Annotated in this window: 56 protein-coding genes and 1 pseudogene (1 of these 57 running past the window's edge); 23 read left to right on the top strand and 34 right to left on the bottom strand. The window is 58.6% G+C overall.

Translation table 11 applies throughout. The annotated features are described in order from the left end of the window. Positions 1-309, bottom strand: the 5' portion of a protein-coding gene (locus THS5294_RS02370) for a primosomal protein N' (RefSeq protein ID WP_058122488.1). 1887 nt of this gene lie to the left of the window's left edge; the window shows 309 of its 2196 coding nt (coding positions 1-309); the start codon lies at positions 307-309; the stop codon falls past the left edge of the window. 3 nt (positions 310-312) lie between these two features. Continuing rightward, a complete protein-coding gene (locus THS5294_RS02365; RefSeq protein ID WP_058122487.1) occupies positions 313-939 on the bottom strand; it encodes a LysE family translocator in 627 nt (208 codons plus the stop codon). A 98-nt stretch (positions 940-1037) separates the two neighbouring features. Between THS5294_RS02365 and fsa the strand changes: the two genes are divergently transcribed. The 5 genes from fsa to THS5294_RS02340 all read left to right on the top strand — a co-directional run bounded on the left by fsa (position 1038) and on the right by THS5294_RS02340 (position 4867). Further along, positions 1038-1691 (top strand): fructose-6-phosphate aldolase, encoded by a 654-nt coding sequence (fsa, locus tag THS5294_RS02360; RefSeq protein WP_038007841.1) that lies wholly within the window; start codon positions 1038-1040, stop codon positions 1689-1691. A gap of 46 nt (positions 1692-1737) precedes the next feature. Then, a complete protein-coding gene (locus THS5294_RS02355; RefSeq protein WP_058122486.1) occupies positions 1738-2451 on the top strand; it encodes a DUF484 family protein in 714 nt (237 codons plus the stop codon). Next, entirely contained in the window at positions 2448-3383 is a 936-nt protein-coding gene (locus THS5294_RS02350; protein ID WP_058122485.1) for a tyrosine recombinase XerC, read from the top strand. The genes THS5294_RS02355 and THS5294_RS02350 overlap by 4 nt, the downstream gene beginning before the upstream one ends. A gap of 118 nt (positions 3384-3501) precedes the next feature. Continuing rightward, the gene (locus tag THS5294_RS02345) at positions 3502-4083 is read left to right on the top strand and encodes a cytochrome P460 family protein (protein WP_058122484.1); all 582 of its coding nucleotides are present in this window, start codon (positions 3502-3504) and stop codon (positions 4081-4083) included. 46 nt (positions 4084-4129) lie between these two features. Next, positions 4130-4867 (top strand): CDP-alcohol phosphatidyltransferase family protein, encoded by a 738-nt coding sequence (locus THS5294_RS02340; protein ID WP_038007833.1) that lies wholly within the window; start codon positions 4130-4132, stop codon positions 4865-4867. 3 nt (positions 4868-4870) lie between these two features. Here the strand turns inward: THS5294_RS02340 and THS5294_RS02335 are convergent, their stop codons facing one another. Both THS5294_RS02335 and THS5294_RS02330 read right to left on the bottom strand, forming a co-directional pair. Then, positions 4871-5668: an inositol monophosphatase family protein gene (locus THS5294_RS02335; protein WP_038007832.1), complete on the bottom strand. Its 798-nt coding sequence runs from the start codon at positions 5666-5668 to the stop codon at positions 4871-4873. Between the two features lie 60 nt (positions 5669-5728). Then, on the bottom strand, positions 5729-6643 hold the full coding sequence (locus tag THS5294_RS02330; RefSeq protein WP_058122483.1) for a LysR family transcriptional regulator: 915 nt from the start codon (positions 6641-6643) through the stop codon (positions 5729-5731). Positions 6644-6736: 93 nt separating this feature from the next. On the opposite strand from THS5294_RS02330, the gene metF reads away from it, so the two are divergent. The 4 genes from metF (at position 6737) to THS5294_RS02310 (ending at position 10836) form a co-directional block, all read left to right on the top strand. Beyond that, positions 6737-7603 (top strand): methylenetetrahydrofolate reductase [NAD(P)H], encoded by an 867-nt coding sequence (gene metF / locus THS5294_RS02325; protein ID WP_038007830.1) that lies wholly within the window; start codon positions 6737-6739, stop codon positions 7601-7603. A gap of 148 nt (positions 7604-7751) precedes the next feature. Next, positions 7752-8930, top strand: a complete 1179-nt coding sequence (locus tag THS5294_RS02320; RefSeq protein ID WP_058122482.1) for an aspartate aminotransferase family protein — start codon at positions 7752-7754, stop codon at positions 8928-8930. Positions 8931-9005: 75 nt separating this feature from the next. Then, positions 9006-9932 carry an ornithine carbamoyltransferase gene (argF, locus tag THS5294_RS02315; protein ID WP_058122481.1) on the top strand — a complete coding sequence of 309 codons (927 nt, stop codon included), beginning with the start codon at positions 9006-9008 and terminating at the stop codon, positions 9930-9932. A 16-nt stretch (positions 9933-9948) separates the two neighbouring features. Continuing rightward, a complete protein-coding gene (locus THS5294_RS02310; protein ID WP_233486392.1) occupies positions 9949-10836 on the top strand; it encodes a DMT family transporter in 888 nt (295 codons plus the stop codon). Here THS5294_RS02310 and THS5294_RS02305 read toward each other — a convergent pair. Next, entirely contained in the window at positions 10784-11593 is an 810-nt protein-coding gene (locus tag THS5294_RS02305) for an ABC transporter permease (RefSeq protein ID WP_058122479.1), read from the bottom strand. The genes THS5294_RS02310 and THS5294_RS02305 overlap by 53 nt on opposite strands. A gap of 107 nt (positions 11594-11700) precedes the next feature. On the opposite strand from THS5294_RS02305, the gene THS5294_RS02300 reads away from it, so the two are divergent. Continuing rightward, the gene (locus tag THS5294_RS02300) at positions 11701-12294 is read left to right on the top strand and encodes a GcrA family cell cycle regulator (protein ID WP_058122478.1); all 594 of its coding nucleotides are present in this window, start codon (positions 11701-11703) and stop codon (positions 12292-12294) included. A gap of 73 nt (positions 12295-12367) precedes the next feature. Here THS5294_RS02300 and THS5294_RS02295 read toward each other — a convergent pair whose 3' ends face one another. The 12 genes from THS5294_RS02295 to folK all read right to left on the bottom strand — a co-directional run bounded on the left by THS5294_RS02295 (position 12368) and on the right by folK (position 23057). Continuing rightward, positions 12368-14353, bottom strand: coding sequence for an AsmA family protein (locus THS5294_RS02295; RefSeq protein WP_058122477.1), 1986 nt, complete (start codon positions 14351-14353; stop codon positions 12368-12370). A gap of 68 nt (positions 14354-14421) precedes the next feature. Beyond that, positions 14422-15141, bottom strand: coding sequence for a DNA repair protein RecO (recO, locus tag THS5294_RS02290; protein ID WP_058122476.1), 720 nt, complete (start codon positions 15139-15141; stop codon positions 14422-14424). 9 nt (positions 15142-15150) lie between these two features. Continuing rightward, positions 15151-15483 (bottom strand): DUF1491 family protein, encoded by a 333-nt coding sequence (locus tag THS5294_RS02285; protein ID WP_058122475.1) that lies wholly within the window; start codon positions 15481-15483, stop codon positions 15151-15153. Then, entirely contained in the window at positions 15480-16394 is a 915-nt protein-coding gene (gene era / locus THS5294_RS02280; protein ID WP_038007817.1) for a GTPase Era, read from the bottom strand. Before era ends, THS5294_RS02285 begins: the two co-directional genes overlap by 4 nt. Continuing rightward, positions 16387-17076, bottom strand: coding sequence for a ribonuclease III (gene rnc, locus THS5294_RS02275; protein WP_058122474.1), 690 nt, complete (start codon positions 17074-17076; stop codon positions 16387-16389). The genes era and rnc overlap by 8 nt, the downstream gene beginning before the upstream one ends. Next, the gene (gene lepB, locus THS5294_RS02270; RefSeq protein WP_058122473.1) at positions 17073-17855 is read right to left on the bottom strand and encodes a signal peptidase I; all 783 of its coding nucleotides are present in this window, start codon (positions 17853-17855) and stop codon (positions 17073-17075) included. Before lepB ends, rnc begins: the two co-directional genes overlap by 4 nt. 107 nt (positions 17856-17962) lie before the next feature. Then, the gene (gene acpS / locus THS5294_RS02265) at positions 17963-18364 is read right to left on the bottom strand and encodes a holo-ACP synthase (protein ID WP_058122472.1); all 402 of its coding nucleotides are present in this window, start codon (positions 18362-18364) and stop codon (positions 17963-17965) included. Positions 18365-18424: 60 nt separating this feature from the next. Then, the gene (locus tag THS5294_RS02260; RefSeq protein WP_058122471.1) at positions 18425-19177 is read right to left on the bottom strand and encodes a pyridoxine 5'-phosphate synthase; all 753 of its coding nucleotides are present in this window, start codon (positions 19175-19177) and stop codon (positions 18425-18427) included. A 42-nt stretch (positions 19178-19219) separates the two neighbouring features. Beyond that, entirely contained in the window at positions 19220-19864 is a 645-nt protein-coding gene (locus THS5294_RS02255; RefSeq protein WP_038007803.1) for a DUF2062 domain-containing protein, read from the bottom strand. A gap of 25 nt (positions 19865-19889) precedes the next feature. Continuing rightward, positions 19890-22016 carry a RelA/SpoT family protein gene (locus tag THS5294_RS02250; protein WP_058122470.1) on the bottom strand — a complete coding sequence of 709 codons (2127 nt, stop codon included), beginning with the start codon at positions 22014-22016 and terminating at the stop codon, positions 19890-19892. A gap of 22 nt (positions 22017-22038) precedes the next feature. After that, a complete protein-coding gene (gene rpoZ / locus THS5294_RS02245; protein WP_038007796.1) occupies positions 22039-22392 on the bottom strand; it encodes a DNA-directed RNA polymerase subunit omega in 354 nt (117 codons plus the stop codon). A gap of 98 nt (positions 22393-22490) precedes the next feature. Then, positions 22491-23057: a 2-amino-4-hydroxy-6-hydroxymethyldihydropteridine diphosphokinase gene (folK, locus tag THS5294_RS02240; protein WP_058122585.1), complete on the bottom strand. Its 567-nt coding sequence runs from the start codon at positions 23055-23057 to the stop codon at positions 22491-22493. Positions 23058-23203: 146 nt separating this feature from the next. On the opposite strand from folK, the gene THS5294_RS02235 reads away from it, so the two are divergent. Continuing rightward, the gene (locus THS5294_RS02235; protein WP_038007794.1) at positions 23204-23788 is read left to right on the top strand and encodes a LabA-like NYN domain-containing protein; all 585 of its coding nucleotides are present in this window, start codon (positions 23204-23206) and stop codon (positions 23786-23788) included. Between the two features lie 2 nt (positions 23789-23790). On the opposite strand, the gene THS5294_RS02230 is transcribed toward THS5294_RS02235, so the two are convergent. Beyond that, on the bottom strand, positions 23791-24417 hold the full coding sequence (locus THS5294_RS02230) for a trimeric intracellular cation channel family protein (protein ID WP_058122584.1): 627 nt from the start codon (positions 24415-24417) through the stop codon (positions 23791-23793). A gap of 69 nt (positions 24418-24486) precedes the next feature. Further along, complete coding sequence (gene typA / locus THS5294_RS02225) at positions 24487-26307, bottom strand: translational GTPase TypA (RefSeq protein WP_038007791.1); 1821 nt, start codon at positions 26305-26307, stop codon at positions 24487-24489. 121 nt (positions 26308-26428) lie between these two features. Here typA and yddG point away from each other — a divergent pair, with 121 nt between their 5' ends. Beyond that, positions 26429-27298: an aromatic amino acid exporter YddG gene (yddG, locus tag THS5294_RS02220; RefSeq protein ID WP_058122469.1), complete on the top strand. Its 870-nt coding sequence runs from the start codon at positions 26429-26431 to the stop codon at positions 27296-27298. A gap of 22 nt (positions 27299-27320) precedes the next feature. Here yddG and THS5294_RS02215 read toward each other — a convergent pair whose 3' ends face one another. Beyond that, on the bottom strand, positions 27321-28253 hold the full coding sequence (locus THS5294_RS02215) for an ABC transporter ATP-binding protein (protein ID WP_058122468.1): 933 nt from the start codon (positions 28251-28253) through the stop codon (positions 27321-27323). Between the two features lie 87 nt (positions 28254-28340). On the opposite strand from THS5294_RS02215, the gene THS5294_RS02210 reads away from it, so the two are divergent. From THS5294_RS02210 to THS5294_RS02195, 4 genes are all read left to right on the top strand, one after another. Beyond that, on the top strand, positions 28341-28529 hold the full coding sequence (locus THS5294_RS02210; protein WP_038007786.1) for a zinc-finger domain-containing protein: 189 nt from the start codon (positions 28341-28343) through the stop codon (positions 28527-28529). 6 nt (positions 28530-28535) lie between these two features. Beyond that, complete coding sequence (gene panB, locus THS5294_RS02205; protein ID WP_058122467.1) at positions 28536-29348, top strand: 3-methyl-2-oxobutanoate hydroxymethyltransferase; 813 nt, start codon at positions 28536-28538, stop codon at positions 29346-29348. Positions 29349-29468: 120 nt separating this feature from the next. Further along, positions 29469-32273, top strand: a complete 2805-nt coding sequence (polA, locus tag THS5294_RS02200) for a DNA polymerase I (RefSeq protein ID WP_058122466.1) — start codon at positions 29469-29471, stop codon at positions 32271-32273. A gap of 6 nt (positions 32274-32279) precedes the next feature. Continuing rightward, positions 32280-32807: a pseudouridine synthase gene (locus tag THS5294_RS02195; RefSeq protein ID WP_058122465.1), complete on the top strand. Its 528-nt coding sequence runs from the start codon at positions 32280-32282 to the stop codon at positions 32805-32807. Here THS5294_RS02195 and THS5294_RS02190 read toward each other — a convergent pair. After that, positions 32804-33034, bottom strand: coding sequence for a DUF2798 domain-containing protein (locus THS5294_RS02190; RefSeq protein WP_058122464.1), 231 nt, complete (start codon positions 33032-33034; stop codon positions 32804-32806). The two genes, THS5294_RS02195 and THS5294_RS02190, sit on opposite strands and share 4 nt — an antisense overlap. Positions 33035-33105: 71 nt before the next feature. Next, positions 33106-33672, bottom strand: a complete 567-nt coding sequence (locus tag THS5294_RS02185; RefSeq protein WP_058122463.1) for a DUF1285 domain-containing protein — start codon at positions 33670-33672, stop codon at positions 33106-33108. Between the two features lie 72 nt (positions 33673-33744). Between THS5294_RS02185 and THS5294_RS02180 the strand changes: the two genes are divergently transcribed. From THS5294_RS02180 to THS5294_RS02160, 5 genes are read left to right on the top strand one after another with little or no spacing between them, the layout of a single operon-like run. Then, complete coding sequence (locus THS5294_RS02180; RefSeq protein ID WP_058122462.1) at positions 33745-34749, top strand: AAA family ATPase; 1005 nt, start codon at positions 33745-33747, stop codon at positions 34747-34749. Continuing rightward, complete coding sequence (locus tag THS5294_RS02175; protein ID WP_058122461.1) at positions 34746-35636, top strand: DUF58 domain-containing protein; 891 nt, start codon at positions 34746-34748, stop codon at positions 35634-35636. Before THS5294_RS02180 ends, THS5294_RS02175 begins: the two co-directional genes overlap by 4 nt. Further along, on the top strand, positions 35633-38377 hold the full coding sequence (locus THS5294_RS02170) for a DUF4159 domain-containing protein (RefSeq protein ID WP_058122460.1): 2745 nt from the start codon (positions 35633-35635) through the stop codon (positions 38375-38377). Before THS5294_RS02175 ends, THS5294_RS02170 begins: the two co-directional genes overlap by 4 nt. Position 38378: 1 nt before the next feature. Next, entirely contained in the window at positions 38379-40457 is a 2079-nt protein-coding gene (locus THS5294_RS02165) for a hypothetical protein (RefSeq protein WP_058122459.1), read from the top strand. Next, a complete protein-coding gene (locus THS5294_RS02160; protein WP_058122458.1) occupies positions 40454-40852 on the top strand; it encodes an ACT domain-containing protein in 399 nt (132 codons plus the stop codon). The genes THS5294_RS02165 and THS5294_RS02160 overlap by 4 nt, the downstream gene beginning before the upstream one ends. On the opposite strand, the gene THS5294_RS02155 is transcribed toward THS5294_RS02160, so the two are convergent. The 10 genes and pseudogenes from THS5294_RS02155 to mutM form a co-directional block, all read right to left on the bottom strand. Further along, positions 40849-41268, bottom strand: coding sequence for a universal stress protein (locus tag THS5294_RS02155; protein ID WP_058122457.1), 420 nt, complete (start codon positions 41266-41268; stop codon positions 40849-40851). The two genes, THS5294_RS02160 and THS5294_RS02155, sit on opposite strands and share 4 nt — an antisense overlap. Before the next feature lie 131 nt (positions 41269-41399). Continuing rightward, a complete protein-coding gene (gyrB, locus tag THS5294_RS02150) occupies positions 41400-43814 on the bottom strand; it encodes a DNA topoisomerase (ATP-hydrolyzing) subunit B (RefSeq protein ID WP_058122456.1) in 2415 nt (804 codons plus the stop codon). A gap of 98 nt (positions 43815-43912) precedes the next feature. After that, positions 43913-44200 (bottom strand): annotated as a pseudogene (locus THS5294_RS18750) (VOC family protein); the annotation flags it as partial. Between the two features lie 125 nt (positions 44201-44325). After that, positions 44326-45447 (bottom strand): DNA replication/repair protein RecF, encoded by a 1122-nt coding sequence (gene recF, locus THS5294_RS02140; RefSeq protein WP_058122455.1) that lies wholly within the window; start codon positions 45445-45447, stop codon positions 44326-44328. 7 nt (positions 45448-45454) lie between these two features. Continuing rightward, positions 45455-46573 (bottom strand): DNA polymerase III subunit beta, encoded by a 1119-nt coding sequence (gene dnaN / locus THS5294_RS02135; protein WP_058122454.1) that lies wholly within the window; start codon positions 46571-46573, stop codon positions 45455-45457. A 72-nt stretch (positions 46574-46645) separates the two neighbouring features. Beyond that, complete coding sequence (dnaA, locus tag THS5294_RS02130; protein ID WP_038007757.1) at positions 46646-48010, bottom strand: chromosomal replication initiator protein DnaA; 1365 nt, start codon at positions 48008-48010, stop codon at positions 46646-46648. A gap of 35 nt (positions 48011-48045) precedes the next feature. After that, positions 48046-48495: a rhodanese-like domain-containing protein gene (locus THS5294_RS02125; protein ID WP_058122453.1), complete on the bottom strand. Its 450-nt coding sequence runs from the start codon at positions 48493-48495 to the stop codon at positions 48046-48048. A gap of 190 nt (positions 48496-48685) precedes the next feature. Further along, positions 48686-48952: a 30S ribosomal protein S20 gene (gene rpsT / locus THS5294_RS02120; protein WP_038007753.1), complete on the bottom strand. Its 267-nt coding sequence runs from the start codon at positions 48950-48952 to the stop codon at positions 48686-48688. Between the two features lie 182 nt (positions 48953-49134). Further along, positions 49135-49911: an enoyl-CoA hydratase gene (locus THS5294_RS02115; RefSeq protein ID WP_058122452.1), complete on the bottom strand. Its 777-nt coding sequence runs from the start codon at positions 49909-49911 to the stop codon at positions 49135-49137. Positions 49912-49977: 66 nt separating this feature from the next. Then, a complete protein-coding gene (mutM, locus tag THS5294_RS02110; RefSeq protein ID WP_058122451.1) occupies positions 49978-50832 on the bottom strand; it encodes a bifunctional DNA-formamidopyrimidine glycosylase/DNA-(apurinic or apyrimidinic site) lyase in 855 nt (284 codons plus the stop codon). Between the two features lie 77 nt (positions 50833-50909). On the opposite strand from mutM, the gene ubiE reads away from it, so the two are divergent. Both ubiE and ubiB read left to right on the top strand, forming a co-directional pair. After that, on the top strand, positions 50910-51659 hold the full coding sequence (gene ubiE, locus THS5294_RS02105) for a bifunctional demethylmenaquinone methyltransferase/2-methoxy-6-polyprenyl-1,4-benzoquinol methylase UbiE (protein ID WP_038007748.1): 750 nt from the start codon (positions 50910-50912) through the stop codon (positions 51657-51659). Between the two features lie 3 nt (positions 51660-51662). Continuing rightward, positions 51663-53195 (top strand): 2-polyprenylphenol 6-hydroxylase, encoded by a 1533-nt coding sequence (ubiB, locus tag THS5294_RS02100; protein ID WP_058122450.1) that lies wholly within the window; start codon positions 51663-51665, stop codon positions 53193-53195. Positions 53196-53210: 15 nt separating this feature from the next. Here the strand turns inward: ubiB and THS5294_RS02095 are convergent, their stop codons facing one another. Then, a complete protein-coding gene (locus THS5294_RS02095; protein ID WP_058122449.1) occupies positions 53211-53870 on the bottom strand; it encodes a flagellar hook capping FlgD N-terminal domain-containing protein in 660 nt (219 codons plus the stop codon). Positions 53871-53879: 9 nt separating this feature from the next. After that, on the bottom strand, positions 53880-56240 hold the full coding sequence (locus THS5294_RS02090; protein WP_072936699.1) for a flagellar hook-length control protein FliK: 2361 nt from the start codon (positions 56238-56240) through the stop codon (positions 53880-53882). Between the last annotated feature and the right edge of the window lie 279 nt (positions 56241-56519).

Genomic DNA, 56519 nt, shown 5'->3' with positions numbered 1-56519 from the left:
CAGCCGCAACATCGCGGGAAGCGAGGTCAACGTGTAGGTCGCCGCCTTTTCGATGAACGCACGCAATTCGGCGCGCATGGGTGCAGCCTCTAGCACACGGATCGCGGCGCGGACCTTGGCGATATCCCAATCCCCACGCCCCGGCCCCCAAACCACGCCCAGCACTTTGCGCGGCCCCAAGGGGACCTCAATGAACGCGCCCAGCCAGCAGCCGCCCTCTGGGGCTTTGTAGTCCAACACACGGTCCAGTGGCTGGGTCGTCAGCACGCCGATCAGCGCACCAGCGGGAAAAAAGTCATGCGTGTCCATCCCTTAGGCGCGGCGCAATGCGGCAGTGGCCACACCCATAGCCACCAGCGTTGCTCCACCCAACCGCGTCAACACCCGCAACACCGACGGGCGCGCGATTGCCACCCGCATCCGGTCCGCCAGGAGTGCGTACAAAAGCGCATTCAGGAACCCGACGGCCACAAAGGTCGTAATCAGGATGATAAATTGCGGCAGCAGCGGCGCTTCCGGGCGCATGAACTGCGGCACAAAGGCGATAAAGAACGCGATCGATTTGGGGTTAAGCGCAGTGACCGCCGCCGCGTGGGCAAAAATCTCGGCGGGCCGTGTGCTGCGGGGCGCCCCGACCGCGCCCGGCGTAGCCTCGGCCGCTGACATAAACAGTTTCACCCCCAAATAGACCAAATAGGCGGCCCCAATCCATTTTAGCACCGTGAACAGCGTGGCGGACGCAAGGACCAGCGCCCCAAGCCCCACCAGCGACGCAGTCATCGCCACCAAATCGCCCAATGCAACGCCCCCTGCCGAGGCCACTGCAACCTTGCGCCCTTGGCTTAACGCGTAGCTGACCACCAACAGCACCGTTGGACCCGGTATGATACACAGCACCGTCGAGGCCACAACAAACGCAAGCCAAAGATCGAGAGGCATAAGGTGGTCCTTTCGCAAAACCGGGGGTGTATCTCAGCGCGTATTTCGCTAGGAGTGTGCCAAACATACCACCGCCCTTGAAAGAAGGAAGCGCGCCCATGAAATTCTTCGTAGATACCGCCGAAATTGACGCCATCGCTGAACTTAACGACCTTGGCATGGTCGACGGCGTCACCACCAACCCGTCCCTGATCATGAAATCAGGCCGCGACATCATCGAGGTCACGCGCGAAATCTGTGCCTTGGTCGAGGGCCCTGTCAGCGCCGAGGTCGTCGCGACCGAAGCCGAAGACATGATCAAAGAAGGCCTCAAGCTGGCCGAAATCGCCGAAAACATCGCGATCAAAGTGCCGCTGACATGGGATGGCCTCAAGGCGTGCAAAGTGTTCTCGGATGCGGGTCACATGGTCAACGTCACGCTCTGCTTCTCGGCCAACCAAGCGCTCTTGGCGGCAAAAGCCGGTGCCACGTTCATCTCGCCGTTCATCGGGCGTTTGGATGACATCAACATCGACGGCATGGAGCTGATCGAAGACATCCGCACGATCTATGACAACTTCGGCTTTGACACGCAGATTCTTGCGGCGTCCATCCGCTCGGCCAACCACATGAAGGACGCAGCCCTTGTGGGTGCCGATGTGGCCACTGCGCCACCCGCTGTGATCAAGTCGATGATCAAGCACCCCCTGACGGACGCGGGCCTTGCCGCATTCATGAAGGACTGGGAAAAGACTGGCCAGAAAATCGTCTGACATGCTATAACTGCTCTCAAATTCACGGCGAAAGACCGGAGAGCAGATGTCAGAGCAGGCCAGCGCCAACAAGGATTGGCGCACGATCGTATTGTCCGATCCCGATGTGATATTGGAAGACCGCGACGTGATGCGCGCCCTGATTGCTGCCAATGAGCGGCAATTGGGGGGCAACATCGTTGATATGCGCGGTCTTGCCATGGAGCGGCTGGAAACCCGGCTGGACCGGCTAGAAGACACCCACCGCAGTGTCATCGCCGCCGCCTATGAAAACCTAGCAGGCACCAATCAAGTTCACCGCGCGATCCTTAAACTGTTGGATCACGCAGAGTTTGAGCCGTTCCTGCAAAGCCTTGGCGGCGAAGTCATGGATATCTTGCGGGTAGATCGAATGCGCCTCGTGCTCGAAAGCGCTGAGGCACGCGACACGGCTGTTGCCCCCCCATCCGCCGTGTCAGATTTACTGAGCATCGTCGCCCCCGGCTTTATCGCGAATTACCTGACGGCGGGGCGGGATATGCCACAGCGGCAAGTCACCCTGCGGGACGTCGGCACGGCAAACACCTCTGTCTACGGCGAGGATGCGGAATACGTCCGCTCCGAAGCGCTGCTCAAGCTGGACCTTGGGCCGGGTCGACTGCCGGGCCTTTTGGCTATGGGCGCCGAGGACCCGAACCAGTTCCGCAGCAATCAAGGAACAGACCTGTTGTCTTTCTTTACTGGTGTGTTCGAACGAACGATGCGCCAGCATTTGGCATGAGCCTGTCGATCAGCCCCGCAGCGCGCGATGCACTTGCGGGCTGGCTCGACCACATTCGTGCCCTCGACAATGCCGCTGAAAACACCTTGCGGGCCTATCAAACAGATGTGCTCGACTTTCTATCGTTTATGACCGGGCACAAAGGGGCAGCTGACGGACTTGGCCCCCTGTTGCGGATCACCCAAAGCGACATGCGGGCATGGATGGCCCATGCGCGTGGACGCGGCGTTGCGGCCCGGTCGCTTGCGCGCGCTCTCTCGGCGGTAAAAACCTTCTACCGCTGGCTGGGTGAGCGTGAGGGCCATGAACCCACCGCCGTCTTGGCCACACGCGCGCCAAAGTTCCGCAAAAAACTGCCGCGCCCCCTATCGCCGGATGCGGCCAAGGCCATGCTCGACACCGTAGGAATCCAGAACACCACGCCATGGATCGCGGCGCGGGATATGGCTGTGGTCACACTATTGTATGGGTGCGGGCTACGCATATCCGAGGCCCTCAGCCTGACCGGTGCAAGCGTACCATTGCCCGACGTCCTGCGGATCAAAGGCAAGGGCGGCAAGGAGCGGATCGTACCAGTTCTGCCCATCGCGCGCGATGCGGTGAACGACTATGTCCGGAACTGCCCACATGACTTGGCCGCAGATACGCCGCTGTTTCGGGGCGCACGGGGTGGAGCACTCTCGGCGCGGGCGATATCGGGGGTCGTGGCCTCAGTGCGGATGCAGTTGGGCCTGCCCGCAACCGCCACCCCACACGCGCTGCGGCACAGCTTTGCCACCCACCTTCTAGAGGCAGGCGGTGACCTGCGCGCGATCCAAGAACTGCTTGGACATGCCTCGCTGAGTACGACACAGGCCTATACGGCGGTCGATACCGCGCGCCTGATGGAGGTGTATGCCAAAGCCCACCCCCACGGGCAGAGCAGCGCCTAGGAGCTACAGCCCAACATGCCAGCACCCTCACGCCATCGTGCGCAGAGGTGATGTGCATGGGGTTTGATTGCGTGATTGTCTGCAATGACACATTCAATCAAATCGTAAGGGACAGACTATGATTAGGACAATTATTGCCGCCAGCGCCGTGATCTGCATCGCAGGCACCGCACACGCCGCGGATACCTGCGTGATCAAGGGCGATCACTGGGATTTGGATGACGCAGGTGTGGCGGCTCTGTATAATTGCATGTCTGCGCGTATGGTCACGGGCTATACCAAGGGCGACGACCCCGTGGCGCCCGTTTACCGTGACTGGACCCAGACTGCCACGCGCGCCGCCGTCGCCGGGGCCCACGGTGAGCGGTTCTTACTGACATTCGCAAATGACATCGCGGCCCCCGAATACCTGAAATTCGCGTCAGAAGGCGTCGAAATCCCCGTGGGCGGCGTGTTGGCCAAGGAATCCATCAAAATCGGCAAAGAAGGCAAAGCCCGTATCGGTCCATTGTTCATCATGACGAAGGTCGGCCTAGATGACGCACCAGACACCGGCGGGTGGCTGTATTCGGGCGTGCAGCCCAACGGAAAGCCGCTGAAATTCAAACAAGCTTTCTGTCATGACTGCCACGTCGGCTGGGAAAGCCAAGACGCCCTTGCCTACCCACTCGAAGAGGTGCGCGTTTCAGCCACGCAGTAGACCCGGTTGCCATAGACAGGGCGCGGCGGATCGGTCATTAAGCCCCATGTCCGCAAAAAAAGACAAAGCCCGCGCCCTGTCAGTGCACCTTCTCACGGCCTCTGGGGCCGTTTTTGCTATGCTCGCGATGCTGCAAGCCGTCGAGGCCAATTGGTCGATGATGTTCTTATGGCTGCTGGTGGCATTGTTCGTGGACGGGATCGATGGGCCACTGGCGCGCCGCTATAACGTCACGCTGCATGCCGCGCGTTATGATGGGGTGCTGTTAGACCTGATCATCGACTACCTGACCTATGCGTTCATCCCTGCCTATGCGCTTTATGCGTCGGGCTTGGTGCCTGGATGGCTGGGTTGGGGCGTGCTGATCGTGATCCCCTTCGCGTCGGCGATGTACTTTGCCGACACACGCATGAAAACTGATGACAAAAGCTTTCTCGGCTTTCCGGGGTGTTGGAACATGGTGGCCCTGGTCAGCTTTGTACTGAGCCCGCCGGCATGGATGATCTTTGCCGTGACGGTCGCACTCGCTGTGGCGATGTTCATGCCGCTAAAGTTCGTGCACCCCACACGCACTGTGCGTTGGCGTTGGGTGACGCTTCCGATTGCGAATCTGTGGATGATTTTGGGGATTTGGGCCACTTGGGTGCGGTTTGATCTGCCCCAGACTGCGGCCTTGGTGTTCACTGCGGCCAGCATCTATCTGCTGTGCGCAGGCATGGCCCATCAAGTGTTGGCGCCCCGACCAACCGCTCATTTGGGTCAGCCGGGCGAGCGCGCCAAGTAACGTTTACTCAGGCCGCTTGCGAATGATGTTCGAGAACTTCTCAAACACAGCACCGCTTGCGGCAACCACGTGACCGTCGTTCAGCAAGTCTTGCTCAGCGCGGATTGGCTCAACGAGGCCACCGGCCTCCCGGACCAGCAACACACCGCCAGCGATATCCCAGATTTTGAGACCGCGTTCCCAGTAGCCGTCGTACCGGCCAGCCGCCACATACGCGAGGTCCAGCGAGGCGGCCCCCCAACGGCGCACACCGGCGCACACGGGCAAAAGCCGCCCAAGGTCCGACAACGCGGCGGGCAGGTATTTGCTGCCTGCGAAGGGCAGACCCGTCGCATAAACCGTTTCGATCATCTTGGTCCGCTGCGTCACCCGCAAACGCTGGCTGTCGTTGAGCCAAGCGCCTTGGCCTTTTTCAGCGTAAAACATTTCGTCCTTAGCGGGGTCATAGACCACGGCGGCAACGATCTGGCCTTTATGCTCTAGCGCGATAGATACGGCCCAGTGCGGCATCCCGTGCAGGTAGTTTGTCGTGCCATCGAGCGGATCCACGATCCAGCGGCGGGTGGGATCTTCACCCTCTTTCTCACCGCTTTCTTCACCCAGAAAACCGTAGGACGGGCGCGCTGCCATCAGCTCTTCTTCGATGATCTCTTCGGCCCGCTTATCCGCGCGGCTGACAAAGTCGCCTGCGCCCTTCATCGTCACGGTCAGGGCTTCGACTTCGCGAAAGTCCTTAACCAGCGATCGCCCGGCTTTGCGCGCGGCTTTGATCATCACATTGAGATTTGCGCTACCTTGCATGGGCTCGGTCCTTGGATCAGGGGGGTCAGGCGCGGGCTATAGACCGCTGAGAGCCTACGCTCAAGGCTTATCTCCGCGCTGCAATTTTACGGGCTCAGTTCGCATCAGGCGGATGACGTTGGCCATAAAGGGTTTGGCCGCATCCGTAGTGCGTACAGCGGCATAAAGACGTCGGGTCAGGCCACCTTGGGTCAGGGGGCGCGTGACGTAGTCCGAATTGTAGCGAACCTCGCGCACGACCCAGTCCGGCAGGACCGCAACACCCCGGTTAGAGGCGACCAGCAACAGGATCACAGCCGTGAGTTCCACCTGCCGAACGGCGCGCGGCTCAACCCCTGCGGGGCGCAGAAACTGGCTAAATACATCTAGACGCGGGCGTTCCACCGGATAGGTAATCAACAGTTCATCGCGCAGGTCTTCGGCCTCAATGAAGTCCTTTTTCGCTAACGGATGCTGGCTAGAGGCAACAAAGACTGGCTCATAGTCAAACAGCGGCTGAAATTCGACGCCGGGCAGGCTCTCGGGATCTGAGGAGACGACCAGATCGACTTCCTCCCGCTCAAGTGCGGGCAGTGCCTGAAACTGAAGGCCGGGACGGATATCCACGTCGATTTCCGGCCATGCGCGGCGGAATTCCTCCAGCACCGGGAAGAGCCATTCAAAACAGGCATGACATTCGATCGCGATGTGAAGGCGGCCGATCTTACCGGATTTGAGGGACCGAAATTCTTCCTGCAAGGCTTCAATCTCGGGCAAAACCCGCTCGGCCAAGCGCAACAGACGAATCCCCGCCGGGGACAGTTTCATCGGCTTGGAGCGTCGCACGAACAGCTCTAGCCCCGCCTGATCCTCAAGGCCCTTTACCTGATGGGACAGGGCAGATTGCGTGATGTTCAGGCGATCTGCGGCCGCAGAAAGCCCCCCGCAATCGTGGATCGCTTTGATCGTGCGGAGGTGTCGGAATTCAAGGTGCATGTGCGGCTCATGTAAATGATGAGTGTTATGAGTTTGATTCAACGGCACGCATATGCGAAGACGTGATGCGACACAAGAAGGACCAAAACCGTCATGCCCGCCCCGACCGTCTCATTCGAATTCTTCCCCCCCCAATCGCTGGAGGCGTCGTTCCGCCTGTGGGAAACGGTGCGCACATTGGCCCCGCTGGACCCGACGATGGTATCTGTGACCTATGGCGCAGGCGGCACGACACGGGCCCTGACCCACGAAGCAGTAGCCACGATCCACAAGCATTACGGCCTGCGAGTCGCCGCCCACTTGACATGCGTGGACGCCACACGGGCCGAGACGCTTGAGATCGCCGACCAATACGCCGCCGCTGGCGTAACAGACATTGTGGCGCTGCGCGGCGATCCACCCAAGGGCAGTGGTCAGTTTACGGCGCACCCCGAAGGATTTCGCCATTCCGTCGAATTGATTGAGGCGCTTTCCAGCACCGGCAAATTCAACCTCCGCGTCGGCGCCTACCCAGATCGCCATCCCGAAGCCCAGAACGACATGGCAGACATCTTTTGGCTCAAGGCCAAAATTGACGCCGGTGCGTGTGAGGCAATCACGCAGTTCTTTTTTGAGCCTGAGACATTCCTGCGGTTCCGCGACAAATGCGCAGACGCGGGGATTTCTGCCCCGATTATCCCCGGCATCCTTCCGATCGAAAACTGGGCTGGAACCAAGCGGTTCGCCACACGCTGCGGCACACCTGTACCAGCCGAGCTGGACGCCGCGTTTGAAACCGCAATTCGGGATGGACGTGAGGAACTGATGTCTTTGGCACATGCCACAGAACTGTGTTCAACTCTTATGGATGAAGGCGTTGATCACCTGCACTTCTACACCCTCAATAAGCCAGAGCTTACTCGGGATGTATGTGCAGCTTTGGGTGTGACGCCTGAGGTTAAACTTGAGGAAGTTGCGTAAGCTACAGCTTACGTAGAATCCACAAACCACACAAAGCATGCCATTTTGTGCGCATTGAGCATCAGCAATTGGAATAATCCCAATCCAATTGACACACCGCGGATTATCGGTCACGGATTTCGCTCTATTTTTCAAAAGAGGCGCTACCATGATCCCCGCAGTTCTGCCGACATATTCCCGGGCACCGCTGACCTTCGTCAAAGGCGAAGGTAGCTGGTTGATCGAGGCTGACGGCCGACGTTTCTTGGACATGGGAGCAGGCATCGCGGTGAATGTGCTGGGCCACGCCAACCCTGCCCTCGTGACGGCCTTGACCGATCAGGCAAGCGCGCTGTGGCACACATCAAACCTCTACCACATCCCGCAGCAACAAACGCTGGCTGAGCGGTTGGTTGAAGCGACCTTCGCCGACACAGTGTTCTTTACCAACTCAGGCACAGAATCCTGCGAGCTGGCGGTCAAAATGGTACGGAAATACTGGTCCGACAAAGGCCAGCCTGAGCGGCACAAGATCATCGCGTTTACTGGCTCATTCCATGGCCGCTCCTCTGCGGGCATTGCCGCCGCTGGCTCGGAAAAGATGACCGCCGGTTTTGGCCCGCTGCTGCCCGGTTTCATTCACTTGGCCGTCGGTGACCATGACGCACTTGAGGCCGCGATGCGGGCTCCCGATGTGGCTGGCGTCCTGATGGAGCCAGTGCAAGGCGAAGGCGGCATCATCCCGATCCCCGACGCCTGTCTCAAGGGCCTGCGCGATCTGTGCGACGAAACTGGCGTCTTGATGATGCTGGATGAAGTGCAATGCGGCATGGGGCGGACTGGCAAGCTGTTTGCGCATGAATGGGCCGGGGTCACGCCTGACATCATGATGGTGGCCAAGGGCATTGGTGGAGGCTTTCCACTAGGGGCTGTGTTGGCGACCGAAAACGCAGCTAGCGGCATGACAGCGGGTACCCACGGCTCGACCTACGGCGGTAACCCACTTGGGTGCGCGGTTGGCAATGCCGTGATGGAAACCGTGGCCGACGACGCGTTCTTGGCGGAGGTGAACCGCAAGGCCGCGCTCTTGCGTCAGGGGCTTGAGGCTTTGGTCGCAACCCACCCTTCTGTATTTGAGACCGTGCGCGGCGCGGGCCTTATGATCGGGCTGAAATGCGCGGTCTCGAACATGGATGTCGTCAACGCGGCCTATGCGGCTGAACTGATCGTCATTCCCGGCGGCGATAACGTGGTGCGCTTGTTGCCCGCGCTTAACCTGACGGACGCGGATATCTCCGAGGCATTGACCCGCCTAGAGGCCACCGCAACCGCCCTTAGCGCGGCCTGATCGCCGTACCATTGAAACATAGCGCGGGGTGTTGGGCACACAGGTCCCACCCCGCCGCCGATCCGAAGAACGCTTATGACCCATTTCATCGATATCAACAAAACCGACCCTGCCGACCTGCGGGCGATGCTTGACCAAGCTAGCGCAATGAAAACGGCGCGCGCGGGCCTGCCCAAGGGCACGCCAGATGCGGACCGTCCGCTGGAAAACCACATGGTCGCGCTGATCTTTGAGAAACCCTCGACCCGGACGCGCGTATCGTTTGATGTCGGCGTGCGCCAGATGGGCGGCGAAACCATGGTTCTGTCCGGCTCCGACATGCAGCTTGGGCATGGCGAAACTATCGCCGACACGGCCCGGGTCCTATCGCGCTATGTCGACATGATCATGATCCGCACCTTTGAAGAAGACACCCTGCTAGAGATGGCAGAGCACGCCACCGTGCCAGTTATCAACGGGCTGACGAACCGCACGCACCCTTGCCAAATTATGGCAGACATCCTGACATTTGAGGAACATCGCGGCCCCATCACGGGTAAGAAAGTGACGTGGTGCGGCGATGGGAACAACGTCTTCGCCTCGTTCGCTCATGCGGCGGGACAGTTCGGGTTTGATCTGACCTTCTCAGGACCCGCGACCCTGGATCCGGAGGCGGTTTTCTTGAACGAAGCCCGCGCCAAGGGTAGCAACATCGAGATTGAACGTGACCCATTCCGCGCCGTCGCCAACGCCGATCTGGTCGTGACGGATACGTGGGTTTCTATGCACGACAGCCAAACCGCGCGCGAACGCCGTCACAACCAACTACGCCCCTATCAGGTCAACGCCGAACTGATGCGTCATGCAAAGCCCGATAGTTTGTTCATGCACTGCCTGCCCGCGCACCGGGATGAGGAGGCCACGTCTGAGGTGATGGACGGACCGAATTCAGTCATCTTTGATGAGGCCGAAAACCGCCTGCACGCGCAAAAAGCCATCATGCGGTGGTGTCTTGGCCGCTGAAAACCGCGCTTTGGCCATGGCCTTTATGGTCGCGGCCACGGTTTTCATCGCAGCCACCACATTGCTAGCCAAGGCGCTGGGCACCGAAACGCTCGGCCCGCCTTTGCATCCGCTTCAGATTAGCCATGGTCGGTTCATTTTCGCGTGGCTCGCAATCACCAGCGTCGTGTTGATCCTGCGCCCGCAGCTGAGTGCAACGAACCTAAAACTCCACCTCGCGCGCACCAGTTGCGGCTGGCTGGGCGTGACGTTGATGTTTGCCGCTGTGGCCTCAATCCCGCTTCAGGATGCGACGGCGTTGAGCTTTTTGAACGTCGTGTTCTGCATGCTGCTTGCGATTCCGCTGTTGGGCGAACGTGTGGGGCCCGTCCGTTGGAGCGCGGCGCTTATTGCGCTGGTTGGCGCGGTCGTCTTGTTGCGCCCCGGGGCGGGTGCGTTACAGGTGGGCGCGTTTCTGGCGCTTGGGGCAGCCTTGATCATGGGGCTTGAGCTGATCTTCATCAAACGCCTCGCCGGGCGCGAAGGGCCGCTAACGATCCTGTTCATCAACAACACAATCGGCGTGGTGATTTCGTCGATCGCCGTCAGCTTTGTTTGGGCGCCCCCCACCGCGATGCAATGGGCAGCACTTGCAGGGTTAGGCGTGTTAATGGCCTGTGCGCAGGCTTGTTTCGTGAACGCGATGTCACGGGCTGACGCGAGCTTTATCACCCCGTTCAGCTATCTGACCTTGGTGTTCGCCGCTTTTTATGACGCAGCCCTCTTTGGCGTACGCCCAGACGCGACAAGCGTTCTGGGCGCCAGTATCATCATTGCTGGTGCCGCACTTCTTGCGTGGCGTGAGGCCCGAATTAAGCCTTCAGCCGGTAGCCCGTCCGGAACATCCACCAACCCAAAGAAGTAACCGCCGCCAGCGCCAAAAGGATCACGCCCAACCCCAACAGGGGCGAGCTGTCAGAGACCCCAAGCGTGGCAAAGCGCACACCGTCGATTAAGTAGAAGACCGGATTTGCGTGGCTAAGCGCCTGCATGAATGGCGGCAGGCTATCAAGGCTGTAGAACGTGCCTGACAAAAAGCTCAACGGCATCACGATGAAGTTGGTGATCGCGGCCATTTGATCGAACTTATTGGCGAAAACACCCGCAATAACCCCAAGGGCGCCCAAGAACGCCCCACCAAGAACAACATAAAAAAGCCCCAGAAGCGGATGCGCCACGCCGAGCCCAATCATCGGAAACAAAATGAGCGAAACGCTGACTGCAACAAGTGCACCCCGCAGGACACCACCAGCAAGGTAGCCAACCATCAACTCCCCCGCGGACAGAGGCGGCATCAGCGTATCAACGATGTTGCCCTGCACCTTTGAGATCACGATTGAAGACGAAACATTGGCAAAGCTGTTCTGAATAACCGTCATCATCAAAATGCCGGGTGCGAGGAAATGCACGAACGGCACGCCCATCACGTCGCCGCGACGCGTCCCGACCGCCAGAGAGAAAATCAAAAGGAAGAGGCCCGCCGTAATCAGCGGCGCCAAGAGCGTCTGCGTCCAAACAGCAAGGAACCGCCGCGTTTCACGCCAGCACAACGTATAAAGACCCAGCCAGTTGACCAATCCGAACCGACGGACGCCCAGATCACCAATCTCGTGTCTTGTCATTTGCCCTGTCCCTTGCCATATAACGTTCCCGGCGCTTGTAACCAGCCGTGCTCCAGTTACAATGGCGTAATCCTTGGGGCAACGGCCCCCAATTTGAGAGAGGCGCAATGTCCTGGACAGATGACCGCGTAGAACTGCTGAAAAAAATGTGGGGTGAAGGGCAAAGCGCCAGTCAGATCGCAAAAGAACTTGGCGGTGTGACCCGCAATGCGGTCATCGGCAAGGTGCACCGTCTTGGATTGTCTAACCGCAATCAGGGTACGGCTGCCAAACCAGCCGCCAAAGAAAAGGCGGCACCCGTAGCCAAGGCCGCACCGTCGAAGCCCGCTGCGGCTCCGCAGCCCGAGAAAAAGCCTGAGCCAAAGACCGAAGCGGCAGTGCCCGTGTCGGCGGACCGCCCTGCGAACGTTACGCATTTGCGCAAGCAAATCGTGCCTGCGGGTCAACCTTTGCCGCCGCAGCCCTCGGCCAATGAAATCAGCCCAGAGGCTCTTGCAAAGGTCAATGAGATCGAGAAGTCGGCCAAAAAGCTGGGCTTGATGGAACTGACAGAGCGGACCTGCAAATGGCCCATCGGTGACCCTGCAACGCCTGATTTCTGGTTCTGTGGGCTGCCTTCGCAACAGGGCAAACCCTATTGTGAGGCCCACGTTGGCGTGGCCTTCCAGCCGATGTCATCGCGGCGCGATCGTCGCCGCTAGGCTGATACAGTATTTGAATTGAAAAGGCGGGGCCACGCAAAGCGGCCCCGCCTTTTTCATTTGACCCCAGAGATCAGTTGCCGCCGAAAAGCCCGCCCAAGGCATCGCGGACTTTATCCTCAACCCGGTCTTTGACGGCATCTTCAATGCTTTGACCATCGGTGACGCCCTCGGGTGCAACGTCCAATTCCTCAGCCAGTTTTTGTTGCAGCGCGAAACGTGCGTTGTCCTCAATCGCGGCACCGTCGATGTTGAGCTGCTGAAGTGTCGCGGCCTCAAGGTCTGGCCGAATGCGCGGCGCGCTCCATGGCCCCGTGATCCGCAAAGGCACCGAAATCCCCGCGCCTTCGGCGTTTTGCAACAGCACGGGCACCACCGTTAGATCAAGGTTTTGCGCACCCATGTTGACTTGGCCCTGTGTCAGCGCCTCAAGCAAAGGAGCCGAGAGCGTCAGGTCGTCCGTGTTCAAAACACCTTGGGTCAACGAAAACTGGCCTGTGATCCCATCAAAAATCGTCCGCGCGCCTTCGCCCTGAAAATTCAGATCAAAGTTACGCATCATCCCAGCGAGGTCGAGGCCGAGGATCTCACCCCGGCCCACCGACACATTGCCTGATCCTTCTAGGCTGCTCATCAGAGCGGCCATCGACGTACCAACCCCAAGCACATTCACCGATACATCAGCCTGCCCTAGCAGCCGTTCAAAATCGAGAAACTCCGTCAAAAGCGGCTGGGTCTGCAGCCCAGAAAGGGTAAGGTTCACGCGCGATGACAAACCACCACGGCCATTGACGATAACCTCGCCAGTGATGCTGCCGCCATAGGCCCGAATAGGCGCGAGCGTGATCACCGCACGCGCGCGGTCCAACACAAGGCGCGCAGAAACGGCATCAAGGGTTGCATCCCCCAAGCCGATCGCCCCTGTCGTCAGTACGATTTCAGCGTCCGCAAGGCCGAGGGCGCTGACGTCTATGGGGGCGGTACTCCAACCGCTGCTCGTGGTGGGGGCCGCGCTCGGGCCAGCCTCACCGCCGGATTGAGCCGCCAGCGCGCTGAGGTCTAGGCCCGGGCTATCGAGGGTGGCCACGATTTTGGGGCGTTGTTCGCTAGGGAAAACATCCACGTCACCGCGGAGGCTGTTGCCATCAAGCCCAAGCGTCATATCCCGCAAATGCAGTGAGCCTTCGGTTGCCAAGGTCAGGCCTGTTTGTAGGGTTATCTGGTCGCGCCCAAAGCCGCTCGGCAGGTCGGGGGCCGCTTGCCCAATGGCTGCAAAAAGCGTCGCCCGTTCAGTGCTTTGGGCGGTCAACTGCACCTCAAATCCCAAGGGCGACATCCCAAAGCTGCCTGTGACAGAGGCCGTCGTGCCGCCCACCGCAACCTGCGCCTCGATGGGTGTAAGATCGCCGCTCAACAAGCCCGCCATGCCATCTAGTGCGCCATCAAAAGTCACGGCGGCTCCGTTATAGAGAGCGGAGCCTGACGCCTCTGCCCGGCCCTGTAAACTGGGCAGGGTCATGGTCAAATCGAGCGCCTCCACGCGGTGCAGCGCATCCGCTTGCGCATCTATAAACGCAACCGTGCCATTGATGATCCGCGCCTCTGCGAGGGAAATTTCTGGCAGCGTCGTACTGCTGCCGCCTGTAGTGGTCGCGCCAGAGGGTGAGGTGGTCCTGGGCGCAACGTCCCAGTTCACGCGACCATCAGCGGCCCGTTCCAGCAAGACGACGGGATCAACCAATTCCAAGCGATCCACAGAGACTGCACCACCCAAAAGATCCATTAACCCAACACTAACATCCAGCCGTGCTGCGGCCAGCATCGGGCCTTGCGCAGACCAATCCGCGTTGGCCATCGCAACATCCTCGATCCGAACCCCAAGGCTGGGAAAGACCGCGGGCCGCACTGATCCGTTAATCGTAAGCGCCCGGCCCGTGGCTTGTTCGAATTGATCTGTGGCCAGTCGGGCGATCCGCTCGGTGGGCACAATAAACAAAGCCCCGACTGCCAATGCGACCAAGGCCAAAACGCCAATCGCCAGTCTTTTGATCCACCGCATGGGTCGCTCCTGATTTACCTAAACGTAAGCCTACCAGAGCTGCACGCCCAATCAATGGCGCTGCACGGCTAAGCGCGAGCGACCTGCTCAACAAAACGTGTGCGCGCCGCCGGAAACGCACGTCCGCCCAGCGATGGTGCAAGGTGCTGGGTCAGGAAATGCCCTGTCAAGGTCAGTGCCGCACGTGCGCCGTCTAAGGTTATCGGGCCGCCCAATAGGCACTCTGGCAAGGGCAGCAAACGGTCGGCCCATTCGCCCGCACCCATCCTACTGACCGCGCGGCCCGTGCGTGGCGACACATAGGCCAAATCATTCGCGCCGCCCCCGTTGGCGCATGCGCTCAAATCCAGCGCAAAGCCGGTTTCTTCCAACAGGCGAAGCTCCCAGAAAATGTACGCGCTGAGCCAGCCTTTCCCACTGTGGATCGCGTCCGCCAGGGCTTCGGTCTCGGCTTGAAAGTTGGGCAAACTCTCCCGCTCCGGCAGGCAAAAGGCAGATGTGGCGCAAAGGCTCGACAGGGCCGATAATCGCAATGGGTCGTTCAGAACCGCCGCCATCCGAGACCGGATGGGTTCCGCAGTGAAACTGCCCATATGGCTTTCGAGACGCGCGCGCCACGCGACATCCAACTGTGCGCCCGGCTGCAGAATGGGGGCCAGCTTGCGCGAGGTGCCCCCCCGGATCACGCCCAAATGACGCCCGTGCCCACGGGTAAAAACCTCTGCTATGACAGAGTTTTCTCCGTGGGGTCGAACCGCCAGAAGCATTCCCTGATCACGCCAATCCATGCCGTAAAGTTAGGCGTTCAAATGTGGCGTGTCCAACAGATGTCGCCCCTGCCGATCCTCAACCTCTAGGACCCACAGGTCTGGATCAAACCCGCGCTGCCGCGACAGCGCGGCGTCGCAGGCCGCCTCTGGGCCTCTGGTCAGTTCCACCCACTGCCGTTCGCCTGTCATTAAGTCAAAGCTGCGCTGATATACGCAGGCGTTTCCGTCTAGGGTGTTAACCTTGACGAAAACCGCGCCCGCCTGCGCATGGCCTTTTGCCACGACGAAGCAGGGAATATCCAACATCTCTAGATGCTTGCGGTAGGCAGACACCCAAAAATCGGAGGTCAGTCGGGTCAAGAATTACCGTCCTTGAAATCAAGGCCCATCTCGGAATACCGCTCAGATTCTTCCAGCCAGTTGGGCCGGACTTTGACCTGTAGGAACAGGTGAACACGGCGGCCAAGGAATTCTTCTAGCTCTTGGCGGGCGGATTGGCTGACGCCTTTGATCGTCTCGCCTTTGTTGCCCAAAACGATGCCTTTGTGACCATCGCGGATCACATAGATCAACTGGTCGATCCGGGCAGAGCCGTCTTTGCGCTCTTCCCAATTGGTCGTCTCAACGGTCAACTGGTAGGGCAGTTCTTGATGAAGCCGCAGGGTCAGTTTCTCGCGCGTCATCTCTGCCGCGATCATCCGCATCGGCAGGTCGGCGATCTGATCTTCGGGGTACAGCCAAGGACCATCCGGTAGATTTTCAGCCAGCCACCCGCGCAACGTATCGACACCATGCCCCTTCTCGGCCGAGATCATAAACGTCTCAACGAACGGGTAACGGGCGTTTAGCTTTTCAGTCAGGCCCAACAGGACCTCAGACTTCACGCGGTCAATCTTGTTAAGCGCAAGTGCCACTTTTTGGTTCGGCGAAATACGCTCCTCAAGAGCCTCGATGATCGCCTCAACACCTTCGGTGAGGCCCCTGTGCGCCTCAACCAACAGCACGACGATTTCGGCATCCGCGGCACCACCCCACGCGGCGGCAACCATGGCACGGTCCAACCGACGACGCGGGCGGAACAGGCCGGGCGTGTCCACAAACACAAGCTGGCTTTGCCCCTCCATCGCGACGCCGCGAATACGTGCGCGCGTGGTCTGGACTTTGTGCGTCACGATGGACACTTTCGCCCCCACCATACGGTTCAGCAGCGTGGATTTGCCGGCGTTCGGCTCCCCGATGAGGGCGATAAACCCGGCTTTTGTGTCAGCCATCATTCTTCTCCATCTGCGCGAAAAGCGCTTTGGCGGCGGCCTGCTCAGCGTGGCGTTTGCTGCCCGCCGATGCCTGCGCGCGCGCACCATTGTCCAATTGAGCCTCAATCAGGAAAACCGGCGCGTGGTCGGGTCCAGAGCGTTTGAGCAAGGCATATGTCGGCGGCTGCAAGCGACGCGCCTGTGCCCATTCCTGCAACGCGGTCTTGGGGTCGCGCGCGTCTTCTTCGACCTGTGCGACCCGGTCACCCCACAGACGCAGGACCAAAGCATGTGCTGCCTCAAACCCGCCATCCAAATAGACAGCAGCGATCAAAGCCTCCATCCCGTCACCAAGCAGCGCGTCCTTGCGGCGACCACCAGTCACCATCTCGGATTTACCAAGCTTTAGCACGGCACCCAGATCGATTTGACGGGCGACGGCAGCGCATGTTTCTTTGCGGACAAGGGCGTTGTAGCGCGGGGCCAATTGGCCCTCGGACGCGGCTTTGTCTTCGGCCATCAGCGCCTCGGCCATCACGAGGCCCAGCACCCGATCACCCAGAAACTCAAGCCGTTGATTGTCCGGGCGCGACGCACTGGAAATCGAGGAATGCGTCATCGCGCGCACCAACAAATCAGGGCGTGCAAAGACGTGCCCGATCCGGGTCTGAAACGCCGTCAGTTCGGCACTCAACTTCACTCGATCGCCTTGTAAAAACGGTCGCCGCGCCACGTCCAGAAATAGATCATCCGGTCGCCAGCAGACGAGAACATCACCCGGTCCGCACGGCCGATCAGGTACTCAAACGGGACCATCCCAACACCGCCCTGCGCCTGCGTAAAGCGGCTGTCTTGCGAGTTGTCACGGTTATCACCCATGAAGAAATAGTTACCCTCGGGCACGACAAAGGCAGGCGTGTTATCACCGCGGCCTGTCAACGTATCGAGGACAGAATGCGTCGCCCCCCCGGGCAGAGTTTCGATAAAGCGGTTCTTCTCGCACTGGCCGCCCAATCCCACAGGTTCATTCGCGCAGCGTGGCAAATGACCGGCGGAGCCTTGGCGTTCAAACGTCTCAACAAAAGGAGCGACGGGATCGAGCTTTACGGCGGTGTCGTTGATATAAAGCACGCCGCCCTGCATCTGCACCTTATCGCCGGGCATCCCCACGACCCGCTTGATGAAATCCGCACCGTTCACGGGATGGCGGAACACGATCACATCTCCGCGCTCAGGCTCTGATCCGAGGATGCGGCCCGAAAAGGGGCACATCGAGAACGGGCAGGAATGACGCGAATAGCCATAGGCCATCTTGTTCACAAACAGGAAATCACCGATCAGCAACGTATCCTTCATGGAGCCAGACGGGATCCAGAAAGGCTGAAAAAACAGTGTTCTAAAGACCCCAGCAATGAGCAGCGCCCAAAAAACCGTTCTGAGCGTCTCACCGATGCCCTCTTTTTTTGCCGTGCTTGCCATAGGGCCTCTTTCCCGTGCTAACTCAAGCCACCGTCCTGCCTTGGGGTCTGTCCAGAGTCAACCGCGCGCAGAGCCACGTCCACGCCCATTTTACGGTGTTTTGGGCCTTATTCGGCGGGGCGAGCCTCAATCATGACCATGGCTTGGGCCCATGGGTGATCGTCCGTGAGGGTGACGTGAATAATCGCCTCGTGACCGGGCGGGGTCATCGCGTCGAGACGATCTTTGGCCCAGCCCGTAACCTGCATAACCGGCTGCCCGGTGGGCAGATTGGTGACCGACATGTCTTTCCACGCGATGCCCATGCGCAGCCCCGTGCCCAACGCCTTGGAGCACGCTTCCTTGGCGGCCCAACGCTTGGCATAGGTGCCAGCGACATCTTTGCGGTTCTCGGCCTTACGCTGCTCATCATCCGTGAAGATACGATTGCGGAAGCGGTCGCCAAAGCGGTCCAGCGTTCCTTGAATGCGTTCAATGTTCGCGAGGTCAGTGCCGATGCCGAGGATCATTCCGGCTCCGTGGATGGTTATGCGTTCAGCCAACGTGTGTAGCGCGTGATGGGGCGCTGTCTAGTCAGAAGCACTTGTGCGAGCGGCGTCCATTACCTGCCGCATCTGGGTCATGGCCGCCTCAAGCCCCACAAAGATCGCCTCACCGATCAAGAAGTGCCCGATGTTCAGCTCCCTCACGGTGGGAAGGGCCGCAATCGGCGGGGTGCTTTCGTAGGTCAGGCCGTGGCCCGCGTGAACCTCCAGCCCGAGGTCATGCGCAAAAGCCGCCATCTCAGTGATCCGCGCCAGTTCAGCCGCGGCCTCACTCGTATGACCTTCGGCGACTGCATCGCAATAGGCACCTGTATGCAGCTCGATGACTGGCGCACCGATGCGGTGGGCTGCGCGAATTTGCGCCTCATCCGCCGCAATAAACAGCGACACCCGACAGCCCGCGTCGCGCAGCGGTGCAATATAATCGCCCAGCCGCTTTTCTTCGCGCGCGACCTCAAGCCCACCCTCGGTTGTCCGCTCTTCGCGCCGCTCGGGCACGATGCACACCGCATGAGGTTTGTGGTGCAAAGCGATGGCCTGCATTTCAGCGGTGGCGGCCATTTCAAAATTAAGGGGGATGGTCAAAGCCTCCATCAAGGCGCCGATATCAGCATCCTTGATATGGCGGCGGTCTTCACGCAGGTGCGCTGTGATGCCATCTGCGCCCGCACGCTCTGCCAACACCGCAGCGCGCACCGGATCAGGCACCATACCGCCACGCGCATTGCGCACCGTCGCCACGTGATCGATATTCACACCAAGACGCAGTTTTTCCATCAGACCACTCCCTCATTCGCTGGCTCACCCTCTGGCCTGAACCTAGCGCGTTTGATCGCCACGGGCAGCCTTGCGGCGCAACTCTTCTAGCTTTTTCTTGATCATGCCCCGGCGGCGTTTTTGATACGCGGTGATGACCGGCAGGCACATGTAATAGCAGATGATCCCAGCCACGATGCCGGGGATGATGCCGCCCACCATGTAGGGAAAGAACACCTCATCCCAGAACAGGGAAAGATGGCTCCAATCCGCAGCCTCCCCCGAAAAGGGCGCGCGCACATTGTGCAACAGGTCTTGGCCCGCACCGACGAACTTGGCCAACAGACCGTCGTCAAATTCCTTATCGAATTCCGTGCCTAGCAAAAAATGCCCTGTCTGGAGCGAGATCACCCCGATAGGCACATACGTCAGAGGGTTGCCAAAGAAAGTCGCCAGCAAAGCCGCAAGAATATTGCCCTGCAACAAGCGCGCACCAACGGCCGCCACCAAAAAGTGCAACCCGTAGAAGGGTGTAAAGGCAGTGAAAACGCCAACAAGAATACCCCGGCTGATTTTGTGCGGGCTGTCGGGCAATCGCCGCAGGCGGTGTTTGACATAGTGAAACGCACGCGCCCAGCCACCTTTGGGCCAAAGCACCTCCTTGAGGATACGCCACCATGGGCGGGCGTCTCTGCGTTTGAAGACCACCCGGGCCCTCCCCTTTATGCCGCCCTCAGGCCGGCGCCTTGGCGACATCGCGTTCGCGCCGAAGCGCCGCGACATCACTGTCCGTCTCGATTGCCATCATCACCGCGTGCAGGTGTTCGCTGTCGCGGACGTCCACGTCTACCAGCAAGCGGTAAAAATCCGGTTTGCGATCTGTGAATCGCAAGTCCGAGATATTTGCGTTTTGCTCGCCAATCAATGTGCAGATACGTCCCAGTACCCCACCTTCGTTGCTGATCGTCAGATCCAGCGTCACCGCGTGCACGGCCGCATGGTGACCCGCCGCCCAGCGAATGTCGAGCCAGCGATCAGGCTGATCTTCATATGTCACAAGGCGTTTACAATCGATGCCATGCACCACCACGCCGCTGCCACGATAGGTGATGCCAACGATGCGTTCACCGGGCACGGGCTGACAACAGCTACCACGGGTAAATTTGTCGTCGGGATTGAGGCCAACAATGGCCTTGTTGGGCGCAACTTCTGCTTCTGGCGCACTGGCGATAAGTTCGGGATAGAGCCGTTCCACCACTTTGCGCGCAGACACATCCGTGGCCCCGACCTTAGCCAACAGCGCATCCGTATTGGGCAGATCAAACGCCCGCGCGGCGGTTTCCAGCACCTTGTCCGTGGCCTTCTTGCCCACATGATCCAACGCGACGCGCATCAATTCACGCCCCAAACGTTGGAACCGCACAATGTCCTCTTCACGCAGCGCGCGGCGGATGGCTTGTTTGGCACGACCCGTTTTTACAATGTCGATCCACGTCACCTGAGGGCTTTGGCCCTCGGCGGTGGTGATCTCAACACTTTGGCCGTTTTTGAGCCGGGTCCATAGCGGCACCCGCATCCCATCAACCTTGGCCCCAGCGCAGGAGTGACCGATTCGGGTGTGGATGGCATAAGCGAAATCCAAGGGCGTCGCGCCTTTGGGCAGGGCGACAACCTCCCCCTTGGGTGTAAAGCAGAACACCTGATCGGAATACATCTCGAGCTTCACGTGTTCCATGAACTCGTCGTGGTCTTCTGCCGCTTCGAATCGCTCCGTAATCGTTTCGAGCCACTTGGCGGGATCAACGGCAAACCGATTCTCAGCACGCTGACCGTCACGATAAGACCAGTGCGCGGCCACGCCGCCCTCTGCCACATCGTGCATTTCGCGGGTGCGAATCTGCACCTCAACCCGTTTGCCGTCACGCCCCGAAACAGTCGTGTGTAACGAGCGATACCCATTCGATTTGGGCTGGCTGATGTAATCCTTGAACCTGCCCGGCACCGCGCGCCACCGTTGGTGGATCACTCCCAAGGCGCGGTAGCAGTCTTGCTCAGACGTGCAAATAACCCGAAAGCCGTAGATGTCGGACAATCGAGAAAAACCAAGCTCCTTTTCCTCCATCTTGCGCCAGATGGAAAAAGGACGCTTGGCACGGCCAGTCACATCAGCCGCGACCTCAGCTTTTTTAAGTTCATTTATAATGTCGAGCGTGATGCGCGCGATTACATCGCCGCTGGCTTTTTGCAGTGTCACAAAGCGGCGCATAATCGAGGAGCGCGCCTCCGGCTGAAGCACGGCGAACGACAGATCCTCCAGCTCCTCCCGCATCCACTGCATCCCCATGCGCCCGGCAAGCGGCGCATAGATATCCATTGTCTCATGGGCCTTTTGCGCCTGCTTGTGCGCAGCCATATGACGGATGGTACGCATGTTGTGCAAACGGTCCGCCAGCTTGACCAAGATAACCCGCAAGTCCTTGGACATCGCCATGAAAAGCTTACGAAAATTCTCGGCCTGTTTGGTTTGCGTGCTGCTCAGCTGAAGATTGGTCAGCTTGGTCACACCATCGACCAACACCGCAATTTCCGTCGAAAACATCTCAGCGATTTCGGTGAACGTGGTGCGCGTGTCCTCGATCGTATCATGCAGCAAAGCTGTGATGATCGTGGCATCGTCTAGCCGCTGCTCCGTGAGCAGCATCGCCACCTCGACAGGATGTGAAAAGTAGGGCTCACCAGATTGCCGGGTCTGCCCCTTATGCATATCCCAACCATAGGAATAAGCCGCCCGGATCAGCGGCTCATTGGTGTTGGGGTTATATGCGCGAACCTTTGCGAGAAGGTCCTCTACTGGGATCATCTGCTAACAGGGCGAGGGGCCCTTAGCGGGGCTCCTGCGCCTCCATCAGCGCGCGCAGCAGTTTTTCCTCAGACATATCGTCCTCAGCAGGTGCGTCTTTTTCGACGCCCATCAGCAGAGACATGCTGTCATCCTCGGGCTCATCAACCTCGATCTGCGTCTGATTGCTTTCGATCAGACGTTCACGCAGGTCCTCAGCGGATTGCGTTTCATCAGCAATCTCACGCAGAGAGACGACAGGGTTTTTGTCGTTATCACGATCCACGGTGATCGACGCACCAGCGGCAATTTCGCGGGCGCGGTGAGCGGCCAACATAACCAGTTCAAACCGGTTTGGAACCTTATCAACGCAATCTTCAACCGTAACGCGGGCCATGGTGCACTCCAGATCATGGGGGTGTGAGCCGCATCACTTACAGCCTCACGCAAGACTTGACAAGGGCGAAACAATTGGCTCCACGCGGAGCGAACAGGCTACCACGGCACAACCGAGGCGCGCTCCTGCGCTGGACGGGCCGCCAACAAGGCGCAGGCGCTTTGGCCGCTCAGCGGATCTATCCAATCGGGCGCGACCTCGACCAACGGAACCAGAACAAATGATCGATCAGTGACACGCGGATGCGGTAGAATAAGGGTCTGCGGCGTGGTGATTAGCTGTGCATCCATCGGCAGGTCACGCCACTGCTGGGCAACGCCCAGATCGGGTGCAACCTGCCCGCCCGCTGGCCCCGCCGCAATCAAATCGATGTCCAAAGTTCGTGCCCCCCAACGCTCTGCACGCGTGCGGCCAAACTCAGCCTCAATGCCATTCGCGATAGCCAAAGCCGCCTCCGCGTTCACCTCCGGGGCCTCACAAATCACGACTGCATTTGCAAAATCAGCACCGCTGCCTGCCGGAAACGCTGGGGTGCGATATAGACAACTTGACCGCCAAGAGCCCCCTATTTCACTGCATCGCAGCGCAGAAATGGCGCGCTGCACGACCAAATTAGGCGATTCTCCGCCGAAGTCCGAATTTCCTCCAAGCGCAAACAGAAGCATTGTGCGACGATCTCCCTGTGTATCACTTGTGCCGTTAAGGTTTTGATTTATGTTTTCTGTCATACCGCTTTGTGTGGTTTGCTCACATTTACTCACAAGGCCTGTCGCTTTAGGCGGGACAAAATTATTTTTAAAGGACATTCGGGATGTTTTACCGAGACGAGCGGCTTGCGCTCTTTATTGACGGTTCCAATCTTTACGCTGCGGCCAAAGCACTTTCATTCGATATCGACTACCGATTGTTGCGCCAAGAATTCATGCGCCGGGGGAAAATGCTCCGTGCTTTCTACTATACCGCCCTCCTCGAAAACGATGATTACTCCCCAATTCGCCCGCTCGTAGATTGGTTGCATTACAACGGCTTCACCATGGTCACGAAATCCGCCAAGGAATACGTCGACAGTCAAGGCCGCCGCAAAGTCAAAGGCAACATGGATATTGAGTTGACCGTGGACGCGATGGAAACCGCTGACCACGTTGACCATATCGTGCTATTTTCCGGCGATGGTGATTTCCGCCCGCTGGTTGAGGCCGTGCAGCGTAAAGGCGTGCGTGTTTCGGTGGTTTCAACCATCCGCTCGCAGCCTCCGATGATTTCAGATGAACTCCGCCGTCAGGCCGACAACTTCATTGAACTTGATGAATTGCGCGATGTTATTGGCCGCCCCCCGCGTGAACCACGCGCCGACACTGATGGCGCGCCCGCGATGGCGCCCTCTCCTAGCAACTAGGCCTATGTCTGCGGCGGACGCGCACGGTACACCGGCAGCCGCCAGCCAAACAGGATAGAACCCGCGCGCAATCCAAACGTAAGCGCCGCACACAACGCGATTGCAGCCCAAGGGGAACCGGGGCTCAACCACAGGCCAGCCAATGCCCCCACTGCACCAGCAAGCGCTGCGGTCACATACAGCTCCCCCTGCTTCAGGACCAAAGGCACCTCGTTACAGACTACATCGCGCATTAACCCGCCCAAACAGCCGGTCATCACGCCCATAATCACTTGGATTGCCGCGGGCTGATCCACGGAACGCGCCGCCAACACGCCCGCCGCCACAGCAACTGACAAGGCCACAGCATCCAACCAAATCACCGCCTTCAGACGGCTTTCCACCCAGTGAGCGGTAAAAAAAATTACTACCGCCGCCAAAAGCGCGGCTGCAATATTTAACGGATCTGCCAACCAAAACACAGGATTTCGGTCCAATACGACGTCGCGCACTGTCCCGCCGCCCACTGCTGTCAGACACGCCACAAAGCCAAAGCCCACAACATCCAGTTGCGCCCGCGATGCCACAAGCGCGCCTGTTACAGCGAACACGATCACAGATGCATAATCCAACAGAACAAGTGTCGTCATCGGGACCATCCAAACAAAAAAGAAGGGCACAAACGCGCCCCTCTTTGGTTCTCAAATATCCCTGTAACCTTAGCTGGCAACGCGGGACTGACGTTTGCGCTCATGCGGGTCCAGATAGCGCTTGCGCAACCGGATCGCATTGGGCGTCACCTCAACCAACTCGTCATTGTCGATATAGGCAATCGCTTCTTCCAGGGACATCTTGACCGGCGTTGTCAAACGTACAGCTTCATCCGTACCGGAGGCGCGCACGTTCGTCAGCTTTTTGCCCTTCAGCGGGTTTACCTCAAGGTCGTTGTCGCGGCTGTGTTCGCCGATAACCATACCTTGGTAAACCTGCTCCTGCGCACCGATGAAGAACTTACCGCGATCCTCAAGGTTAAAGATCGCATAAGCCACCGAAACACCATCTTCCATCGAGATCAGAACACCCTGACGACGACCGGGGATCGCGCCCTTGAATGGCGACCATTCGTGGAACACACGGTTCAACACACCGGTCCCGCGCGTATCGGTCAGGAACTCACCGTGGTACCCGATCAAACCGCGCGAGGGCACATGCGCGATGATCCGCGTTTTGCCGGCGCCAGCCTGCTTCATCTCGACCAGCTCACCCTTACGGGTACCTGTGATCTTTTCGATCACAGCGCCAGAGTACTCGTCGTCCACGTCAATGGTGACTTCCTCAATTGGCTCCAGCTTCTGGCCATCTTCCTCACGGAACAGCACCTGCGGGCGCGAGATTGACAGCTCAAAACCCTCACGACGCATGTTTTCGATCAAAACACCCATCTGCAATTCGCCACGGCCAGCGACCTCAAAGGCCTCACCGCCAGGGGTGTCCGTGATCTGAATCGCGACGTTGGTCTCGGCTTCTTTCATCAGGCGGTCGCGAATAACGCGCGATTGCACCTTTTTGCCGTCACGCCCTGCAAGCGGGCTGTCGTTGATCCCGAAGGTCACTGTGATGGTTGGTGGATCAATCGGTTGTGCATCAATCGGCGTGGTCACACTTGGATCGCACAGCGTGTCGGCCACAGTGGCCTTGGCCATACCGGCAAGCGTGACGATGTCACCTGCGACCGCTTCGTCGATAGGCTGTTGGCCCAGACCGCGGAACGCAAGAATTTTGGTCACGCGGAAGCTTTCCAGCTTGTCGCCTTCACGGCTCAGCGCTTGCAATGTTGTCCCTGCCTTAAGGGTCCCGGCCTCAACCCGGCCTGTCAGCGTCCGACCAATGAAGGGGTCTGCGCCAAGCGTCGTCGCCAGCATACGGAAAGGCTCATTCGCCGCCGCAAGCTGTGCTGGTTTTGGAACGTGCTTGACGATCAAATCGAACAGCGCGGTCAGGTCTTTGCGTGGCCCGTCCAGTTCCAGATCGGCCCAACCGGACCGGCCGGAGGCATACATGTGTGGAAAATCGAGTTGCTTGTCATCTGCGCCGAGGTTGGCGAACAGGTCAAAACACTCATCCAACGCGCGGTCAGGCTCCGCATCGGGCTTGTCCACCTTGTTGAGCACAACAATAGGACGCAGGCCCAGCGCGAGCGCTTTGGAGGTCACAAATTTCGTCTGAGGCATCGGGCCTTCTGCGGCATCAACCAACAGAACAACACCGTCAACCATGCTCAGGATACGCTCCACTTCACCGCCAAAGTCGGCGTGGCCGGGCGTATCAACGATGTTGATCCGGGTATCGCCCCATTCAACACTTGTCGCTTTCGCCAAGATGGTGATGCCGCGTTCGCGTTCTAGGTCATTGCTGTCCATCGCGCGCTCGGTCGTCGCCTGATTTTCCCGGTAAGTACCGGATTGTTTGAGAAGCTCGTCAACGAGCGTCGTCTTGCCGTGGTCAACGTGTGCGATGATCGCAATATTGCGAATATCCATGGGAACAGCCTTTGGAGGAGAGTAGGTGCGCGCGCCTTAGCGCAGGTCAGCCCAAAAAGCCAGCGCGCATTTTCTGCGGGTGCGATATGGACGCGACGAAAGGTTGGCGATACGTCGAGGCATGACTTCAGCGCGCGCGACCTTAATCGGATTTGGAGCCGTCCTTTTGTGGGCGCTTTTGGCGCTGTTCACGGCGGCCAGTGGTGCCGTTCCGCCCTTACAATTAGCGGCTTTAAGCTTTGCGATTGGTGGCCTGTCGGGCGCAAGCGTCATGCTAGCTACTGGTCGGTCCTTTGGTGCATTGCGCCAACCGCCCCACGTTTGGGCCATCGGCGTGGGCGGTTTATTTGGATACCATTTTGTCTATTTTTCTGCCCTGCGGGCCGCACCGGCGGTAGAGGCAAGCCTAATCGCCTACCTCTGGCCACTCTTGATTGTAGTGCTTTCGGCACTGGCACCGGGCGAGCGTTTGTTGCCCCGCCACGTGATCGGAGCGGCCTGCGGCTTTTGCGGAGCGGCCCTGTTGGTCACCCGCGGTGAGGCCTTGGCCTTTGATCCAACCTACACCAGCGGCTATGCCCTCGCACTTTTGGCGGCATTCATATGGTCCAGCTATTCGGTCCTATCGCGCACAATTTCCCATGTCCCGACCGAGGCCGTTACCGGCTTTTGCCTTGTGACAGCCATCCTTGCCACTGCGGCTCATCTGATGATTGAGACAACCGTTTGGCCCGTAACCGCCATCCAGTGGGCTGCCGTTATCGGGCTAGGCCTTGGGCCAGTGGGGTTTGCGTTCTTTTTGTGGGATGTCGGCGTCAAGCGCGGCGATATACAGGTCTTGGGTGCGGCCAGCTACGCAGCCCCACTCTTATCTACGATAGTCTTGGTGGTTGCGGGTCAGGCTGCCGCCACGTGGTCATTGGCGGGTGCCTGCATTCTGATCACCCTTGGCGCAGGCATTGCGGCAGGCGTCGTCAGCCGGCGCGGCTAAACGATACGCTACTGGCTGCGGACTATGCCTTTGACGACGTCAAAGAGACAAACACGTCCTCAAGATCCGCCTCTTCGGTGCGCACGTCCCGGATCGAGATCCCCGCCGCATGAACCGCCTGCAACACGGCCTCGGCACTGGTGTTGGAGCGCGCGTAGGAAAACGCCAGCTCACCATGGAGCCTGCGTACCATCTCAACGCCTTTGGGCAGCGACACTTCACCGACTTCGGCCTCTGGTACGATCACGAGGGTTTTGGCATCTAGCCGATCCAGCAAGACCTCGGTCCGATCGCGCACAACCACTTCGCCGTGATTGATGATCGCGATCTCATCACACATTTCCTGCGCCTCTTCGAGGTAGTGCGTGGTCAGGATGATTGTCATCCCTCGCTCCTCGTTTAGCTTGCGCACGTTGCGCCACAGCATCTGGCGTAGCTCAATATCCACGCCCGCTGTGGGTTCATCCAACACGAGAATTTGCGGGTGATGCACAAGCGCTTTGGCCAACAACAGCCGCCGCCGCATACCGCCCGAAAGCGTACGCGCATAGGCCTCGGCCTTGTCCGTTAGTCCGACAAGCTCCAAGATTTCATCGCTGCGGCGATCCGCTTTGGGCACACCATATAGCCCAGCCTGCACCTCAAGCGCTGCGCGGGGCGTAAAGAACGGATCAAGGTTCAGCTCTTGCGGCATAACACCAATCGCGGCCCGGCTTTGGCGGGGGTTCACATCTTGGTCAAAGCCCCAGATGTTCACACTCCCGGACGTTTTGGTCACCAATCCGGCCAAAATGTTGATCATCGTGGATTTGCCAGCGCCGTTTGGCCCCAATAAGCCAAAAATGCTGCCCTGCGGGATTTCCAGGTCTACGCCCTTTAGCGCCTCTTTCGGGGCACTTGCGCCCTGCCCAGCGTAGGTTTTCCGCAATCCTTCGATTTTGATCGCTGCTGCCATTGGGGCGTCCCTCACCATTCCGCTTGCCCACAAGGGGCAGTTTACCGCATAACCCCCCCTACCCCTTGAATCGTCTGGAGCCAACCCATGAGCATTGATGCCCCTGAGACAGAGATCGTGACCTCTTCCCGTGTGGCCTGTGATGGCGGCGGCGGTGCCCTTGGTCACCCCCGCGTGTGGCTGACTGTGGACAGCACAAAGGGCTACGTCGAGTGCCCCTATTGTGACAAGAAATTCATGCTTTCTGATGACGCTGAGGGCGCGGCAGCGCACTGATTTAACATGAGCACGACAGGCCAATCGCGGGCCGTAACACCAAGCGATATAAAAGACATGAAGGGCGGCACACCCATTGTCAGCCTGACGGCCTACACCACCCCCATGGCCCAGCTGATGGATGCGCATTGCGACTTTGTGCTGGTTGGCGACAGTGTTGGAATGGTTCTGCACGGCCTGCCCTCGACCCTGCAAGTCACGCTAGACATGATGATCCTGCATGGGCAAGCAGTGCGCCGCGGGTTGGACCGCGCGCTCATGGTCGTGGACATGCCCTTTGGCAGTTACGAGGCCAGCCCACAGGTGGCGTTTGCCGCAGCCGCCCGCCTAATGGCGGAAACCGGCGCGGGCGCGGTCAAGCTTGAGGGCGGTGTGCATATGGCTGAAACCATTGCATTCTTAGTCGAACGCGGCATCCCCGTGATGGCCCATGTTGGCCTGACGCCGCAGGCGATCCACACGCTTGGCGGGTACAAGGTACAGGGCCGCGGCGACGCCGCGCCCATGTTGATGGCCGATGCTCAAGCCGTCAGCGACGCAGGTGCGTTCGCCGTTGTCTTGGAAAAAGTACCAACAGGACTGGCCACCAAAATCACCGAAGCCCTACCCATTCCGACCATCGGCATCGGGGCATCGGCGCATTGTGACGGTCAGGTCCTTGTGGTCGATGACATGCTCGGGCTGTTCACCGCATTCAAGCCGAAGTTCGTCAAACGCTATGCCGATCTGGGCAGCCAAGCCGAAGCCGCCGTAGAAGCCTATGCCCAAGAAGTCCGGACACGCAGCTTTCCGGCCGAAGAATACGGGTTCGCCGACTAAGGCGGACCTTTGCGCCCCTGAGTCGAGGGCCGCTTAGTTTCCCCCAATCAGTGTCCGCAGAGCCTCGCCATCCAGCGCCCCCTGCGCTAGAACCATGCGCACGGCGAACAGGGGAATATCATGTCAGACACGCAATTCGGAAAAGGGTGCCACCTGCACCTCATCGACGGTTCGGCCTTCATCTTTCGCGCCTTTCACGCGCTGCCTCCTTTGACGCGCAAATCCGATGGCCTGCCGGTCGGCGCGGTCAGCGGGTTTTGCAACATGCTGCAACGCTATGTTGAGGGCAATTCCGGCCCAGACGCCGCCACCCATGTCGCCGTGATTTTTGACAAGGGTAGCCATACGTTCCGCAATGACCTGTATGACCAATACAAAGCCAATCGCGACGCGATGCCCGAGGATTTGCGCCCTCAAATCCCCCTGACCCGCGACGCCACCCGCGCCTTTAACATCGCCTGCGAAGAGATCGAAGGCTTTGAGGCAGACGACATCATCGCAACGCTCGCCTGTCAGGCGCGCGCCGCCGGTGGCCGGGTGACGATTGTTTCCTCTGACAAGGACCTCATGCAGCTTGTCGGCGGCGGGGTTGAGATGATGGACCCCATGAAAAACAAGCGCATCGATAGTGACGGTGTGGTTGAGAAGTTTGGCGTGGGACCAGAGCGTGTTGTGGATGTGCAGGCCCTTGCGGGCGATAGCGTCGACAACGTGCCCGGCGCACCCGGCATCGGGATCAAAACAGCTGCTCTTTTGATCAACGAATTCGGCACCCTAGAGGACCTGTTGGACCGCGCCGAAGAGATCAAACAACCCAAGCGCCGCCAGACGTTGATCGAGCATCGCGCCCAGATTGAACTGTCCAAACGATTAGTCGCACTCGACGAAAACATGGACCTGCCATTCACGTTAGAGTCGCTCGAAATCCGCGATGCCGTGGCGGAGGATTTGTTGGAATTCCTCAATCAGATGGAATTCCGCACCCTGACCAAACGCATCGCCGACCGCATGGGCGTAGAACCCCCTGCCGCCCCCGAAATCACAGCCCCAGACGCGCCCGAAGCCCCAGAAGCCCCCGCAATGGGCAGCGGGACATACACCTGCATCCGCGACACCGAAACGCTGGCCAAATGGATCGCGCAGGCGCATGCGCGCGGCTACGTCGCGGTGGACACAGAAACAACCGGGTTGAACGAGATGACCGCCGATTTGGTGGGTGTCAGCCTGTGCATCGAACCGGGCGAAGCAGCCTATGTACCGCTGACCCACAAGGGCGCGGCCGCCGATGATCTGTTCGGGAATGACGCCCTCGCGGAGGGGCAAATCCCGCTAGAAGACGCCCTCGTGCTGTTGCGGCCTTTGCTGCAGGACCCTTCCGTCCTGAAAATTCTGCAAAACGCCAAGTACGACATGAAGATCTTTGCCAAGTACGGGATCACGCTGGCACCTATCGACGACACAATGTTGTTGTCCTATGCGCAACATGCTGGGTTGCACACGCACGGCATGGACAAGCTGGCGGATCAGTACCTGAACCACACGCCGATCCCGATTAAGTCCCTCTTGGGGAGCGGAAAATCCATGATCACCTTTGATCGTGTGCCCATCGACGATGCCGTGCCATATGCCGCCGAAGACGCAGATGTGACGCTGCGCCTGTGGCAAATCCTTAAACCGCGCCTCTCAGCGGCGCAGGTCACGCGGGTCTATGAAAAGCTCGAACGTCCTCTTGTGCCCGTTCTCGCCCAGATGGAGCGAACCGGCATCAAGGTCGACCGCGACACGCTCAGCCGGATGTCCAACGCATTCGCCCAGAAGATGGCGGGACTTGAGGCCGAAATCCACGAACTGGCAGGACAAAGCTTTAACGTAGGATCGCCTGCACAGCTCGGCGAAATCCTGTTCGATAAGATGGGCCTTGAGGGCGGCAAGAAAAGCGCAAAGACCGGCAAGTATTCCACTGGCGCCGATGTCCTAGAGGACCTCGCGACCGAGCATGATCTGCCCGCCCGCGTTCTTGATTGGCGACAGTTATCCAAGCTGAAATCGACCTATACTGACGCGCTTCAGGACCATATCAACCCCGATACTGGGCGTGTCCACACGTCCTATTCCATTGCGGGCGCAAGCACGGGGCGCTTGGCCTCGACTGATCCGAACCTACAAAACATCCCCATCCGGTCTGAGGAAGGACGCCGCATTCGTGAGGCGTTCGTTGCGGATGAGGGCAAAGTACTCGTTGCACTCGATTATTCTCAGATCGAGTTGCGGATTTTGGCCCATGTCGCCGGAATTGATGCTCTCAAACAAGCGTTCAAAGACGGTCAAGATATCCACGCAATCACCGCTTCGCAGATGTTTGGCGTACCCCTCGATGAGATGACCTCAGACGTGCGTCGCCAAGCCAAAGCGATTAACTTTGGCGTAATTTACGGCATCTCCGGTTTTGGTCTGGCACGCAATCTGCGCATTCCGCGCGCCGAGGCGCAGGCCTTCATCGATACCTATTTTGAACGCTTTCCCGGCATCCGCACCTATATGGATGACACCGTCAAATTCGCCAAAGAACATGAACGGGTCGAAACGCTGTTTGGTCGCAAAATCCACACGCCTGAGATCAACGCCAAAGGCCCCACCGCCGGGTTTGCCAAGCGCGCCGCGATCAACGCCCCGATCCAAGGGACGGCGGCTGACATTATCCGTCGCGCCATGATCCGGATGCCCGCCGCCATTGCGGATCTGCCCGCCAAGATGCTGTTGCAGGTGCACGATGAGCTGCTGTTTGAGGTCGATGAAGACGCCGTGGACACACTTACCGCCGTGGCTCGTGACATCATGGAAGGCGCGGCCGACCCCGTGGTGCATCTGGATGTGAAGCTGAGTGTTGAGGCTGGTCAGGGCGCGAACTGGGCACAGGCCCACTAGCGCCCCATGCTGATCGCGTTCAACAAACCGATGAATGTCCTGAGCCAATTCACCGATGAGGGGAAATGGCCGGGGCTAAAGCATCACATCGACCTGCCCGGCGTGTATGCCGCTGGCCGCTTGGACCGCGACAGCGAGGGGCTTTTGCTGCTGACGGACAACGGGCAGTTGCAGGCGCAGATCACCTCGCCCAAGCGCAAGGTGCCAAAAACCTACCTTGTGATGGTCGAGGGTACGCCCTCCGGTGACGCGTTGGATCAACTGGCCCGGGGAGTCACCCTAAAGGATGGGAAGACCCGGCCCGCCAAGGTGCGCGAAATCCCCGCGCCCGACCTATGGCCCCGCGATCCACCCGTGCGTGTGCGCAAAACCGTGCCCGACGCGTGGCTTGAATTGACCATCACCGAAGGGCGCAATCGTCAGGTTCGGCGCATGTGTGCCGCCGTGGGTTTGCCCTGTTTGCGGCTGGTGCGGTGGCGTATCGGGGACTGGTCGTTGGAGGGCATCGCACCGGGTAAGTGGATTGAGCTTTAGCTTTCGTTTCGGACCAAACGCGCCACCAAGCGGCGCGCCAACGGGGCCACGACCAACACGGTGGGAAAAGCCACCGCCCAGCTAAATGCCCAGCTACCCATCCATTTGGCCAGAATATCCGGCGGCATGCCAACGGCACGCAGCGTCGCAATGCCCGACACTATTAGCGACATCAGCCCCGATAAAATGAAGCCAAAAACCACAGGGGCAAAGCGTGCAGGGATCATGAAACGTCCTTTCCAGTTGCCCGAGGCCTAGCGTACCCCGCACAGGCGCGCCAGATGCATGCGTGCACAGGTCAGTCCTGCAAAGCCGCACTTTCTACAAACGGGAAGAACGCGCCACCAGACCAGATGCCAAACATGCCCTCATGATGCGCGCCGACCTCAACCAACCGATAAAACGATTTGCGGTCGATCAACGCCTCTAGGCCTGCCCGGACATGCAAGTAGGGTGACGGCTCTCCGTCCTCGGCGACATCTATACGGACGGCATTCTCCGGCCCGACAGTGACGCTATCGCCTACGTGGGTTTCGAACACGATATCCGCGCCGTTCTGCTCAAAATCGACGGCCACGAAAGGCGCGTCCTCTACCGTGATCCCTACCTTTTCCACCGGGGTCACCAGGAAAAACTTGCCGTCCTCAAGTTTAAGGATCGACGAAAACAGCCCCACCAAACCGGGGCGCGTTATTTTTGATCCTTCGTAGAACCACGTGCCATCGCGCGCGATGCGCATGTCGATATCCCCACAAAAGGGCGGACTCCACAGGTGCACAGGCGGCAATCCGCGGCCCTTTTTTGTGGCGTTTATACTGGCAGCTATGCCCTCGGGGTTCGGTTTCACGATGTTTTGTCCGCTCATGTCTCTTTGCCATTCAGCCCATTCGTCATATCTGCATACTGACGCCTGTAAACGCCCGCATGGAGAGAGCCTATGTCTGATGACGCCATGATCAAGGAAATTGACGCACTCGGCGACAAACTGCGAGAGGCCCGATCCGAGATCGCCGGCACGATTATTGGTCAGGACACTGTTGTCGGGCTGTCGCTTTCGGCGATGCTGTCGGGGGGGCACGCGCTGTTAATGGGGCTGCCGGGTCTGGGCAAAACGCTTTTGGTCGAAACGCTGTCTACGGTGATGGGCCTAAACGGCAACCGCATCCAGTTCACACCTGATCTGATGCCGGGCGATATCCTTGGCTCTGAGGTGCTGGAAACTGCGCCCGACGGCAGCCGTGCGTTTCGCTATATCGAAGGGCCGATTTTTGCCCAGCTTCTCATGGCCGATGAAATCAACCGCGCCTCGCCTCGGACACAATCGGCACTGCTACAAGCCATGCAGGAGCGTGAGGTCACCGTTGCGGGCCAAACCCGTAAACTGCCCGCGCCTTTTCACGTGTTGGCCACCCAAAACCCGATTGAGCAAGAAGGCACCTACCCCCTGCCCGAGGCGCAATTGGACCGTTTTCTTGTGCAGATCGACGTGCCCTATCCGGATCGCGACACCGAACGTGACATCCTGCTGGCCACAACTGGCACGCAGCAGGCCAAACCCACACAAGTGTTCACACCCGAGGCGTTGATTGACGCTCAAGGTATTATTCGGCGCATGCCCGTTGGCGACGCAACCGTCGACATGATCCTTGATCTGGTCCGTGCCTGCCGCCCCGATGCGCCCGAAGCACCAGCCATTGTGCGCGACACTGTCGCATGGGGCCCCGGCCCACGCGCAGCACAAGCCCTGATGCTGACATCACGGGCCTGGGCACTGATGGATGGTCGTCTTGCCCCCTCGCCCGAGGATGTGGCCGCCCTTGCGATGCCCGTGTTGTCGCACCGCATGGCGCTTAGCTTTGCGGCCCGCGCCGAGGGGCGTGTTTTGGCGGATGTTATCCGCGAGGTCACCGCAACCGTCACCCATGTGGACGCCGCCGCGTGAGCGACACAACGCTCCATACCCCCGATACGCTACGTGCTCGTTCCGAGGAGGTTTCGGCCTATCTGCCCGCCCTGTTAGCGGACGCACAGCACCTTGCCGCCACGGTCCTATTGGGGGAGCATGGGCGTAAACGAGCCGGTCAGGGCGACAATTTTTGGCAGTATCGCCCCGCGCAACCGGGCGATTCCCGCCGCCAAATCGATTGGCGCCAATCTGGCCGCAGCGACGGGCACTACGTGCGCGAAACCGAATGGCAGGCCGCACAATCGGTCATGCTCTGGGTAGATGCCGCCGGGTCCATGACATACTCGGGACACAAAGACCGCCCCTCAAAACTGCGACGCGCACAGACCCTTGGCATGGCGATTGCGATTCTGGCCCAACGCGCGGGCGAGCGGATCGGCTTGATGAACCTGCCGGAACCGCCCCGCTCGGGCAAAGCGCAGCTGCTCAACATGGCGCGCGCCCTGATGGACCCAAGCGAGACCGCCGATTATGGTGCCCCGCGCCCCCAGGTCCTGCCTAACGGATCGCGCGGCGTGTTTTTCTCTGACTTTATGGGCGACATCACGGCGACCGAGACGGCCCTTACCACCGCGGCGGACCGCGGCGTGAAAGGGACGATTGTCCATGTTCTCGACCCCACCGAAGAAAGCTTTCCCTTCGATGGGCGAACCGTATTTCAATCCATGACCGGCGCGGTCGAATTTGAAACCATGCGCGCAAAGACCCTGCGCGACGCATACCTTGATCGACTAGCCGCCCGCAAAGCCGCCCTTCAAACCCTGTGCGCGCGGACTGGCTGGCGTTATTACTGTCATCACACGGATGGCTCCGCTGAGCCTGCACTTCTATGGCTCTATGCCGCGTTGGAGCGTGCGAGATGAGCGGTTTGTCCTTCGCAGCCCCCCTTTTATTGCTGGCTCTTCTGGCACTGCCGATCCTGTGGTGGCTGCTGCGCGCAGTCCCTCCAGCGCCCACAAAACGCCGCTTTCCGGGCGTGGCCCTATTGCTGGGCCTGCGTGACGACGACGCCGAAACGGACAAAACCCCCTGGTGGCTATTGGTACTGCGCACGCTTGCAGTGGCCGCCGTCATCGTGGGCTTTGCGGGGCCCGTTTTGAACCCACGCACACCGGCTGAGGGCTCAGGCCCAATGTTGATCGTGATGGACGCAAGCTGGGCCTCGGCCCGCGACTGGCCAGCCCGCATAGAACGCTTGGGCGAAATCCTGACGGAGGCCGCGCGGGCCGAACGCACCGTTGCGATCCAGCCTCTGACAGGCCCTCTCACACCGCCCGAATTCCGCGCGCCGCGCGACTGGCTGCCCGAACTGGCCGGTCTACGCCCCGCGCCCTACGCCCCAGATTACGCGGCGGTTGCCGACTGGGCGTCCGGGCTTGAGGGCATAGGCGAAGTCGTTTGGTTCAGCGATGGTCTTGCCCGCGACAGGGACGCGGCGATTGCAGCCATGGCCCCGTCGCGCGTGATCCAAAGTCCACAGCCGGTACTAGGGCTAATCCCGCCCAGCTATGCCGATGGGATCATCACTCTGACGGCGATGCGTGCGGCCCGCGCCCGGGTGGCCGCCGACTATCCGCTTAACGCAATTGGGCCGGGTCCGGACGGCATTGTCACAACGCTGGCCACTGGCATGCTTAGCTTTGCAGATGGCGAAGACACTGCAACGCTAGACCTCTCCCTCCCGCCGGAGTTGCGCAACCGCGTGCAGAGGTTTGAAATCGGTGGCCAACGCTCCGCCGGGGCGGTCAGCCTGACGGACGATGCGCTGCAAAGACGCGAGGTCGCACTTTTGACCGCCGAGGCAGACGCCGAAACCCAAGACCTGCTCTCACCGCTTTATTATCTGAACCGCGCATTGGCCCCGACCGCCGACCTAATCGAAGGCGCGCTTGACGACATGTTGCTGGCCAATCCTGATGTGCTGGTCTTGGCAGATGTCGCACAGTTCACCGCATCCGAGACAGGGGCCGTGACGGAATGGGTCGAAAACGGCGGACTGCTCGTACGCTTTGCCGGGCCTCGACTGGCCGGATCCGACGTGAGCCGCGCTGAAGAGGACCCCCTGATGCCAGTGCGCCTGCGCACCGGTGGCCGCACAATCGGCGGCGCGCTCAGCTGGGGTGAACCAAAGACCCTACGCCCCTTTGCCGATACGTCACCCTTTTTTGGCCTACCCGTGCCGCCCGATGTCACCGTCGCCAGCCAAGTTATGGCGCAGCCGGACCCGACCTTGGCCGAACGCTCTATCGCGGCGCTCGCGGACGGCACACCCTTGGTGACACGCAAAGTGATGGGACAGGGCCAAGTCGTGCTGTTCCACGTCACAGCCAACGCAGAATGGTCAAACCTGCCCTTGTCGGGACTGTTTGTGCAGATGCTCGAACGCCTCGCAATCTCAACCCGCCCCGCAACCCCCGAGGCAGAGGATTTGGCCGATGTGACATGGGTGCCATCGGTGGTGTTGGACGGTTTTGGTCTGCCCCAAGATGCGGCGCGCTTTGCCGGTGTCAGCGGAACGGTCTTGGCCGAAGGCCTGCTGGGTCCCGAACTGCCCCCAGGGCTTTATGCCGGGCTTGAACGGCGCGTGGCGCTGAATGTTTTGGGGGCTGATGACACGCTCACGCTTGCGGAATGGCCGTTGAACTTACCCGTAGAGGGCGTCGCCACCCAACCGGAATTGCTGCTCATGCCCTTGTTCCTGACCCTTGCATTGTTCCTTCTGGCGATCGACGCTGTGGCGTCCTTGTGGCTGGGCGGGCGACTGCGCGGTGCGATGCCATTGATAGCCGGATTGGCAATTATGCTGATGCCGATCCCGCCTGCCCACGCTCAAAACAATTCGGCGACGGATGAGGCCCTTGCGCTATTAGCAAGCACCGACATTCGCCTTGGCTATGTCATCACCGGCGATGCGCGGATGGATGATGTGTCTGAAGCGGGTCTTGCAGGGCTGTCCGCAGCCCTGACACGGCGCACATCGGTTGAGCCAGAATCGCCCCTTGGCGTTGATATTGAGCGCGATGAGCTGAGCCTTTTTCCTATGCTTTACTGGCCAATTACAGAGCGCCAGCAGATCCCAAGTGATGCCGCCTACAGCGCGCTCAACCGCTATTTGCGCGGTGGTGGGATGATCGTATTCGATACGCGTGACGCCGACGTCAGTCGCTTTGGCGGGACCAGCCCGAATGCCCGCCGCCTACAGGCCATCGCACAACCGCTGGACATTCCGCCGCTGGAACCACTGCCCGCGGATCACGTTCTGACGCGTACGTTTTACCTGCTACAGGACTTTCCCGGACGACACGCATCGCGCGACGTTTGGGTCGAGGCCGCACCTGACGCCGAAGAGGTCGAGGGCATCCCGTTTCGCACCCTGAACGACGGGGTGACACCTGTTTTGATTGGAGGCAACGATTGGGCGGCGGCGTGGGCCACCAACGCAAACGGTCAGCATCTGTTTCCCGTCGGGCGCGGCTTTGCGGGCGAACGCCAACGCGAGATCGCCTATCGGTTTGGGATCAATCTTGTGATGCACGTGCTCTCGGGCAACTACAAATCGGACCAAGTCCATGTGCCCGCGCTGTTGGATCGGTTGGGGCAATGACATGACGCAATCTGTGCTTTTTGACCCGCTGATCCCACTCACCCTATTGGCAGGCATCGCCCTGATGATGGCCGCCTTGTGCGCGCTGTGCGCGGCGCGTCGATTGCCCGGATGGTGGCTTCGATTGTTGGCCGCCTCCGCGTTGGTGCTAGCACTGGCCAACCCGTCGCTCCAAACCGAGGACCGCAGCCCCCTGTCTGACATCGTGTTGATCGCGGTGGACGAAAGCGCGAGCCAAGGTTTGGGCGACCGTCGCGCGCAGACCGAAGCCGCCCTTGAGGACACGCTTGATCGGATCACCGAGTTGGGCATGGATGCCCGCGTCGTGCGTATTGGTGACGGGGAAAACAACGCTGGTACACGCGTGATGGCGGCCCTTGGTAACCTGTTAGCAGAGACCCCACGCGCCCGCGTTGCCGGTGCTTTGATCCTGTCCGACGGACAAATCCATGACGCAGAACTAGCACCCGACATCCCCGCGCCCACGCACCTGCTGCAAACCGGACGCAGCACCGATTGGGACCGTCGCCTAAGCGTGCGCAACGCACCCGCATTTGCGATTTTGGATGAAGAGTTCACCATCACACTGCGGGCTGATGATCTGGGTGCGGCCCCTGCCGGCGCGATCAGCACACCGGTGCAAATCTCAATCGACGGCGATGCGCCCCGGACATTCGACATCCCCTTGGGTCGGGACCTAGAGGTGCCTTTGGTCCTACCCCATGGCGGCATGAATATCCTGCAATTCACCCTGCCCGAGGCGGAGGGCGAATTGACGACCCGCAACAACAGCGCCGTAGTCCAGATCAACGGCGTCCGTGATCGCCTGCGCGTTTTGTTGGTGTCTGGTCAGCCCCATCCAGGCCAACGGACATGGCGCAATCTGTTGAAGGCGGATTCAGCCGTTGATCTTGTGCATTTTACAATTCTGCGCCCCCCCGGCAAACAGGACGGTGTGCCGGTGACGGAACTCTCGCTCATTGCCTTTCCGACGCGGGAGTTGTTCCTCGAAAAAATCGACGAATTCGATCTCATCATCTTTGATCGCTACCGACGTCGCGGGATCCTTTCGCCGCTCTACCTCGCGAATGTGGCGGATTACGTGGCGCGAGGTGGGGCAGTTTTAGTCGCCGCAGGGCCGGATTTCGCTTCGGCCGATAGCCTTTATAGATCGCCGCTAGAAGATATCATGCCCGCGGCCCCAACGGCCCGTGTGGTGGAACAGGGGTTTGCCCCCGCAATCACCGAAATGGGCAGCCGCCACCCAGTCACACAAGGCCTAGAAGCCTATGGACCGGGGAGCGCGGATACCGACGGCACGGCCCCTTGGGGTCGTTGGTTCCGGATGACCGAACTGCGCACAGAACCCAACGCGCAAACCGTCATGGAAGGGCCCAATAACGCGCCGCTGTTGGTGCTGGACCGCGTGGGCGAAGGTCGTGTCGCGCTATTGGCCTCTGATCACGTATGGCTTTGGGATCGCGGGTTTGAGGGCGGCGGTCCGCAGTTGGAACTGCTGCGTCGCCTTGCCCATTGGATGATGAAAGAGCCAGAGTTGGAGGAAGAGGCCCTGACCGCATCGGCCGTTGGACAGGTCGTCACGATCACGCGGCGCACCCTGAGCGGGACACCAGAAACGGTGGTTATCACGCGCCCCGATGGAACGGAATTCGCACTCACTCTGAACGAAGACACACCGGGCCGTTTCGTTGCCGAATTCACGGGCACGCAGCAAGGTCTGTATCGGCTGAGCGAAGGCGACCAAGAGACTGTGTTTGCCCTCGGCCCTGCCGCTCCGCGCGAATTTGTGGACACAATCGCAAGTGCTGCTCCGATCGCAAACGTGCTTGCGGCCCGCAGAGGCGGTGCAGCATTGTTGGAGGACGGCACACCGGACCTACGCACCGTGCGCGAAGGCCGAACCGCAACAGGACGTGGCTGGGTTGGATTGACCCCACGCGAAGCCTTTCAGACCAACAGCCTACGGATTACATCGCTGGTGCCGCCATGGCTGTTTTTGATGCTGGCAGCACTGTTGACTGTGTTTGCTTGGTTACGGGAAGGACGCAAAAGCGCATGAGCGGTGAACATGATCTAGTGACGCTTTTGCGGAGCCTAAATGCAGTGCTTCAGCCTGATACCTACGTTTTCGTGTCTCGACCGGGGCAAGGCATCCCACCCGATCTTGTCCCGCGTATGGTCTTCCAAGAATCTGAGGGCACTACATTCATCGTCCTGCGTGACGAGGCGGAAGCGCTTGGGTGGAGTTATGAATTTCCGTGCCGAATGATCACGTTGAACATTCACTCAGCCTTGGATGCGGTCGGGTTTTTGGCCCGGATCACAACGGTACTCGCCAAGGCCCGCATGGGGGTTAACCCGGTGTCGGGGTTCTATCACGACCACCTCTTTGTGCCCGAAGACCGTGCAGATGATGCAATGGCCATATTAGCCCAATTGGCGGCCGATAGCTAATCGCGCAGGACCAGCACCGATGCCTTGGCGTGCCGCACAATCCGCGCGGCGTTGGCCCCCAGCAAGAAATCCTGCAGCTCTGGTTGATGTGATCCGACCAAGATGAGGTCTGCGCCCAAGGCCTCAGCCTCCGTTAGGATCATGTCATATACTTTGCCGGTCAAAACATGGGTGCGCGCGTTCAAGTTGGCGTCGGCGATTGCCTCCATCAACTGGACATGCGCGGCCTCTTTGCTGCGCGCCTCAAAGTCGTCGGATAAAAAAGAGCCAACAACCGCCATCCCGACGGAGGGCACAACGTTGATGACATGCAAGGCGCAGTCCCAGTCTGCTGTCAGGGCCTTGGCTGCGGACAAAATGCGTTGGGTTTCTGCCTCTTCAGAGACATCAACGGCGATCAAGACTGTTTTGAACATTCAAGCCTCTCCCAATTAGCCAGCCAGTGGTATCCTCAAACATCAGCCGTTTTTTGAGCATTCTGCGAGGATTGAGATCCGGGAGGGATGTCGGTGCGCTGGGTCATCTTTGTCCCGGCGCACCGTTTGTTTTAGAAATCGAGGTTTTCCACGCTTAGCGCGTTTTCCTGAATGAAGGCGCGGCGGGGTTCCACCACATCGCCCATCAGCTTTGTGAAAACATCATCCGCCTCGGCAAGATCTTCAATCTTGACCTGCAAGAGCGTACGCGCATCAGGGTCCAACGTGGTTTCCCACAATTGGTCTGGGTTCATCTCACCTAAGCCCTTATAGCGCTGCAATGACAGGCCTTTTTCGCCTTCGGCCAACACGGCTGCCAGCAATTCCTGCGGGCCATGGATGATCGTTTCACGCTCCTTGCGCTGCAAACGCGCGGGGTCATTGTAGACCTCGCGTGTGCGCTCAGCGACATCGGCCAGCTTGCGCGCCTCACCTGAGCGGAGCACAGCACCGTCAAGTGTCCGCACCTCCTCGACGCCGCGCAAAACGCGTGCCAAGCGGATGCCGTGATCTTGTGTAATCCGGCCCGTCCACCCGCGCTCGTATTCCAAAGCAACAAGATCCAGACGCTTGGCGACTGCATCCGCGACAGACTGCAAATCAGCGTCCGCCTTGCCAGGATCAAAGGCACCAGCAATAGCGGCTTGTTCCAGAATACGACGGGGGTAATGCGTTGGGAACGCGTCCAAAATCCGCTTGAAGCTACGCGCACCTTCTACAACTCGTGCAAGGTCTTGGCCCGCCAATTCCTCACCGGAGGGCAGGCGCAGAACCATTCCGTCAAGGCCCTGAGCCACCAGATAATCATCCAAACCCGCTTGGTCCTTGAGGTAAACTTCGGACTTCCCGCGCGACACCTTATAGAGCGGCGGCTGCGCGATATAGAGGTATCCGCCTTCAATGATTTCAGGCATCTGGCGGAAGAAGAACGTGAGCAAAAGCGTCCGAATGTGCGCGCCGTCAACGTCCGCGTCGGTCATGATGACGATCTTGTGGTAGCGCAGCTTGTCGATGTTGAACTCGTCACGGCCGATCCCGGTGCCCAAAGCGGTGATCAGCGTGCCGATTTCTTGGCTGCCGAGCATCCGGTCGAAACGCGCGCGTTCCACGTTCAGGATTTTACCACGCAAGGGCAGAACTGCCTGATTGCGCCGTGAGCGACCCTGCTTGGCGGACCCGCCAGCACTGTCACCCTCGACCAAGAAAATCTCAGAGTTCGCAGGGTCTTTTTCCTGACAGTCAGCCAGTTTACCCGGCAACGAAGCCACATCCATCGCGGTTTTACGGCGCGTCAGTTCACGGGCTTTGCGCGCCGCTTCACGGGCCAACGCGGCTTCAATGATCTTGGAAACGATCGTTTTGGCCTCATTCGGGTGCTCTTCGAACCACTCCGACAGCTTCTCATTCATAAGGCCTTCGACCGCCGGACGCACCTCGGACGAGACCAGCTTGTCCTTGGTTTGGCTCGAAAATTTCGGATCAGGCACTTTTACGGACAGCACACAGGTCAAACCCTCACGTGCGTCATCCCCGGTGAAATTCACCTTCTCACGCTTGGCGATCCCGGAGGATTGCGCATAGGCGTTGATGGTCCGTGTCAGTGCGCCGCGCAGACCCGCAAGGTGGGTGCCGCCATCGCGCTGAGGAATGTTGTTGGTGAAGGGCAGAACCGTCTCATGGTAGCTGTCGTTCCACCACATCGCGACCTCAATCCCGATGTCGTCTTTTTCCCCGGTGATAAAGATCGGGTCCGCCATACCGCTGGTTTTTGAACGATCCAGATAGCGCACGAATTCCTGCACGCCGCCCTCATAGAACAGCTCGGTCCGAAGCGGCTCAGCGGGGCGTTCATCCTCAAGAATAATCCGAACGCCAGAGTTCAGAAACGCAAGCTCGCGCAGGCGGTTTTCCAGCGTTTTGAAATTGTATTCGAGGTTCGAGAACGTCTGGAGCGAGGCAAGGAACCGCACCTCAGTGCCGGTTTCCTCAGTCTCGGAGACGACCTTGAGATGCTCGGCGGTGTCGCCATGCTCAAAGCGCGCAATATGCTCTTTGCCTTCACGCCAAACGCGCAGCTCCAGCCAATCCGAAAGCGCGTTCACAACCGACACGCCCACGCCGTGCAGACCACCCGACACCTTGTAGGAATTGCTGTCGAATTTACCGCCCGCGTGCAGCTGGGTCATGATGACCTCGGCCGCAGAGACGCCTTCTTCTTCGTGCAAACCCACCGGAATGCCCCGGCCGTTGTCGCGCACAGAAACACTGCTGTCGGCGTGGATTTTAACACTTACGTGGGTCGCATGTCCGGCCAGCGCCTCATCGATCCCGTTGTCCACCACCTCGTAGACCATGTGGTGCAGACCGGAGCCATCATCGGTATCCCCGATGTACATGCCGGGCCGCTTACGCACAGCCTCCAAGCCTTTGAGAACTTTGATAGAATCGGCGCCGTATGTTTCCGGCGTCTGAGTGGCGTCAGCCATGTGGACAGACCTCTTGTTTGGTCCGCAACTTATAGCGGTTTACCCTACCCTTGTCACGCGCAGACCCCCACATTTAGCGGTTTGTGGTGACGTCCCGCTTAGGCGATCCGACCATCTGAATCCAAAGGCCAAAATGGGTTGAAGGAATACTCCCACGCGTGACCATCGGGGTCCGCAACATAGCCAGAATATCCGCCCCAAAACATCTTTTCTGGGGCCCGCAAAAGCGTTGCTCCGGCGGCAAGCGCGCGTTTAACCGCGGCGTCCACTTCTGCTTCGCTCAGCTGGTTTTGCGCCAAGCTTGAAGAGCCAACACCACATTCCTCAGGCGCACGCCCTTGTTCATGTGCAAGGTCATCGCGCAGATAGAGACCAAATTTTGCGCCACCAAGGTCGAAAAAGGCGGTTTACTCTAGAACAGTTTCCGGCTCAAAGCCCACGGCGCTGTAGTACGCGAGCGAGCGTTCCAGATCACACACGCCTAGTGTGATCAAAGAGATGCGATTGCCAATCATAGTGTCGCCTCCTCAACGAGCGAGGCGGCCTGTGTTTCGGCCACCTGATACACCGCGGCGCGGGACCCAAAGTCCGTAAACAAATTGCGGTCCGTTCCGGTCAAGAAGGCCTGCGCGCCCAGTGCTGTAATCTCATCATACAGGGCTTTGCGGCGCTCTGCATCCAAATGTGCGGCAACCTCATCCAACAGCAACACGGGCGCTGCCCCGGTCGTGGCATGAAGGGCACGGGCATTCGCAAGGATCAGCGAGATCAGAAGCGCTTTCTGCTCTCCGGTGGAGCAGTGCTTGGCGGGTACGTCTTTGCGGACAAAGATTGCCTCAAGATCAACGCGGTGCGGCCCCACAAGCGTACGCCCAGCCGCCATGTCGCGCGGGCGGCTTTCCGCTAGGGCCGCGCGTAGATCATCCGGGTTTTCAGGGGCAACAGCGCCATCAGGCAACGAAATCGACAAGGCCCCCGTAGGGAAATCTGCAACCGTGCTTTGCTGCGCGTCCTGCAACACCTCAAGCGCGTTGCGCCGGTTGAGCGAGATCTCCGCTCCAAAGCGCGCCATCTGGCTTTCGAGTGCGGCATACCAATGGGCATCGCGCACACCGTCCTTGAGCAGGCGATTGCGGTCGCGCATAGCCTTTTCGTAAGCCAGCGTAATTTCGGCGTGATCGGGGGTAAAGCTCATGGTGGCACGGTCCAAGAACCTACGACGCCCCTCTGCCCCCTCGATCCACAGACGGTCCATCGCAGGGATCAACCACAGCACACGCACCAATCGCGCCAATGCCGTTTGCGGCAACTGTTTGCCGTCAATCCGGGTTTGCCTTGGTTGGCCAGGCTCAGCCTGAAGATCAACTTCATAGACCTGCGCATCCGTCGACACCTGTGCCGCAATTTTCCAACCAATCGCTTCAGGCCGACGGATCAAATCCTCCGCAAGGGCGCGGCGCAAACCACGCCCAGGCGACAAAAGTGATACCGCTTCAAGGATGTTGGTTTTGCCCGCACCATTCGCCCCGAACAGGACGACAGGCCTGCCATCAAGCCCTATCTGGACTTGATGATGAGACCTAAAGTGCGACAGGCGCAGAGATGTGATGATGTGGCGCGACGGTCGAACCAATCGGGTCTCACACCCGCATCGGCATGACCACGTAGACCGCAGAGGTATCATTCCCCTCACGCATCAAGGTCGGGTCGCCGGAGGAGTTGAACAAGAACACCGCATTCTCACGATCAACTTGGCTTGCGATTTCAAGAAGGTACTTGGCGTTGAAGCCGATCTCCAACCGCTCATCGCCATAGGCCACAGCAAGCTCTTCTTCAGCGGCACCGCTATCGGGCGCATTGACGGACAGCACCAAGCGGTCTTCGTCAAGTTGCAGCTTCACGGCGCGCGAACGCTCAGAGGAGACTGTCGCCACACGATCAACCGCGCTTGCGAATTCGGCGGCATCCACCTCAAGCTTGCGGGTGTTACCCGTAGGGATAACGCGGGTGTAGTCGGGGAACGTCCCGTCAATCACCTTGGAGGTCAGGGTGATCCCCGGTGTTGCGAAACGGACTTTCGTCTCGGAGACAGAGACCGCAATGGTCGCCTCATCATCGTCGAGCAGTTTGCGCATTTCGCCAACCGTTTTGCGGGGCACGATAACGCCGGGCAATGTCTCAGCCCCCTCGGGGAGGTCGGCGTCAACACGGGCCAAACGGTGACCATCCGTCGCCACACAGCGCAGCACTTTGCCGCCCTCGGCATCAGCCACATGCATATACACGCCGTTCAGATAATAGCGTGTCTCTTCGGTAGAGATCGCGAACTTCGATTTGTCGAACAGGCGGCGCAGAGCAGGGGCCTTGCAGCTAAAGTTACTCGCATACTCAGAGGAGGCCATCACGGGGAAGTCCTCCTTCGGAAGGGTTGCGAGGCTAAAGTGCGAGCGACCCGCGCTCACGGTCAAACGGCCGGTTGCAGGTTCTTCGGATAGTTGCACCAAAGCGCCATCGGGCAGTTTGCGTACGATCTCATTCAGGATCACAGCGGAGACGGTCGTCGCGCCAGCGCGCTCAACCTGAGCCGGTGTCTTGTCGACAACTTCGATATCAAGGTCGGTCGCGCGAAAGCTAACCTCTGCGTCAGCCGCTTCCATCAACACGTTCGCAAGAATTGGGATGGTGTTGCGCCGTTCGACCACGGACTGCGCCTGGCTGACCGCTTTTAGGAGTGCGGCGCGTTCGATGCTGAATTTCATAATCCATCCCTCGTAGGCTGTGGGGCTTTGACAGTAGACAAAGCCCCAGCAGGTTCAATGCCTTTTAAGAGGTTAACTTTCGAGTTTCCGCTCTAAAAGCAAGGCATCTTCGGCAACTTGCGAGTCTTGAGTGATCAATTCCTCAATCTTGCGGACACCGTGCAACACAGTTGTGTGGTCACGCCCACCAAATTTGCGGCCAATCTCGGGGTAGCTACGAGGCGTGAGCTTCTTTGCGAGGTACATCGCCATTTGGCGCGGCCGCGCGATAGAACGCGTGCGGCGCGCAGAAACCATATCGGACATCCGCAGATTATAATGCTCACAGACTTTTTTCATGATCTCATCGATGGTCAGCTTACGCTCAGAGGCGCGCAGAATATCGGCAAGACAATCTTGCGCCCGATCCAGCGTGATTTCTCCGCCAACCAGCGTCGAGAACGCGAAAAGCCGAGTCACGGCCCCTTCAAGCACACGGATGTTGCTCGAAATACGGTCAGCAAGAAATTCGAGGACGCCGGGAGCTACGGCCAAGTCTGGGTTTTGCGCCCGGAATTGCGCCATCTTGTGCTGCAACACACCAAGGCGCAGTTCAAAGTCGGCGGGGTGCAGGTCTACGACCAGACCGGATTGGAGGCGCGAACGAATGCGCTCTTCTAGATCAGTGATATCTGCAGGCGAACGATCAGCCGAAATAACGATCTGTTTGCCTTGGTCAATCAGAGCATTGAACGTGTGGAAGAATTCGTCCTGCGTGCTTTCTTTGCCCGCAATGAACTGGACATCGTCCACCATCAACACATCAACAGAACGGAACAGCTGTTTGAAGCTGATCGTGTCCTTTTCGCGCAACGCTTGGATAAAGCGGTACATGAACTGCTCAGCCGACAGATAAAGCACGCGCAGGTGCGGTTGGCTGGCCTGAAGTTCCCACGCGATGGCCTGCATGAGGTGGGTTTTACCCAAGCCTACGCCACCATACAAAAACAGCGGGTTAAATCCGACGGCATTGCCGGCAGCCACACGACGGGCCGAGGCATGGGCCAGTTCGTTGGGCTTGCCCACGACAAACGCATCAAACGTAAAGCGCGGATCGAGCGCCGCGCCCGGAAGGTCGGCGTTGACAGCCACGGCAGGTTTGCGTGCAGCGACAGGCGCAGGCGTGACCGCAGCCTTGGGCGCAGGTGCCGCAGCCGTATTGGCCACGATGCACTCAAGACGATCAGCGCGCACACCAGCTGCGGTGCAATGGCGCAAAATCACGTCGGAGTAGTTTTGGGTGACCCAAGACCCAATGAAATTGGTCGGCGCGACAAGGCGCAAGACGCTTCCGTCAAGGCGTTCAAACCCAAGAGGCTCAATCCAGGCAGTGTAGTTATTGTTCCCAACCGATTTGCGAATCTGATCGCGCACCGCCCCCCAGGTATCATTTGTCATTGTGCCTCTTTTCCCAACTCGGACTGTCGTCGCATCTATGTTTGCCGCCACGGTAACCCACTGGCTTTCCAGCCATTGAGCGCCCCGCGCCGACCTTGTGCGTCACAATCTCCCTCAAACCCGTTCACGACATTGATGCATGGCACGTCTAAACCCTCAGCAGACAGGGCGTCGGCCACGGCATATGCCGCGCTCAGTGATCTTGCGCCGGACCGACAGATAAACAGCAGGTGCGATGGAACATTTCCACCGATGCTGTCCATGAACGTCCGAACGAACGCAGGATTAGGGGACATATCTGGATAAGCGAGCCATTCGATCTGCGTGACCGTTTGCTCAACTTCCGACAGGTCTGGACCGCCCACAAATCCCCATTCGGGACGGGTCCGGACATCGATCATGAGTGCGCGGCTGTCGTTAGACAATATTTCCCATGCTGCCTGAGGTAAAATCTCAGACACCAGCGTCGATCCGCTCTTACTCATACCAATCCCCTAAGGTGCGATGTGACTCGCTGGAATGTGATAGCAAGTGCGCAAAGGCTCCATCAATGGAACAATGATATTGACAGCGGAGTCTCTGAAAAAGAATCTAATGAGGCCGAGAAATGTCACACCCCAAACGCAAAACGCGCCCCCAAAGGGACGCGTCTTGTAAGCTGTATATTTTTGGGACTTAGGCGCCCATGGACTTCACACGGGAAGACAGACGCGAAACTTTGCGCGAGGCTGTGTTTTTGTGGAAGACGCCTTTTGTCACGCCGCGCATAATTTCGGGCTGAGCAGCTTGCAGCGCAGCTTTTGCGGCATCTTGGTCACCGGAGGCGATCGCCTCTTCAACTTTGCGCAGGAACGTCCGGATGCGCGAACGACGGGCTTTGTTTACTGCAAAGCGACGCTCATTCTGACGGGCGCGTTTTTTAGCTTGGGGCGAATTTGCCATGGTGTTTGATCCTTGTTCCGGGGCCCGCTGCATGTGCGTTGGGCGCAAATTTAAGTGCAAGGGGCAAACCCGGTCTCCGGGCTTGGTACCGGACGAATCTGGCTAAGCGAGCCTCACACGCATGTCTGGCGCGGTGTTTAGGGCACTGGCCGCGCCTTGCCAAGCCCCTATTGCACGGTGTCTTACTTGTCGCGGAACTGAGCTTCGCGCTTTTCAACGAATGCAGCCATACCCTCGGACTGATCCTCAGTCGCGAACAGCATGTGAAAGAGCCGACGTTCGAACAGCAGACCCTCTTGTAGCGAGACTTCGTCCGCCCGGTTGACCGCTTCCTTGACCGCCATCGCCGTAAGCTGGCTTTTTTGCGCGATCTTTTGCGCCGCTGCGAGCGTTTCTTCGATCAGCTTTTTGGCGGGCACCACACGGCTTACCAACCCAGAACGCTCTGCTTCTTCGGCATCCATGAAGCGACCGGTTAGGTGCATGTCCATCGATTTGGATTTGCCCACTGCGCGGGTCAGCCGCTGCGTGCCACCAAGGCCTGCAACAACACCAAGATTGATTTCGGGTTGTCCAAACTTCGCGGTATCCGCAGCAATGATAAAGTCGCACATCATCGCCAATTCGCACCCGCCGCCCAGCGCGTAGCCCGCGACGGCCGCAATAATTGGCTTGCGGCACTTGGCCATTGGATCGACCTCATGGCCGAACATGTCGGAGGCGAACACCTCAACAAAATTCTTGTCGGCCATTTCGGTGATATCGGCGCCCGCTGCGAACACTTTATCGGAGCCAGTCAACACGATGCACCGCACCTTGTCGTTTTCCTGCGCAGATTTAAAGGCCTTCGCCAGATCCGCCAAAAGAGCTTGATTCAGGGCATTCATCGCCTCGGGTCGGTTCAACCGAATGAGGGCCACGTGGTCCTCTACGTCGACGATAAGTGTGTCATAGGCCATGTGAGCAAGGTCCCTAGTGATCCATTTTGAAGCCGGACATTGGCCCGTCACGCCCCAAGGTTCAAGCTATCTTTGGCATTGTGGGCAGTAGAAAGTTGAGCGGCCGGATTGAGTGATTCGATTGATTGTGCCGCTACAATCGGGCGTTACACAGGCTTCGCCCTCACGATCATAGACCTGGAAACGGTGCTGAAAGTAACCCAATTCACCATCCGCTTGGCGATAATCGCGCAAGGATGACCCTCCGGCCTCAATAGCATCGCTTAGGACTTCACGTACGATGGGCACCAAGGCGCTCGTGCGTGCGCGTGCAATCTTGCCGGCCTTGCGGGTTGGGCTGAGCCGTGCGCGAAACAGCACTTCGCAAACATATATATTGCCCAAACCACTTACGATCCGCTGGTCCAACAGCGCGGATTTGATCGGTGTGTTTTTGCCCGACAATGCCTCTGCCAGATAGGTTTCGCTAAACGCGTTACCCAGCGGCTCTGGTCCTAACTTTTCAATCAGCCAGTGGCGATCAATGCCATCGGTCGGAGCCAAATCCATCGCCCCAAACCTGCGCGCATCGTTAAATGTGATCGTTGCGCCGTTATCCATGTGCAGGACTACGTGATCGTGTTTTTGTGGAACCACCTCTTCGTGATGAAACACGCCCGGTGTCGGAGCACCGGCGATCAACATCCGACCAGACATGCCCAGATGGATGATCAGCGTCTCACCTGTATTAAGCTCAGCAAGGATATATTTCGATCGCCGTGCCAAACGCGTCACACGCGCGCCGGTCAATCGCTCGGCCATCTGCTCTGGAAATGGCCAACGCAAATCTGGCCGCCGCACTTCGGCCCGCGCGATCACGGCCCCCTCCATTACGGGCAGCAATCCGCGACGGACTGTCTCTACTTCGGGCAGTTCTGGCATACGGGCTTCCCCCTGTGGCGTGGCGACCTATAAGAAAGGGCAGACAGAGCGATCTGCAAGCTTGAAAGGCCGAAGGCATGGACGAAACACAAAATAAAACGCATTTCGGATTTCAGACCGTCGACGAAACAGAAAAAGCGGGCATGGTCCACGGCGTCTTTTCGAACGTTGCGTCAAAATATGACATTATGAACGATGTGATGAGCGTTGGGATCCACCGCGTCTGGAAAGATGCGATGATGGATTGGTTAACCCCGCGCGCCAATCAGCGGTTGCTGGATGTTGCTGGCGGCACGGGTGACGTGGCCTTCAAATTCCTGCGCCGTGCACCGGGTGCCGAAGCCGTTGTGTGCGACATGACCGAAAGCATGCTGATCGAAGGCCGCAAACGCGCAGAAGCTGCCAGCCTAGACGATAGCCTGGAATGGATTGTCGGCGACGCAATGGCCCTACCTTTTGAAGATAACAGTTTCGACGTCTACACGATCAGCTTTGGCATTCGAAACGTCACGCGCATCCCCGACGCGTTGTCAGAAGCGTACCGTGTGCTGCGGCCCGGTGGGCGTTTGATGGTGCTAGAATTCAGCCAACTGCCCAACCCTATGATGCAAAAGGCGTATGACCTTTACTCGTTCAACGTGATCCCACGCATGGGCCAGATGATTGCTGGCGATAGCGAAAGCTATCAGTACTTAGTCGAATCTATCCGCCAGTTTCCCGATCAAGACACCTTTGCCGGCATGATCCGCCGCGCGGGTTTTGATAACGTTAAGTATCGCAATCTGACATTTGGCGTCGCGGCGCTGCACTCGGGTTGGAAGCTGTAGCCAATGCGCGGTCCTCACAACATTTGGCGCCTGATCCGCACGGGCGCCACATTTGAACGTACGGGCGCCATGGGCGTGGTCCTTAAAGCGATTGATGCGCCACGGCCGTTGCGCATCGCGGCGCACGTCTTGGGGTGGCCGTTTAAATGGCTTGGCCTGCGCGGTGACCCAGCGCTACCGCCAGTCACGCGCGCAATTACAGCGCTTGGCCCCAGCTATATAAAATTTGGTCAAATTTTATCGACGCGTCCAGACTTTGTTGGAGTGGAACTCGCGACACAGCTGCGCGTGCTACAGGACAAGCTGCCACCGTTCCCGATGGAGCAAGCACGCCAAACAATTGCCAGGGAAATTGGCAAACCCGTTGATGCGGTTTTTTCAGAACTGTCCGAGCCTGTTGCTGCAGCCTCTATCGCTCAGGTCCACAAAGCCCGGTTGGCTGATACAGGCGAAGAGGTCGCAATCAAAGTTTTGCGGCCGGGCATCGAACGCGCGTTTCGCAAGGATATCGATGCGTTCTACTTTGCGGCAGGGTTGATCGAATTTCTATCCCCAGCATCAAGGCGGCTGCGCCCCCGCGATGTGATTGCACACTTTGAAGCCACAGTTTTGCGGGAGCTTGACCTAAGGATCGAAACCGCCGCAGCCGCGGAATTTGCCGCCACCACCGCCGGGGATGAGGGCTTCGCTGTTCCCAAGGTCGAATGGTCCCTGTCCAGCCGCGGCATTATGACGATGGAATGGGTCGAAGGCATTCAATTTGCCGATATCGATGCACTGGATGCTGCTGGACATGATCGCGTGGCGCTCGCGGACAAGGTGCTGCAACTGTTCCTTAGCCACGCCCTCCGCGACGGTTATTTCCATGCGGATATGCACCAAGGCAATCTTCGGGTTGGGGCTGATAGCACGATTATTGCCCTCGACTTTGGCATCATGGGGCGGCTGGATGAATACACACGCCGTGTCTATGCCGAGATTCTGATTGGTTTCATTCGCAAGGATTACCGGCGCGTTGCAGAGGTACATTTCGAGGCCGGATACGTTCCCGCAGATCGCGACGTGGATGAGTTTGCTCAAGCGCTTCGGTCCGTTGGCGAACCAATATTTGGTATGGATGCCAGCCGAATCTCAATGGGACGATTGTTGAGTTTTCTATTCGAAGTCACCGAGACTTTTGGAATGGAAACCCGTACCGAGCTGATCCTGCTTCAGCGCACAATGGTCGTTGTGGAGGGCGTTGCGCGCACATTGAACCCAAACATGAATATCTGGCAGGTCGCTCAGCCTGTAGTCGAAGACTATATCCGCGAAAGTCTTGGCCCCCGCGCCTTTGCCCGGGATCTGTTCAAAACGGCCCGTGTTCTTGCGAGATTTGGCCCGCAATTGCCCACCATTACCGAGCGGCTGTTCACATCTCAAACCCAAGCCCAACCGGAGACCACGGCCGGTCAGGGTATCGGCTCTGTTGCTTGGTTCGCGATCGGTGCAGCGACAGCCAGTATCGGAGGCGTCATCGGAGCTGTTCTTTTTTGAGGCCCATACCGTCAATCACGGAGCGTTCCGAACCCCAAGGACCGACGAACTCGGCATCCCAATATCGCCTGGGAAACGCAAAAGAACTTGCCCATCGATCAGCGCCGCTTCCCTGACTTGAGCGAATGTCTCTACATCAGAAACACCAAGCAAACTTCCACTGCTGAAGCTCTCAATCTCAAGATTGTAGATGTCTTCGGGAAGCTGCTCTCCGGTCGGAGATCGTCCAGACCATGTGACTTGCGCGACGTCAGGATCAATCGCAATGCGCTGAACCTCTTGCCCCGCTGTATTTCTAACAACGATCTCGGCAGCATCTGCAACCACTGGCGTGTTCAAAATAAGTGTCTTGTCGGTACCATCCACGGGCACCGGCATCACCGCTCGCGCCTCCATGCCGACCCACGAGGACATTTCACTCATGTTCTGTAACGACATTTGTGCCGACATTTCCTTTAGAAGATCATTTGTTTGCACCGCTTGCTCCACGTTCGAGAACGTTGCCAGCTGTGCGACAAACTCAGTCGAGTCGGCTGGGTTGAGCGGGTCCTGATTCCGAATCTGAGCCGTAAGCAGCTGCAGAAAGGTATCAAAGTCTGAGGCAAGACCATTGCTTTCATCAGTATTTGATATCTGCGTTTTTGGAATGGATTGGGTCGTGTCACCGATAATCATAGCGGCCTCCTAAAATGTCAGATTGAGCTCATTCGGCGTGCTTGAATTTGAACGGGCTGCCGTTGATGGACCCGCGGGAAGCGCATTAGGGGAGATATCGACTACTGCCTCTTCCTGCGCGGCATGGCTCGATCCGTTCTTCCCTTGAGAAGCGTCCTGTTGAGCGTCCGAAGACGTACCAAACTGCAGGTTAAGATCACCCCTTCCTTCTTCCGCAAAGGCCTCATGCAAGAAGTTTGCGTGCCGGCGCATGAGTTCAGCGGTTTCGGGCCGATCTGCAATAATGAGGAGCGTTGTCGTTGCTTCACTCGTTTGAAGAACCATCCGCACCTGCCCTAGTTCTGGCGGATCCAGTGCAATCTCGAGCGGATACCTATCCATTCGGGCACCAGCACGCAGTTGTTCTGCGATCTTCAAAACTTCCTGCGGAAGAGGCGTGGCAGGGTTGCGAGAAATTGATTCAGGGCTGCGTGAAAAACTACTCTGGACCTCGCTTGAGACTTGCGTCGCGATAAGCAAGTCTCCATCGGCTCGGCCCGTATCCCTTAGGCTTCGCTCCACCATCGGGGCGACTTGAGCAACGGCCACCGGCATCATGCTTGTGGTCTGATTTATTCCAACGGGCGCCGCTGGCCCCATTTCTCTCACGTCGTATGTTGGATCCAATGTAGTCGTAGGTGAAATCTTGGGGTCTTGTGGTGGAGCTGGTACCGTTGAAATGGCTTCTGGCTGTAGCTTTTTGGCTCCAGAAACAGCTGGATCATCTTTAATGCTAGCGGCCCGTCCGGCTCGGATGTCAATGTCAGGCACAACAGGTTTGGGCAGTGCAGGTCGATCAGCATTACCAATGTGATCCATGTCCACCATCTTGGACATCACGCCGTCTGGCACAGACTGCATCAACATTGAAGACTCGGAACTAGCGGCGACAGATGAGCCGATACCCATCTGCTTTTCGATCGATGCCGTAGCTTTGTCTGATTTAATCTCAGCAGGGCCGACCAGTTGCACCGAAATGTCCAATATCGGGGCCGACTTTGGCGAGGAAGGGAGCTTGGTTAGCTGCAGCCCACTCTCCGCTATCCCTTGATTAGGTAAGGAACCTTGCGAGGGTCTCGTGGCCTGCCCGTCTATTTGACCGGCATATTGCCCGACTTTTACGGATCTTTGCGTATCACCATCATTAATTGGAACAGTGGGGTGAAACGACGATGGTGCCGTCAAAAGCGAACGGCCTGGGGGAGCGTTGGTTTCACCCCTGGAACCCGCCATAGCGATTGGTTCGCCTTTAGTATTCGACACCGAGCCGGCGTAACCCTGATCAGCACCCACAATCTTTGTATGGTCAACTCGATTAGCCAAAGCTCCCTGCATTTCAAGACGTGGAGAAATTGGTTGTGTGATCTTGGGCGATTCGGAAGGTATCACTAATGAAGGGGGCGCAAGACTTTTCGCCTCGACAGTCGAACCTTGTTTGCCCGCAGCCAACACTTGTTCAATAGTAGCTCTGCTATCTGCAAGCCCTACACTATTCACACTGTTCCCAGTCACTGCAAAACCGGCCACCCCTAATTCGCGTTCAACCGAGACGCTCATCAGTGTTTTTTGACCAAAAGAGGCATTACTTCCGGCCACTGCCGCGGTCAGTGCCCTTGTTTCAAGTAAGGATAGCTTTGATCCCGAGCGTTTCGCATCAAGCGCACCGCCATCAACACTACGTTGAATGTCAGTGTCGGGATATACGCCAAGTTTTTCACCTTTTCCCGTAACCTGTGCAGCAGCTTCGTTAGGAACCGTCACCACTACGTCGCGATCTGCATCACTATCAATATTGGCGCCCTGAGAGTTTGCTCCAATGCTCGCCGCCTGAACGCTTACCTGCGTGGGCTTCAACAATGGCTCGAGCACTGCTGCCTGCGGCTCGAAGCGCCCCTCATCGACGCCATCATCCATTGCCTGTTCATTCTCAAAGCCTGTCGCGGCCACCGCCTCAAGTGATGAATCCTTTGGCGACACATCCATCTCATTGAAATCCGCAATTGATATGTGTGGAGTTCCGTGAAGCGCCCCCCCAAGAGTTAGCCCTTCCATCTTCTCATGCGTGGAATTTGTGATGAATGCCATATCTGACGAACCAGTAGGTAACTCGCCTTCTTGTCGCTTATCCAACCCTACGAATTCATCCCTTTCCAAGGCATTCGAACTTGGGGCAATGGCTGGATCACGTGAAACAGTGCCCACGGCTTGGGTATCACCCGCGTTTGTCAAAGCGGCATCGAACTCACTTTTCAACTCAGGTGCAACCATGCGCCCTGTCGCTACGGCGCTTCGCCCAGAACTGAGGGACGGATTTAAGTTGAGATCGACCATGCTCTCTCCAATGCGGATTTCTTCCGGATGAGATCGCTTTTAACTGCCGGTAGTTACCGATTTATTTACTCAAAGCAGTCAATGTGATCAAAATCACTTCAATTGGAGCAATAACCATGAACCCTTTAGGCACATCTCTTATTACGCCTCAAGGTCACCCCACACAGACCGAAAAGCTTCGCGCACTCGCTATCGATCTAGAAACAACGTTTCTTACTGAAATGGGCTTTGTTGCACAAATCCCATCATGAGGGGATTCACTACGTGAAGCCAGCGTGG

The organism is Thalassobacter stenotrophicus (assembly GCF_001458315.1).
In the GTDB taxonomy this organism is placed as follows: Bacteria; Pseudomonadota; Alphaproteobacteria; order Rhodobacterales; family Rhodobacteraceae; genus Thalassobacter; species Thalassobacter stenotrophicus.
This window is presented reverse-complemented; position numbering and strand designations above follow the sequence as displayed.

Bases quoted from the DNA above. Each gene is read 5' to 3' on its own strand.
- THS5294_RS02260 (WP_058122471.1), bottom strand. From the start codon at position 19,177: ATGGAAAAACTGCGTCTTGGTGTGAATATCGATCACGTGGCGACGGTG.
- THS5294_RS02185 (WP_058122463.1), bottom strand. From the start codon at position 33,672: ATGAGCGGACAAAACATCGTGAAACCGAACCCCGAGGGCATAGCTGCC.
- THS5294_RS02305 (WP_058122479.1), bottom strand. From the start codon at position 11,593: ATGACAAGACACGAGATTGGTGATCTGGGCGTCCGTCGGTTCGGATTG.
- rpsT (WP_038007753.1), bottom strand. From the start codon at position 48,952: ATGGCAAATTCGCCCCAAGCTAAAAAACGCGCCCGTCAGAATGAGCGT.
- ubiB (WP_058122450.1), top strand. From the start codon at position 51,663: ATGCGCGGTCCTCACAACATTTGGCGCCTGATCCGCACGGGCGCCACA.
- mutM (WP_058122451.1), bottom strand. From the start codon at position 50,832: ATGCCAGAACTGCCCGAAGTAGAGACAGTCCGTCGCGGATTGCTGCCC.
- THS5294_RS02170 (WP_058122460.1), top strand. From the start codon at position 35,633: ATGAGCGGTTTGTCCTTCGCAGCCCCCCTTTTATTGCTGGCTCTTCTG.
- THS5294_RS02300 (WP_058122478.1), top strand. From the start codon at position 11,701: ATGTCCTGGACAGATGACCGCGTAGAACTGCTGAAAAAAATGTGGGGT.
- THS5294_RS02295 (WP_058122477.1), bottom strand. From the start codon at position 14,353: ATGCGGTGGATCAAAAGACTGGCGATTGGCGTTTTGGCCTTGGTCGCA.
- THS5294_RS02215 (WP_058122468.1), bottom strand. From the start codon at position 28,253: ATGGCAGCAGCGATCAAAATCGAAGGATTGCGGAAAACCTACGCTGGG.
- dnaN (WP_058122454.1), bottom strand. From the start codon at position 46,573: ATGAAATTCAGCATCGAACGCGCCGCACTCCTAAAAGCGGTCAGCCAG.
- polA (WP_058122466.1), top strand. From the start codon at position 29,469: ATGTCAGACACGCAATTCGGAAAAGGGTGCCACCTGCACCTCATCGAC.
- THS5294_RS02355 (WP_058122486.1), top strand. From the start codon at position 1,738: ATGTCAGAGCAGGCCAGCGCCAACAAGGATTGGCGCACGATCGTATTG.
- THS5294_RS02335 (WP_038007832.1), bottom strand. From the start codon at position 5,668: ATGCAAGGTAGCGCAAATCTCAATGTGATGATCAAAGCCGCGCGCAAA.
- metF (WP_038007830.1), top strand. From the start codon at position 6,737: ATGCCCGCCCCGACCGTCTCATTCGAATTCTTCCCCCCCCAATCGCTG.
- THS5294_RS02090 (WP_072936699.1), bottom strand. From the start codon at position 56,240: ATGGTCGATCTCAACTTAAATCCGTCCCTCAGTTCTGGGCGAAGCGCC.
- THS5294_RS02190 (WP_058122464.1), bottom strand. From the start codon at position 33,034: ATGATCCCTGCACGCTTTGCCCCTGTGGTTTTTGGCTTCATTTTATCG.
- THS5294_RS02340 (WP_038007833.1), top strand. From the start codon at position 4,130: ATGTCCGCAAAAAAAGACAAAGCCCGCGCCCTGTCAGTGCACCTTCTC.
- THS5294_RS02160 (WP_058122458.1), top strand. From the start codon at position 40,454: ATGAGCGGTGAACATGATCTAGTGACGCTTTTGCGGAGCCTAAATGCA.
- rpoZ (WP_038007796.1), bottom strand. From the start codon at position 22,392: ATGGCCCGCGTTACGGTTGAAGATTGCGTTGATAAGGTTCCAAACCGG.
- THS5294_RS02250 (WP_058122470.1), bottom strand. From the start codon at position 22,016: ATGATCCCAGTAGAGGACCTTCTCGCAAAGGTTCGCGCATATAACCCC.
- THS5294_RS02320 (WP_058122482.1), top strand. From the start codon at position 7,752: ATGATCCCCGCAGTTCTGCCGACATATTCCCGGGCACCGCTGACCTTC.
- THS5294_RS02155 (WP_058122457.1), bottom strand. From the start codon at position 41,268: ATGTTCAAAACAGTCTTGATCGCCGTTGATGTCTCTGAAGAGGCAGAA.
- THS5294_RS02310 (WP_233486392.1), top strand. From the start codon at position 9,949: ATGGCCTTTATGGTCGCGGCCACGGTTTTCATCGCAGCCACCACATTG.
- folK (WP_058122585.1), bottom strand. From the start codon at position 23,057: ATGCTTCTGTTTGCGCTTGGAGGAAATTCGGACTTCGGCGGAGAATCG.
- THS5294_RS02235 (WP_038007794.1), top strand. From the start codon at position 23,204: ATGTTTTACCGAGACGAGCGGCTTGCGCTCTTTATTGACGGTTCCAAT.
- lepB (WP_058122473.1), bottom strand. From the start codon at position 17,855: ATGGCAAGCACGGCAAAAAAAGAGGGCATCGGTGAGACGCTCAGAACG.
- THS5294_RS02195 (WP_058122465.1), top strand. From the start codon at position 32,280: ATGCTGATCGCGTTCAACAAACCGATGAATGTCCTGAGCCAATTCACC.
- acpS (WP_058122472.1), bottom strand. From the start codon at position 18,364: ATGATCCTCGGCATCGGCACTGACCTCGCGAACATTGAACGCATTCAA.
- THS5294_RS02115 (WP_058122452.1), bottom strand. From the start codon at position 49,911: ATGGCCTATGACACACTTATCGTCGACGTAGAGGACCACGTGGCCCTC.
- THS5294_RS02125 (WP_058122453.1), bottom strand. From the start codon at position 48,495: ATGAGTAAGAGCGGATCGACGCTGGTGTCTGAGATTTTACCTCAGGCA.
- fsa (WP_038007841.1), top strand. From the start codon at position 1,038: ATGAAATTCTTCGTAGATACCGCCGAAATTGACGCCATCGCTGAACTT.
- dnaA (WP_038007757.1), bottom strand. From the start codon at position 48,010: ATGACAAATGATACCTGGGGGGCGGTGCGCGATCAGATTCGCAAATCG.
- era (WP_038007817.1), bottom strand. From the start codon at position 16,394: ATGGCTGACACAAAAGCCGGGTTTATCGCCCTCATCGGGGAGCCGAAC.
- recO (WP_058122476.1), bottom strand. From the start codon at position 15,141: ATGGATTGGCGTGATCAGGGAATGCTTCTGGCGGTTCGACCCCACGGA.
- THS5294_RS02095 (WP_058122449.1), bottom strand. From the start codon at position 53,870: ATGATTATCGGTGACACGACCCAATCCATTCCAAAAACGCAGATATCA.
- yddG (WP_058122469.1), top strand. From the start codon at position 26,429: ATGACTTCAGCGCGCGCGACCTTAATCGGATTTGGAGCCGTCCTTTTG.
- gyrB (WP_058122456.1), bottom strand. From the start codon at position 43,814: ATGGCTGACGCCACTCAGACGCCGGAAACATACGGCGCCGATTCTATC.
- THS5294_RS02210 (WP_038007786.1), top strand. From the start codon at position 28,341: ATGAGCATTGATGCCCCTGAGACAGAGATCGTGACCTCTTCCCGTGTG.
- THS5294_RS02180 (WP_058122462.1), top strand. From the start codon at position 33,745: ATGTCTGATGACGCCATGATCAAGGAAATTGACGCACTCGGCGACAAA.
- panB (WP_058122467.1), top strand. From the start codon at position 28,536: ATGAGCACGACAGGCCAATCGCGGGCCGTAACACCAAGCGATATAAAA.
- argF (WP_058122481.1), top strand. From the start codon at position 9,006: ATGACCCATTTCATCGATATCAACAAAACCGACCCTGCCGACCTGCGG.
- typA (WP_038007791.1), bottom strand. From the start codon at position 26,307: ATGGATATTCGCAATATTGCGATCATCGCACACGTTGACCACGGCAAG.
- THS5294_RS02365 (WP_058122487.1), bottom strand. From the start codon at position 939: ATGCCTCTCGATCTTTGGCTTGCGTTTGTTGTGGCCTCGACGGTGCTG.
- ubiE (WP_038007748.1), top strand. From the start codon at position 50,910: ATGGACGAAACACAAAATAAAACGCATTTCGGATTTCAGACCGTCGAC.
- THS5294_RS02230 (WP_058122584.1), bottom strand. From the start codon at position 24,417: ATGACGACACTTGTTCTGTTGGATTATGCATCTGTGATCGTGTTCGCT.
- THS5294_RS02330 (WP_058122483.1), bottom strand. From the start codon at position 6,643: ATGCACCTTGAATTCCGACACCTCCGCACGATCAAAGCGATCCACGAT.
- THS5294_RS02165 (WP_058122459.1), top strand. From the start codon at position 38,379: ATGACGCAATCTGTGCTTTTTGACCCGCTGATCCCACTCACCCTATTG.
- THS5294_RS02350 (WP_058122485.1), top strand. From the start codon at position 2,448: ATGAGCCTGTCGATCAGCCCCGCAGCGCGCGATGCACTTGCGGGCTGG.
- THS5294_RS02345 (WP_058122484.1), top strand. From the start codon at position 3,502: ATGATTAGGACAATTATTGCCGCCAGCGCCGTGATCTGCATCGCAGGC.